The organism is Leisingera aquimarina DSM 24565 (assembly GCF_000473165.1).
Classification (GTDB): Bacteria; Pseudomonadota; Alphaproteobacteria; order Rhodobacterales; family Rhodobacteraceae; genus Leisingera; species Leisingera aquimarina.
This window is the reverse complement of record NZ_KI421504.1, coordinates 948,616-1,004,613: the sequence shown is the minus strand read 5'-3', so window position 1 is coordinate 1,004,613 and position 55,998 is coordinate 948,616. Positions and strand designations below refer to the sequence as shown.

Genomic DNA, 55,998 nt, shown 5'->3' with positions numbered 1-55,998 from the left:
ACAGAGCGTATGAACCGGTTGCCGGTAACGATTATCAGCGGCTATCTGGGCGCTGGCAAAACCACGTTAATCAACCGCCTTTTGGCCGAAGATCACGGATTAAAGCTGACCGTGATCGTGAATGATTTTGGTGCAATCAACATTGATGACGCTCTGATCCAGGACACCGCTGGCGGCACGATTGCTCTCACCAATGGCTGTGCCTGCTGCACGATGGGCGATGACCTGTCCCTCGCGTTGCGCGACATCCTGAACCGGCCAGGCCGTCCGGATCATCTGGTCATCGAGGCCAGCGGCATTTCCGATCCGGTCTCCATCGCCAATTCGGTGCTGAATGAAAGCGGACTGAGCTATGGCGGTATCGTTACTCTGGTGGATGCGGAAAATGCCGAAACCCTGCTGAGCGACCCGCTGGTTGCACCGCAGGCAGAGCAGCAGATCCGTGCGGCAGACCTTGTGATCGTCACCAAATGCGATGACATGTCCGAAGCGGTCTCTGCCCTGCTGACGAAGGCCGGCGCCCGCACTCCCACCGTGCTGAATGGGTCGCCCGTGGCCCAGCTGCTGTTCGACGTGATGCCGCTGCCCAAGGGCGGCGCCGTTACCGCACATCCCGCCTATGCCACCTGGCAGCACCGCAGCAGCGATGTGCTGGACCGCCGCGCATTGGGGGACAAGCTGGCGGCCCGGCCCGCGGGACTTTACCGGATGAAAGGCTTTGTGCTGACCACCGGAGGCGCCTATGAGCTGCATGTGGTAGGCCGCCATGTCGAGGCCAAACGCTGTGAGGCTGAGGAAACCGTGCTGGTGGGCTTGGGTCCGGCAAACCGGATTTCCCGCGATGAGATAGAGGCCTGGTGGGCGGCCTAAGAAAATTCAAATTTTCTTGGCAAGAATTTTCCAAAATTCTTGCGCCTAGCGCCGCCGTCCCACCTGACGGCAGATCAGAATTACCGGCAACAGCCCCACCACCATGATCACCAGCGAAGGCACCGCGGCGCCCTCCAGCCGCTCATCCGCCGCCAGCCGGTGCGCCTGCACCGCCAGAGTGTCGAAATTGAAAGGCCGCATGATCAGCGTCGCGGGCAGTTCCTTCATCACATCCACGAACACGATAAGCAGCGCGGTCAGCAGGCTGGGCGTCAGGATCGGCAGATGCACCCGGCGCAGCATCCCCATCGGTCCTTGCCCCAGCGACCGCGCCGCCGCATCCATGTTGGAATGCATCGTCGCCTGCCCGCCCTCATAAGCGCCAAGCGCGGCGGCCATGAAGCGCACGCCGTAAGCCGCGACCAGCAACCAGATCGACCCTGTCACCAGCAGCCCCGTACGAATGCCAAAGGCCTCGCGCATCCAGGCATCCAGCGCATTGTCAAAGGCCGCAAAAGGAACGATAAGCCCCACCGCAATCACCCCGCCCGGCACCGCATAGCCCAGCCGCGCGAAATAGGCGGCAAGGGAAGACAGCCTCCCGGGCCGCAGCCGCTGGTAGAACCCAAGGCACACCGCCGCCGCTACCGTCAGTACCGCTGCAGCCGCCGCCAGGGTGATCGAATTGGCGGTGAAATCAATGTAGCGGCGGCTGAACAGGTTCTGTTCGGAGGCAAAGCTCATCGAAAACAGCACCGCCACCGGCAGCAGGAAGCCCAGAACCACCGGCACCGCGCAGAAGAAGACCGCAACCGCCGCCTTGATACCGCCCAGCTTTGCCGGCGGCATCTGGTTGTGATGCTTGCCTGCGTGGTGATATTTCGCCCGCCCGCGCGTCGCCCGCTCCATCACTGCAAGCGTCAAGGCAAAGCCTAAAAGGCACAGCGCCAGCTGCGCCGCCCCGCCCCGGTCGCCCAGCGAGAACCAGCTGGTGTAAATCCCGGTGGCAAAGGTCTGCACTCCGAAATAGGAAACCGTGCCGAAGTCCGCGATGGTCTCCATCACCGCCAGAAGGACGCCAGAGGCAATTGCCGGCCGTGCCATCGGCAGGCTGACCAGCCAGAATGCCTGCCAGGCGTTCTTCCCAAGTGCCCGCGCCGCCAGAAATGCACCGGCGCTCTGCTGCATGAAGGCCGCCCGCGCCAGCAAATAGACATAGGGGTAAAGCACCAGCACCAGCATCGCCGCCGCCCCTCCGGTTGAGCGGATCTCTGGAAACCAGTAGTCACGCGGCCCCCAGCCTGTCACTTCGCGCAAAGTCGACTGCACGATGCCGGGATGATCCAGAACATGGGTATAGGCATAGGCCAGCACATAGGCCGGAAACGCCAGCGGCAGCACCAGCGCTATTTCCAGGAACCGCGCACCGGGAAACCGCGTCATCGTCACCAGCCAGGCCGACCCCGTGCCGATGGCAAAAGTGCCAAGCGCCACCATCGCCACCAGCGCCAGTGTGGTAAGCGAGTAACCGGGCAGAACGGTCTCAGCCAGGTGACTTATGGTCCCGGTGCCGCCAAACGCCGCCGCCAGCGCCACTGCCACCATTGGCAGCAGGCAGGACAACGCCACCACCCAGGCCAGCACAGAAAAGATACCGCCGCCGGTCTTGCCACCGCGCCGTCGTCCGTGCGGAGCGTACTCTATGAGATCATTGGCAACAGTCATTTGCGGGGGTTACGGGTCCTGCAGAAGTTTTACACTGCCCTATTTCGACCATTCCAGTCAGAAATTCCAGCCGGAAAGCGCGGCGCAGGCCACAGAGGCTCCTTGAATAACAAACGGGCGCCGGCATCCGGCGCCCGTTCCCTTCCAATTAACAGGAGGGTCAGTCGTAGGTCCGCTGATCTTCGATCACCAGCCCGTCCTTGGGCAAAGCGTCCGGTGCCACAACTTCAACCTTGCCCTTGAGCTTCAGCACCTCGATCACCGAGCGCGCATAAGCCGCCGCATCGCCGCCCTGAGACTCAATCTGCACGGTCATCGCGTCCATCTCGCCATCGCGGCTGGCAATCACCCGCGCTTTGACGATTTCGTCATGCTTCTCGACCAGCGCCGCCACTTGCTCGGGGCGCACGAACATGCCCTTGATCTTGGTAGTCTGGTCGGCCCGGCCCATCCAGCCCTTGATTCGCATGTTGGTGCGGCCGCAGGGCGAGACACCCGGCATCACCGCCGACAGATCGCCGGTGGCAAAGCGGATCAGCGGGTAATCGGGGTTCAGAGTGGTCACCACAACCTCGCCCACTTCCCCCGGCGCCACCGGATTGCCGGTGCCAGGGGTGACAATCTCGACGATCACATGCTCGTCGACGATCATCCCCTCCATCGCCGGGCTTTCATAAGCGATATTGCCCAGATCGGCGGTGGCATAGCATTGCAGGCAGGAAATCCCGCGATCAGCATACTCCTGGCGCAGGGAAGGAAACAACGCGCCGCCGCCCACCGCCGCCTTGGTGAAGGCCAGCGCCACGCCCATCGCATCGGCCTTGTCCAGAATCACCTTCAGGTAATCCGGCGTTCCGGCATAGGCGGTGGCGCCGACATCACGCGCCGCGGTCACCTGCAGTTCGGTCTGGCCGGTGCCGGCCGGCAGTACCGCTGCGCCAACAGCCCGGGCGCCGTTTTCAAAGATCATGCCCGCAGGCGTCAGGTGATAGCCAAAGCAGTTCTGGACAACATCTCCCTGGCCGACCCCAGCAGCGTTCAGGAATCGCCCCATCCGCCACCAGTCGCCATCCACCCCGCCCGGCTCATAAATCGGGCCCGGACTTTGAAAAACATGGGCAAAGCCGGTCGCAGGCTTCACCGTAAAGCCGCCAAACGGCGGGTTGGCCTCCTGGGCGCGGCTCAGCTCCGACTTGCGCAGCACCGGCAATGCCGCCAGCGCCTCGGCCGATGTCACCGCCGCCGGATCCACACCGTCCAGCAGTTCTGCATACCCGGAAGCGGACTGGGCGCGGGCGATCTGCTCTGGCAAAGCCTTGGCAAGATCTGCGGCGCGTTCATCTGCGCTGCGGGTCTCAAGCGTGTCAAAAAAGGTCATCACTTCATCTCCCCGCATCAGCTCAGCCACCTCTTGCGGCGGCGGTAGGACCGCACGTCGCGAAAACTCTTGCGCCCTTCATCCGACATGCCGAGGTAGAATTCCTTCACATCCGGGTTCTCCCGCAGCTCAGCCGCGGGGCCGTCCATCACCACACGGCCCGATTCCAAGATATAGCCGTAATGGGCATAGCGCAGGGCGACGTTGGTGTTCTGCTCAGCCAGCAGGAAGGTCACGCCCTCCTGCTCGTTGATCGACTTTACGATCTCGAAAATCTGCTCCACCAGCTGCGGTGCCAGCCCCATTGAAGGCTCATCCAGCAGGATGGTTTCTGGTTTGGACATCAGGGCGCGGCCCATTGCCACCATCTGCTGCTCGCCGCCCGAGGTATATCCGGCCTGGCTTTTGCGGCGCTCCTTCAGACGCGGGAAATAGTGATAGACTCGCTCCAGATCCTCCTGAATCTTTGCGCCGCTGTCCGAGCGGGTATAGGCGCCGGTCAGCAGGTTCTCTTCCACCGTCAAATGCTCGAAACAATGGCGGCCTTCCATCACCTGGATCACGCCTTTCTTCACCAGTTCCGCCGGATCCTGCTCATGCACATGCGTACCGCGGTATTTGATCGATCCTTTGGTAACTTCGCCGCGTTCCGAGTGCAGCAGGTTCGAAATTGCCTTCAGCGTGGTGGTCTTGCCGGCCCCGTTGCCGCCCAGCAGCGCGGTAATGCCGCCCTTAGGCACATTCAGGCTGACGCCTTTTAGAACGAGGATCACATGATTGTAGATCACCTCGATATTGTTGACCTCCAGCAGGGTCTCGGCCTGCACATCGGCGGTGTCGGCGGCGGTGTTCGCTGCATCCAGCATCAAAGCGTGTCCTCATGCCTGTCCCGGATCTGAACCGGGACCCGTTTGCGCGGCGCGGCGGCTCCCCGCCGCGCCGGTTGTTCCCGGCCCCGCCACGGCAGGGCCAGCCAAAGCCCCTATTTGCAGCGGGGCTCGATGTTGTTTTCAGCCGCGTAGGCAGCCGAATCTTCCTCGATCAGCTTGCCGATCACTTCGGTATCGGACGGTTTGAAGTCCGAGATCAGCGACCAGGTTTTGCTCTCCGCATCCCACTGGGTCACACCCACCAGGCCAGGGCCGCCGTGGTTGTCGCAGGAAACATTGAAGGTCGGGCCAAAGTTCGGCATCCCCAGCGCAGCCATCTTGGCTTCGTCGATTACCAGCGCTTCCATGCCGTCGCGCATCATCGCAGCGTCGATATCCCCGGTGCCGTGGATGTCTTGCGCGGTTTTAGCGGCCTCGGCAGCAAGCATCGCCGCGTACATGCCGCGGTTGTACAGAACGTTGCCCACCTGATCGCCGGCACCTGCAGCCTTGCCCGCGTCCACGACATACTTCTGGATGTCGTCGAACACCGGGAAGTCGCGGCCCACGTTGTGGAAGGTCACCGCCTTGTAGCCATCCGCTTTGTCACCCGCCGGCATCACGTCATGCTCGGCACCGGACCACCACACGCCGATGAAGTTTTCCATCGGAAAGCGGATGTTGGCAGCTTCCTGAATTGCCACCTGGTTCATCACGCCCCAGCCCCACATCACGACATTGTCGGGACGCTCGCGGCGGATCTGCAGCCATTGCGACTTCTGTTCCTGGCCCGGGTGGTCCACCGGCAGGGCGATCAGTTCGAAGCCATGCTTCTTGGACAGCTCCTCCAGGGTGCGGATCGGCTCCTTGCCATAGGCCGAGTTGTGATAGACCAGCGCAATCTTCTTGCCGCTGATATCGCCGCCGTTGGATTCCAGCAGGTAGTTCACCACGCCCGACGCACCGTTCCAGTAGTTGGCCGGATAGTTGAACACGTGGCTGAACACTTCGCCGTTCGCAGCCGAGGTGCGGCCATAGCCCATGGTGTGCAGCGGGATGTTGTCCGCGGTCACTTTGGGGATCAGCTGATAGGTAATACCGGTGGACAGCGGCTGATAGATCAGCGCGCCCTGGCCCTTGGTCGACTCATAGCATTCCACACCTTTTTCGGTGTTATAGCCGGTCTCGCATTCGATCACCTTGGCCGGCACGCCGCCGATACCGCCATCGCGTTCATTCAGCAGGGTGAAATAGTCGTTATAGCCGTCCGAGAACGGAATGCCGCCCGCCGCATAAGGCCCTGTCCGGTAGCTGAGGTCCGGGAACACCAGGTCCGCCATTGCCGGACCGGCTGCCATCGCGGCGCCCAGCGCCAGTGTGGTCAGTGTCTTTTTCATCGGCTTAAATCCTCCCTATGGTCTTATCCGATTGTTTCTCAAAAACGGGGGTGGTCTTGCTTTTCTCCCCGTCAGCTCTCAAGGCCGCCCGCCTCAGTGCGGGAAAGGCCACAGTCTTAGTTTTTCCTTGGCGACGCGCCACAGTTGCGCCATGCCGTGCGGCTCGGCGATCAGGAACACCACAATCAGCGCCCCCACGATCACTAGCTGGAAATGCGCCACAATGTCAGTCGGCCAGCCCAGAAGATCGACACCCACCACCTTCAGCACCACCGGCAAGAGCACCAGAAAGGCCGCGCCGGCAAAGGAGCCGAAGATCGAGCCCAGACCGCCCAGGATCACCATGAACAGCACCAGAAACGACTTGTTGATACCAAAGGCCTCGCCGACCTCGACCGCACCCAGGTAGACCGCAAAGAACAGCGCGCCGGAAATCCCGATGAAAAAGCCCGAAACAGCAAAGGCCGTCAGTTTCGCCTTCAGCGGGTTCACCCCGATGATTTCAGCCGCAATATCCATGTCACGGATCGCCATCCAGCTGCGGCCCACAGTGCCGCGGGTCAGGTTGCGGGCCACCAGCGCGCAGAACGTCAGGAAGATCAGGCAGAACAGATAGGTGGCCCAGGCGGGCGCATTGGGGCCGGTGATCAGGATGCCGAAGGTATCGCGCTCTGGCGCGTTGATCTGGCCCGACGCTGAATAGTTGTAGAACCAGGGCACGCGGTTGAACAGCCACACCAGGAAGAACTGCGCCGCAAGCGTCGCCACCGCCAGGTAGAAGCCTTTGATCCGCAGCGACGGCAGCCCGAAGGCCACACAGACCACCGCGGTGATGCCGCCTGCCAGCAGCACGTGGATGAACATGCTGACCTCGGGAAAGGCCGTCATCAGCTTGTAGCAAGCATAAGCCCCCACTGCCATGAACCCGCCGGTGCCAAGGCTCACCTGCCCGCAGTATCCAACAAGAATGTTCAGCCCGATCGCCGCAATTGAATAGATCAGGAACGGCAACAGGATCGCATTGGCCCAGTAGTCATTGACCAGGAAGGGGATGATGCCGAACGCCACCGCCAGCACTACGTAATAGCGGACGCGGTCGAATTTGATCGGGAAGGTCTGGCTGTCATCGGCGTAGGAGACTTTGAAATCTCCGGCTTCACGGTAGAACATGTCTCAGATGCTCCCTTTCTGTTGCAAACGGGGCCCGGTCCGGGTGTTTGTCTTTGATGTTTCAGCGGCGGCAGTCATTTGATCTTCCCCCACTGGGCCTGCGCTGCGTCGCGCTGCGCGCGGGTCATCCGGTTTGACGGTTTGGCATAGCCGCTGCGCTCGCTGCCGCGCACCAGACGCAGGTATGCAATGATGCCGGTGATCAGGCCTGAGGCTGCCAGCAGCGATGCGGTGACGATCTGGGTTTCCGTGAACCCTTCCGCGGTCAGCGCCAGATAACCGAACGCCCAAAAGCCCGCCCAGGCAATCACGTTGATGACGGCAATCGCCTTGGTCATGCCGCCGCCCCGCCATTAACCAGTTTGTCAGAAATCCGCGCCTGGCCACATTTTGCCCATTTCTTTCTGCCACCCTGTTCTTGGGTAAAGTGAGTGGGATCAATGACCGCGATTTTCGAGGAAATCCGGCGGCTGGAGGCCGCGCGGAAAAAGGGTGATATATCCGCTGCCGAATTTGCAGAGGCCAAGGGTCGGCTGCTGGCAACGGTAGAAGACGCAACAGTGCTGCCGCCGTTCGAGTTCGAGCCGCCGCGCCGGGAGGCACGCAGGGAAACCTCCGGGACCGCACCCGGCCCTTGGGGGCTGATGCTGATGGGGCTTCTCGGGGCCGGGCTGCTAACACTCCTGGCCGGGCAGCTGATCGGCGATCTGACCATCGCCTTCACGCTGATCGCCACGGTATTCGCCGCCATTGTCATTGCCGCATTCCGCAAGCTGGAAAGCTGAACAGGCCCGGAGCAGGTCATATGAGCGTCAGACCCGTTCAATGATCTTCTCCCCGAACAGCCCCTGCGGACGGAACACCAGGAACAGCAGCGCCAGCACATAGGCAAACCAGTTCTCGGTGGCGCCGCCGACCATCGGGCCAATGGCGAACTCGAACAGTTTCTCGCCCACACCGATGATCAGCCCGCCGACAATGGCGCCGGGGATCGAGGTGAAGCCGCCCAGCATCAGCACCGGCAGTGCCTTCAGCGCGATCAGCGACAGCGAGAACTGCACACCGGACTTGGTGCCCCAGACGATGCCTGCGACCAGCGCCACAAAACCGGCAACCGACCAGACCAGCACCCAGATGAAGTTCAGCGAGATGCCGACCGACAGCGCCGCCTGATGGTCATCCGCCACCGCGCGCATCGCCCGGCCCTGCTTGGTGTACTGGGCAAAACAAACCAGCCCCGCCACCAGCAGCGCCGCAATCACCGTCGCCACGATGTCCAGATTGTCGATAAAGAAGCCGTAGCCGAAGATGTTGAAAGTGGTCTCGTCAATCCACAGGTTGATGCCCTGCGGCAAGCCGACGTCCAGCGTCTTGATTTCAGATCCCCACATCAGGTCGGCCACGCCTTCCAGGAAATAGGCCAGGCCAATGGTGGCCATGAACAGGATGATCGGCTCCTGCCCGACCAGATGCTTCATCACCAGCACCTGCACCAGCCAGGCCAGCAGCACCATCACCCCAACTGTCAGGGCAATCGCCAGCACGCCTGGAACGTTCCAGCCGAAATGGGTGATATGGCCGCCAAAGACCGCGTTGATGATATGCGCAAAGGGAACCTGCCCCTGCATGATCCCCACCAGCGTCATCGCCGCAAACAGCGCCATCACGCCCTGGGCATAGTTGAAAATGCCGGAGGCCTTGTAGATCAGCACGAAGCCCAGCGCGACCAGCGCGTACAGAACGCCTGCCATCAGGCCGTTCAGCGTCACTTCCATCGCAAAGACGAGTTGTTCGGGCATTAGAGGCTCTCCTCGGAATTCTGCACTGCGGCGGTGCACAGGCGGTGCACAGGCGGTGTATGGATGTCACCCTGCCGGGGCCGGGTGTTGCTGCATTGCAACTCAGTCATGGCTGACCCCCAGATAGGCGTCGATCACATCCTGGTTATTGCGCACCTCATCCGGGGTGCCGTCACCGATTTTCTTGCCGTAATCCATCACTACGACGCGGTCCGAAAGATCCATCACAACGCCCATGTCGTGCTCGATCAGGGCGATGGTAGTGCCGAATTCGTCGTTCACATCCAGGATAAAGCGGGACATGTCCTCCTTCTCCTCGACGTTCATGCCGGCCATCGGTTCATCCAGCAGCAGCAGCTTTGGTTCCGCAGCCAGCGCGCGGGCCAGTTCGACCCGTTTCTTCAGGCCATAAGGCAGCCGAGACACCGGGGTCTTGCGGATGTGCTGGATCTCCAGAAAGTCGATGATCCGCTCCACGACCTCGCGGTTTTCGGTCTCTTCCTTTTCCGCCTTACCCTTCCACAGAGCCTGCGAAAACAAGCCTGTTTTCATATAGTTGAGCCGTCCGGTCATGACGTTGTCCAGCACGCTCATGCCTTCGAACAGCGCGATATTCTGGAATGTGCGTGCGATGCCCTGGCGGGCCACCTCATAGGGGCGCATCTGCGGGCGCTTCTTGCCGTGAAACAGCACTTCGCCTTCCTGCGGCACATAGAAGCCTGAGATCACGTTCAGCATCGAGGATTTGCCAGCCCCGTTCGGGCCGATGATCGCGCGGATCTCGCCCTCGCGGATGTCAAAGGAGATATCCTTGATCGCCACCACACCACCGAACCGCAGGGTGATGTTCTTCATCTCCATCACCACACCACCGATAGTGCGGCCGTCTTCGGTGACATAGCTTAAGGAATTGTCAAGCATAACAACGGCCTCCATTATTCTGCCACATAGAAATTTTAAGGTTTCCATGCGATACTTGTTCAAAACGAGCAGCAAGGAGACCAAAACAATGTTTGGCGAACTTGAACATTCCTGCCTTCTGAAGATGGCCGTCGAATGCAAGCAGATGGGCCTCAGTCAATCCGAAAGCCTGACCTCGATCATCGAGCAGACACACGGGTTCAGCTCTCCCTTCAAGATCCAGCAGGTGGTCAACACGGCTTTCAATCCCGGCCTCAATCCCGACTTGATCTGAGATCCGCCCGGCCTGCCCGGCACGGGGCAGATTTTTCTCCGGAGATACGTGCATCATTCCGCGGCCACCTTGTGAACCGCAGCCGGTTTCACGTCCGCATCGACAATGGTCAGCGTCGCGCTGATGGACCCTTTGCGGCCGTCCTCATAGGTCACTTCCGTGACAGTCGAGACCTGCTCCGAGCCGTCATAAAGTGCGGTGATGATGTCGTCGAATTTCTCCTCAACGATGCGGCGGCGCACTTTGCGGGTGCGGGTCATTTCGCCGTCATCCGCATCCAGTTCCTTGTGCAGAACCACAAAGCGGTGGATCTGGCAGCCTGACAGCATCGGGTCTTCCGCCACCGATTGGTTCACCGCCGTCACGTGCTCACGGAGTGACTCCAGAACCTGCGGATGCCCGGCCAGTTCCTGATAGGATGCATAGGCGATATTGTTGCGCTCTGCCCAGTTTCCAACTGCTGTAAGGTCAATATTGATGAAGGCCACGCAGCGGTCTTTGCCATTGCCAAACAACACAGCTTCCAGAATGTCCGGGTAGAATTTCAGCTTGTTTTCAACATACTTGGGCGCAAACATCGCACCATCTGCCATCTTGCCCACATCCTTGGCACGGTCGATGATCCGCAGATGGCCGGAGCCTTCTTCAAAGAAACCGGCATCGCCGGTGGCTACCCAGCCCTCAGGATCTTTGGTTGAGGCGGTGGAGTCCGGATTGTTGAAATACTCCACAAACGTGCCGGGCGAGCGGTAGTAAATCTCGCCATTGTCGCCGATCTTGATCTCCACCTCCGGGGCAGGAACACCCACGGTATCGGCGCGCACTTCGCCATCCGGCTGCACAGTGATGAAAACTGTGGCCTCGGTCTGGCCGTAAAGCTGTTTCAGGTTGATGCCCAACGAGCGGTAAAAATCAAAGATCTCCGGCCCGATCGCCTCCCCTGCGGTATAGCCGACGCGGATGCGTCCATAGCCCAGTGTGTCTTTGAGCGGACCATAGACCAGCACATTGCCCAGCGCGTATTTCAACCGGTCCATCAGGCCAACTGGTTTGCCGTCCAGAATGTCGCCGCCGACCTTTTTCGCATGCGCCAGGAAATGGTGGAACATCTTGCGCTTCAGCGCGCCGGCGTCCTCCATCCGGATCATCACATTGGTCAGCTGGCCTTCGAACACCCGCGGCGGAGCGAAAAAATAGGTCGGACCGATTTCGCGCAAGTCGGTCATCATGGTGTCAGCGCTTTCCGGGCAGTTCACGCAGAAGCCGCACCAGTAGGCCTGGCCAATTGAGAAGATAAAGTCACCCACCCAGGCCATAGGCAAGTAGGACAGGATGTTCTCGCCCAGGGTCAGATGGTCGAACTCAGCCGAGTTTTTCGCGCTTTGGATCACATTCCGGTTCGAAAGCACCACACCCTTGGGCTTGCCGGTAGTGCCGGAGGTGTAAAGCATTACGCAGGTGCTGTCATAGGTCAGCTTGGCTTGACGCGCCTGCAGCTCGCCGGTCAGCTCGTCACGCGCCGCGCGGCCCTGATCCTGGATATGGCTGAACTCATGCAGTTGGGTATGGTCGTATTTCCGCATACCGCGCGGGTCGAGATAGATCATATGCTCGAACTGATGCAGCTGATCCTGGATCTCGATCACCTTGTCGGCCTGCTCCTGATCGCCCACGATCACGAAGCGCGCGCCGCAATGGCCCAGCACATAGGCCATCTCCTCGGCCACCGCGTCCTGATAGAGCGGTACCGGCACGGCACCCACCGCCTGCGCGGCAACCATCGACCAGTAGAGATAAGGGCGGTTGCGGCCGATGATAGCGACAAAATCGCCCTCATTCACGCCAAGGTTGATGAGGCCCAGCGCCAGTGCCTCGATTTCCTTTGCCGCCTCGGCCCAAGTCCAGCATTGCCAAATGCCGAATTCCTTTTCCCGGTAGGCCGGCGCGTCTGCGAATTGCGCCGCATTGCGTTGAAGCAGCGCCGGCAGGGATTGCATCCCTTCGGCGCCCATCTGCATCTGAGCCAACTTTCTTTCCTCCCTTTCCGGCGTTCCTGCCGGACTGACCGCTGCCCGCGGTTCTGGCCCCGAGTAGGGACGTGCAAAGAATAGCCCGTCAACTTTTTCCTGATGTTTTCCCAAATCTTACGAATTGTAACAACGCTGTTCCCCTTGTTTTACCGGCTGTTACGCAAGCTGCCGTGCCACCGGAAACACAAAATCCTTCAGCGCTCGGAAACACGACGGGGCAAAGCGCGCGGGATGCGCACGAACGGGCCGGGATTCGAATCAAACACAGCGGGCAGGCGCTTCAAGTTCCACATCGGATGCCCCATTTTCCGCTCACTGCGTCCAGTAACCCTATAGGCGATTGCTGTTCTGACGCGACGGCATGGCCTTCTCCCGCGGCTGAATGGCAATTTGCCCCGCACCCACCACGGTGCTAGCCATGAAGCGGGGAGAACCATGAACCGAACAAGCAAGCCGCACGCCGCCATGACTACCGCCGGGCTGAACTTGATCGCCCAGGCGCTGTCGATCTATGACAACGATCTGCGCCTGGCGGTCTGCAACAGGCGTTTCCAAGAGATGTTCTCTCTGCCCGATCACCTGGTGCAGCCGGGGGCGCCCTTTGCCGACACCATCCGTTTTCTAGCAGAAGCCGGTGAATATGCGCCGGAAACAGATATCAAGGACATCGTGCAGAACCGGGTCGATCAGGCACTGGATTTTGTGCCGCATTACCTGGAGCGTGAACGGCCCAACGGGCAGATGATTTCGATTGAAGGCTCGCCATTGCCGCAGGGGGGCTGGGTCACTGTCTATACCGACATCACCCGTGCCAAACAGGCTGAACAGCTGCTGCGTTCCCGGTCCGAGGAACTTTCGGAAAAGCTGATCACTCATACCGAGGAACTATCCGCCGCCAACCGCCAGTTGGAGGCCACAAATACTGCCCTGGAAGAGGCCAAGCGCCAGCTGACCGAGATCGAAGGCCGCACCCGGCTGACAACAGAGATGATGCCCGCCCATATCGCCCACGTCGATGCGGACGGTTTTTACACCTATACCAACCGCCGCCTCAGCTCGGTGTTTCCCAGCCGCCCCTCTGAAATCCTGGGCATGCATATCGCAGACGCGCTGGGAAAGGCTGCTTTTGACCGGATTGAGCCGCATTTGCTGGCCGCCTACAAAGGCGGCAGCCCGGTATTCGAGTTCACTGAAAGCCACGGCAGCCGCCGCATCCGGGTGGCCTTTACCCCGGACCAGCACGGCGGCGTTTATATACTGTCGATGGATGTGACCGAAGAAACCCAGACCCGGGTTGCCCTGCAGCAGGCGCGCCGCCGCGAGATGGCGGCGCAGATGACCAGCGGCCTGGCACATGATTTTTCCAACCTTCTGACCATTATTCTCGGAATGCAAAGCAAGCTGGAGAAAATGGGGCTGAGCAGCGAGGCAACCGAACTGGTCCAAGGCACGCTTTCCGCTGCAAAGCGCGGCGGCCGGCTGCTGAGCCGGATTGCCGAAATGACGGGCCAGCGCACCTTGCGCCCGCAGGCGGCCGACATGCATGCGCTGCTGGGTGAATTGAAGATCCTCGCCTCTCCCTCTCTGCCGCAGGGGATTGGGCTAAGCATCCTTGATAACATGCCGGACGAGGTGCTGCTTTTGGACAGCGGCAAGCTGCAGGATGCACTTTTGAACCTGATCCTGAACGCCCGCGACGCTTGCGGAACTTCCGGCCAGATAACTGTCAGCGCCCACGCAGTCGGGCAGACCTGGGTGGAAATCACGGTGACTGACAGCGGCCCCGGTTTCTCCCCCGAAGCGCTGGACAAGGCGTTGAATCCTTTCTTCACCACCAAAGGCAGCGAAGGCTCCGGTCTTGGCCTGCCAATGGTTTACGACATGGCCAAACTGGCCGGCGGCGACATGCGGATCAGCAACACCCAAACCGGCGCTTCAGTCACCCTGCGCCTGCCCTACCGATTGGCGCCTGACGCCAAAGGCGGCATGGCCCTGCTGGTCGAGGACAGCCAGGAGCTGCGTGCCGCCTTTCGCGATATGCTGATTGATCTTGGCTACTCGGTTATCGAAGCGGCCAGCGTGGACGAGGCCAGCGCGCTCACCGCTGATTTGCCGGACATCGCGCTGGTGCTCTCCGACATCAAACTGGAGGGAACTGCCACCGGCATAGACCTCGCTACCCGGCTGGACGGCTCAAACCTGCCTTGCATCCTGATGACGTCCCTTCCCGTCAGCGATCCATTATTCCGCAAGGCCTTGAAATGCAGTCCGGTTTTGCGCAAACCATTCACCACGCACCAATTGTCCGCGCTGATCAAACCGGAGCCTGCCGCATGACATCGCCCTTGGTCACCATCCTGGATGACGAGCCGGAAATCCGCCGGATCCTGACTAACACGCTGGAGGACGCAGGCTTCCGCACCCAAAGTTTCGCCCGCGCGCGCGAGTTTGAGGCCGCTCTGAACCGGATGACACCCGATGTCTGCCTGGTAGATCTGTCACTGCCCGACACGGATGGGCTGGCATTGGTGCATCGGCTTGCACTGGAACAGGGCGCGGCGGTCATCATCATCTCCGGCCGCGCCCAGGTGCAGGACCGGGTGACAGGGCTGGAGCTGGGAGCTGATGACTACATCACCAAACCGTTTGATCCGGCCGAAGTGGTCGCCCGTGTCCGCGCCCGTCTGCGCAGCGCCCCCCGCACAACTGCTCCAGCCAGCGACACCGCCCGTTTCTCCGGCTGGATCGCGCATTTCGACCGCTATGTGCTGGAGGATGACTCAGGCAGCGAAACCCCGTTTTCCCATGCCGAGGGCGAAGTTCTGCGGTTGTTCCTCGACAGCCCCAAACGGCTGATCTCCCGCGCTCAGATGCAGGAAGCGCTTGGCGGTGCGGCAGGTGAAAGCTTTGACCGGGCAATGGATGTGCGCGTCTCCCGCCTGCGCACCAAGCTGCGCGAAGACCCCAAGAACCCTCGTCTGATCAAGACGATCTATGGCGCAGGCTACATCTTTCTGGGCGATGTGGATTGGGGCTGACCCTGTTCTGGTAGAAAACCAATTTGCCTGTGCTACGCTCTTTCATCCAGGTAAGAGGTTGAAAGAATACGCAGCTGCAGTATTTCACCACCCTTGTCCATTCCGGCTACGCTGGCGTTCGCCGTGACGGCGCTGTCTTCCGCGCTCATAAGCCTCACATTTGCCAACACGGCACAGAGTTTCTTGCCGCAGCGAATCACTTGGCATAGAATCAAACCATGGCCACCTGTCTGCTCTACCGCCAAGCCCCTTCCCACCCGTCCCGGTTCTACCGCATTGAGCTGGCGATGAACCTGTTTTCCGAGGTCTCCGTGCTGCGCGAATGGGGCATAGCCGGCGGCAACGGGCAAAGCGTCATCAACATCTATGGCAATCTGCGCGAGGCTTCCCTGGCCGCCGACAGGCACCGCAACCGGATGCTCAAACGCGGCTACGGACGGGGCTGACCGCGCCGCGCCAGCGGCGCCCGGCCCAACTGTGAGAGGACATCCCGCAGGATGTTCGGGAACAGGCGGGAGAACCCGCCGGCAAATCACACAGCCAACGCCCGGGCAGCGCGATCCAGCACCTGCAGGCCCAGAACCAGATCTGCCTCCGCCGTATCCTCGTCAAAGGCATGGCTTATGCCGCCGATTGAGGGCACAAACAGCATTGCCGCAGGCATCACCGTCGCAAGATTGGCCGCATCATGCAAAGCACCCGACGGCATCTTTTGCCACATGCCCGGTGCAAGCGTCTCGGCGGCGGCACCCAACTCCGCCTGAAACCGGGCATCCATCGCCGCCGGTTCTAAGCCCATCACCGGGCCAAACTCAGATGCCACACTGTGATCGGCCGCGATCTCCTGCGCTATCTCCTTGATGAGCGTTTCCATCCGCGCCAGCCGGACTGCATCAGCATCGCGCCATTGCACGGAAAATTCGACGCGCCCAGGCACAACAGAGGACGCATTGGGATGCAACGCCACATGACCGATAGTCCAAACTGTGGCAGGCGTCACCGCATTCGCGAAGCGGCTGTTCAGCGCCGTGTTGAAGGCCGACAGAGCCTGAAAGGTATCCCGGCGCAGGTGCATCGGCGTGGTACCGGCATGGTTCTGACGTCCAACAAACGTGATCCGCATGTCCCGGATGCCGACGATATCAGTCACCACCCCAAGCTTCACTCCGGTTTCCTCCAGATACGGCCCCTGTTCGATATGCATCTCCAGAAAGCCGCTGAACCGGTCGTGCGGCAGGAAATCCCCGGCCAGATCCGTCATCTGTGCCCGCATGTCCGCAAGCGTGTTGCCTTGAGTGTCTATAAACCCGTCCGCCTCCGCCAGCGCCAGCTTGCAGGTCCAGACATCCGAGCCGGTTAGCACTCCGAACCGCCCCTCCTCATCCTGAAAGCTGACGCATGAGATGGGCGGCCCGCCATCCTCCTTCGCGGCGCGGGCAATCTCCAGCCCGGCCACAACGCCCAGCGCGCCGTCCAGCCAGCCGCCTTCGGGCTGGCTGTCGCTGTGCGACCCCACCAGCAAGCTCTTCTCTCCGGCCAGTCCGAACAGGTTGCCGAGCGGGTCGAAATGCGGCTCTAAACCAGCATCTTTCATTCGTTGGGCCAGCCATTGGCGCGCGACAAAGTCCGCATCTGAGTAGGCCTGCCGCACCACTCCCCTACCTACGCCCGACGCGCCAAAACTGCGGAGCATGTGCAAGTCGCCGGTAAAGCGCTGAGGGTCGAGGGGCATGCCGAGTCTCCAAATTGACAGAGGCACATTGCGCCATGTTTCGACAGCTCTCAACGAATTTGATCAGTGCAGCGCCAAGCCTGCCCTTCCCTCTGCCCGGAACCTCCCCTAAGACTTCCTCGGTAACTACGGAGCCGCCTGCCCATGTCCCACATCACGTTGATCCGCCACGGCCAGGCCAACACCGGCGCCCGGGACGAGGCCAGCTATGACCGTCTCAGCGATCTGGGCCATCAGCAGGCAGCCTGGCTGGGTGACCACCTGCGCGCCAGCGGCAGCCATCATCCGCGCGTCTATTGCGGCACGCTGACCCGGCATATCGAAACCGCTGCCTCGATGGGCTTTGCAGCTCCGGCGCAGGACGAGCGGTTGAACGAGATGGAGTATTTCACCCTCGCCGAGGCGATGCGCGATCAGCACGGACTGCCGATCCCGGAAGAGCGCGAGGGCTTTGTCGAGCATCTGCCAAAGGTCTTTGCCGCCTGGGCAGCCAGCGATATTGCCGAGCCTTACGAAAGCTGGGAAGCCTTCGAGACCCGCACCCGCCAAGCGCTGGACGACATCGCAGCAGGCGACGGCCCGGCGCTGGTGGTCACCTCCGGCGGGCTGATCTCGATGGCGCTGCGTCAGGCCATGGGGCTGGATACCGCGGCCATGGCCCGTGCGGCGCTGGCCATCATGAACACATCCATGCACCGGCTGTTCCCCATCGGCGGCCACTGGAGCCCGGTTTTGTTCAACGCGGTGCCGCATCTGGAAGCGCCGGACCGGCATTTTGCCCAGACACACCTTTGACGTCCGAACGGGAGGATAAGATATGCAGCTCTATTACGCCCCCAACACCATTTCGGTGGCCGTGGCCATCGCCCTGGAAGAAGCCGGGATCGAGTATGAGACGGTCAAGGTCGACTTTGCCGCCAAGGAACAGAACGGCGCCGCCTATGCCCAGATCAACCCCAAGGGCCGGGTGCCGGCGCTGGCGGTCGAGGGAGGCATCCTGACCGAAACCGGTGCGCTGCTGGAATACATCGCCGACATGGCCCCGGAGGCGTCCTTGCGCCCGCAGGACCCGGTGCTGCTGGCCCGCATGCGCGAGGTGATGTTCTACCTCGCCTCCACCATGCATGTGAACCACGCCCACATGCGCCGGGGCCACCGCTGGGCCAAGGAACGCTCCAGCTGGAAAGACATGCAGAAACTGGTGCCCCAGACCATGGCCGCCTGCTGCGACTATCTCAGCCAGGCCGGCCTGCGCGGGCCCTTTGTGCTGGGAGACGCGGTCAGCATCGCCGATTGCTACCTCTATGTGATCTGCACCTGGCTGGAAGGCGACGGCGTGACCATTGCGGACTTCCCGAAAATCCAGAACTTCATGACGGCAATGGAACAGCGCGAGTCAATCCGCGCAGTCTATGCCAAGGGAATGCTTTGAAGGACATGACGATGACGCATCTATGGGTACGGGCAGAACAGCGCCCCAATGAAGAGCGGGCGGGCCTGACCCCCGAAGGCGCCAAGGCACTGCTGGACGCCGGCATCAAGGTCACGGTCGAGGAAAGCTCGGTGCGGGCGATCCCGCTGCAGGGCTACATTGATGCAGGCTGCGAAATCGCGCCGGAAAATTCCTGGCCCCAGGCGCCGGCGGATGCGATCATCTTCGGCCTCAAGGAACTGCCCGAGGACGGCACCCCGCTGCCCCACCACCACATCATGTTCGGCCACGCCTTCAAGGGCCAGCACTCTGGCAAGGCGCTGTTGGAGCGCTTCAAGGCCGGCGGCGGCACGCTCTATGACCTGGAATACCTGGTGGACGAGGCCGGCCGCCGGGTTGCGGCCTTCGGCTATTGGGCGGGCTATGCCGGTGCGGCAGTAACGCTGAAATCCTGGGCTGCCCAGCAGCGCGGCGAGCTTTGCGGCCCGGTCGGCGTCTACGGCGGCAAGGATGCGCTGCTGACGGATCTCGGCGCGGAACTCGACGACCTGAACGCTGACCGCCCCTCCGCCATCGTCATCGGCGCACTTGGCCGCGTCGGCACCGGCGCTGCCGACCTCTGCGAGGCGATGGGCGTTCAGGTCACCAAATGGGACATGGCGGAAACCGCAAGCGGCGGCCCGTTCCCGGAAATCCTGACCCATGACCTGTTCCTGAACTGCATCTTCGCCCGCCCCGGCACCCCGGTCTTTGTCCCCCGCGAGGCGCTGAGCGCAGACCGCAAGCTTACCGCCATCGGCGATGTGGCCTGTGACCCGGACAGCGATTACAACCCGGTGCCGGTCTATACCCAATCCACCACCTGGGAAGCCCCCGCCCTGCGCGTCGCCGAAAACCCGGCGCTGGACGTGATGGCGATCGACAACCTGCCGTCGATGCTGCCGGTGGAAAGCTCCGAGGACTACGCCGCCCAGCTACTGCCCTCGCTGCAGACACTGACCGATCTGACGTCCGGCGTCTGGGGCCGGGCAGAAGCCACATTCAACGAACATCTTCCGGGCTGAATGCCGCCGGAACCAAGCAAGGGAGAACTCTCATGACAATTCACTGGTGCGGCACCGGCCTCTCCGCCATTCCCGGCCTGCGCCGCCTGCTGGAAGCGGGCCACGACGTGGCGGTCTGGAACCGGACCGCCGATAAGGCCCGCGAGGCGGTGGGCGACCTGACCACCAACATCCACGCCTTCAGCATCGCCAACCTGGGCCAGATGCTGAGCCCGAAAGACGTCATCGTCTCGATGCTGCCGGGCGACTGGCATGTGCCGCTGGCCGAACTGGCGATCGAGCACGGCGCGCATTTCGTCTCCTCCTCCTACATCGCGCCGGAAATGCGCGCGCTGGACCAGAAAGCCAAGGATGCCGGCGTCTGCCTGATCAACGAAGTCGGCCTGGATCCGGGCATCGACCACCTGATGGCGCATGCGCTGGTCGCGGACTACAAGGCCTCCGAGGCCTATGACGCGGACAACGAGATCAGCTTCATCTCCTACTGCGGCGGCATCCCCAAGACCCCGAACCCGTTCCGCTACAAGTTCAGCTGGTCGCCGCTCGGGGTGCTGAAAGCGCTGCGCTCGCCCTCCAGGTCGATCCGCGATTTCAAGGAACTGGACGTTGCCCGCCCCTGGGACGCGATCTCCTCCTACGAGGCGCCGCTGCCCAGCCCGGAAAGCTTCGAGGTCTACCCGAACCGCGACTCGCTCCCCTTCATGGCGCAGTACGAGTTCGGCGAGGACTGGAAGGTCAAGGAATTCGTCCGCGGCACCCTGCGCCTCAACGGCTGGTCTGACGCCTGGGCAGATGTGTTCAAGGAGGTCGAGACCCTCACCGGCCCCGAAGGCGACGCCCGCCTCAAGGAAATGTCGGACCAGTTCTGGACCGAGAACGCCTATGACGAAGGCGAGCCGGACCGGGTGGTGCTCTGCGTTGGCTTGAAGGCGGAAAAAGACGGCGCCGCGGTCTGGCACAAAACCTATGTGATGGACGCCTGGGGCGACGACCGCGGCACCGCAATGGCGCGTCTGGTCTCCTATCCGGTGTCTTTCGCCATCGAGGCGGCCATGAACGGCAAGATCGCTGCCGGCGTGCACGCCGCGCCCAGCGACATGGGCCTGGTCGAAAAGTGGATGGGCGAGATCGGCAAACTGGCCCAGCACCTAGAGGCCGTCGATAGCAAGGCCTGATGGTTGCTGGAAACAACAAGGGGCGCCGGATTGCGGCGCCCTTATACCTTTTAATCCGGTGCGACCCCTAGCGGCCGATCACATCATCTTCAACATCGTTCACGTCAATCCCCAGCGCCTCCATACCAGCCTCAAGATTGTCAGCCAGATGCGGTGTGCCGAGCAGATAATCGACAGTTGGCGTGGTAGCTTCCTGGCGGGCGGTATAGATCGCCTCGCCCAGCTCCTCCGGCTCGAAACTGCCGCGGCCGACCCACATGATGCCAACCAGTTCGGACTGCTGGTCCTCACCCATCCGGTCGATAAAGGCACGCAGCTCGCCCTCGGCCCGGCCCAGCTCCCGGGCCATCATCGCCACCTGTGCCACCTTACGGGCTGAGATCTCCAGCATAGCTTCATTCCTTCTGTTCGCTGCCTCAGCATATCAAACAGCAGGCCAAACGCCTAAGTCTTTGATCTGTGGCAAATGGAGAGGTGCCTAGCCTTGCGTCTTTCCGAACAGCTCGAGTCCGCTGCGGCGTCCGCGCAAATGCTCCGCCGGCAGCTTTGTCCAGCCGCCGCGCGCGGGCTCCGTCCCGGATTCCTGTAGCAAGGCTGCAGACGCGATCAGCACCATGCCATTCGTCTTGGTCAGCTGTTCCAGCCGCGCCGCAGTGTTCACAGTGTCTCCGAACACGGAATACTCCAGCCGTGCCTGTGTGCCTGTGACACCTGAATACACCTCGCCCCAATGCACTCCGATCCCTGCAGCCAGGCCGGTTTCTCCAGCGGTTTCCCGTTCCTGGCGCCAATCCTCCATCTCCGCAAGCAACCCTTCGGCGCAATCCAGCGCCCGCGCTGCAGCCCGCTCTCCCTCGAACAGGATCATCGCTGCGTCGCCGATGTATTTGTCGATCAGCCCGCCGGTCTGACCCGCCGCCTTTTCGACACGGGTACGGAACTCGGTGATCAGGCTGCTGACATCTTGCGGCTCGCGGCCCTCGCACCAGCTGGTGAAGCCGCGGATATCAATGAATAGGATCGCCATTTTCTGCTGGCGGCCTTCCTGCAGCGCCTCCAACCCGCCGCCGGCAAGGCGGCCCGCCATCTGGGCCGGCAGATAGCGAGTCAGATTGGCCTTCTGCCGCGTTTCTTCTATGGAGCGGTGCAGCAGTCCCCTCATCCGAAGTGCTGCAACCATCAGCACCAAACCGGCCAGCGCCACCATCAGCACCCGCATCAGATTGGGGGGAGTGGCCATGGCCAGATGCACCCGCTGCATGGCAGCGTCAGAGACGATCGCCGGTTCCCACAGTACCAGCCACAAAAGTCCGGCCGCAACCAGCAGCACTTGGTATCCCAGCAGCAGCGGGTTGAAACGCAACACGCCAAAAGCCAGGATCAGCGGTGCCATCCAGGCCGAAGGCATGGCAAAGACAACTTCACCGGATAGCCCGGAATTCACCAAAGACAACCAAGAATTCAGGAAAAGAAAGACACCGTCCGCGGTCACGGCAGCCCAGATCATCCAGTGCCGGAACACGCCTTTGCGGATAGCCGCGAAACTCAGGCCTCCAACCGCCATGTAAGCCAGTATGGTTGCCGCGGCCAAACCAACCTGGTGCCAAAGGTAATCCTGGTCCACCGTCTGCACCGCATCAACCGCCAGCACCAGAGCTGCCAGCAGCCCGGCGGATACAACAATCCGCAACAATGCAACAATGCGCTCCGCCTCGACCTCGGCCGCACGCAGCAGCGCCGCCTCGCCCGGGTTGCCCCTGCGGAATGCGGACGGAAGCCGCACTTACTCCTCCGCCAGCAGCGCCACCTGGCGCGGCTCGGTTTCAACCTGGCCGGGATCCTCCAGCTCTGCGCCTTGCGCGACAACGCCCATCGCCTCGAATTTGCGCGCCGAGGGCAGCACACGGGCTTCCAGCGAGCCGACAGCCTTGTTGTAGTTGTTCACCGATGACGACAGTGACTTGCCCACCGAAGCGAGGTTCTTGGAAAACGTCGCCAGCCGGTCATAGAGTTCCTTGGCAGTCTTTTGGACTTCGACCGCATTTTCCGCCATCTTCTCCTGCTGCCAGCCATAGGCAATGGACTTGACCAGCGCCATAAGGGTGGTTGGCGTGGCGATCAGCACCTTGTTTTCAAAGGCATATTCAATCAAACTCGGATCTGCCTCTGCCGCCGCGGACACAAAAGTCTCACCGGGGATGAACATCACCACAAAATCCGGCGTTTCTTCCAGCGCGCTTTGATATGATTTCGACGCAAGCTGACGCACATGGGTTTTCACGTGGCTCGAATGGCGCAGCAGTGCCTCCTGCTGCTGATCGGGTGTCTCCGCTTCCAGCGAATCCAGATAACCCTCCAGCGGGGTCTTGGCGTCCACCACGATGCTTTTGCCGCCGGGGATGCGCACTATCGCATCGGGGCGGCGCAGCCCGTCATCGGTGCCGACGCTTTTCTCCAGCTCATAGTCAACATGCTCGGCCATGCCGGCCATCTCGAATACCTGGCGCAGCTGCATCTCACCCCAACGGCCGCGGGTCTTGGGCGCGCGCAGCGCTTGCACCAGCTTGCGGGTCTCGCCGCCTAGCGCGGCTTGGCCATCGGCCAAATGTTTCACCTGCGTCTGGATCGCGCCATAAGCCTCGTTGCGGGCCTTCTCGATTTCCTTAATCCGCTCACCAAACTGGCCGAGTTTCTGATCCAGCGGCTTCACCAGCCCCTCGATGGCGGCATGGCGCTTGGCCAGATCCGCATCCGCCGATTTGCTGTGCGCCTGAAAGCGTTCGCTGACCAGGCTCAGGAAGTTTTCCGAGTTCTGCTTCAGCACGCCAGAGGCCAGCGATGCAAACTTGTGTTCCATCTGCTGGTTCATGTGGCTGAGCTCTTCCAGCCGTGCCGCATGCTCGGCCTTCAAGGCCTGCACCTGCGCCTCGGCCTGATAGCGGGCGGCGCGTTCGTTTTCGCCGGTGCGGCGCAGCGTTGTCAGCTCATCGTTCAGTTCCGGCAGCCGCTTGAGCTCCGCCCGAAGCCCGGCCGCCTCCTGGTTCAGACCTGCATTGGCATGTTCCAGCTGCCGCGCTGCCCCGCGTAGACGCAATCCTGCCAGGGCAAAAACCGCGGCCAGCCCGGCCAGCGCGTAAATGACCCATTGGGTCTGTTCCAGTGTCACTGCTCGTCCTCCCTTTACCGGGGGTTCTTGTTCAGGTGCGCCCGAACAGGCGCTCGATATCTGTCAGTTTCAGTTCCACATAGGTGGGGCGGCCATGGTTGCACTGGCCGGAATGGGGCGTTGCCTCCATCTCCCGCAAGAGCGCGTTCATCTCCTCGCCCCGCATCCGCCTCCCTGAGCGGATCGAGCCATGGCAAGCTACCCGGCTCAGGATTGCTTCGATCTTGGCTTGCACCAGCTGGCTTTCGCCTTGGTCCGACAGCTCATCCAGAATGTCCTTGAGCATCGCCTCGGCATTGACCTCGCCCAGGATCGCCGGGGTTTCGCGCACGGCAACGGCATTGCCGCCAAAGGGCTCGATGCCAAGGCCGAACTTTGCCAGCTCCTCCGCCACGCCCAAGAGGCAAGCACAGTCATTGTCGCTGAGCTCGACAATCTCCGGGATCAGCAGCGCCTGTGCGGCGACGCCGTTCTCGGCCATCTGGTGTTTCAGCTTTTCATAAACCAGCCGCTCATGGGCGGCGTGCTGGTCAACGATGACCATGCCGTCGCGGGTCTGGGCGATGATGTAGTTTTCATGCACCTGACCGCGTGCCGCACCCAGCGGCAGGGCTTCGGCCCCGGGCGCATCCGAAGCCTGACCCGGGGCCATTGGAGCCACGGGCACCTCTGTGACCTGCCCGCTGAAGGCTCCCTGCAATTCGGCAAAACCCGGCGATGGCGGCGCATCCAAGGGAGACGCCTGCGGCAAACCGGGGGATTGCGCCGCGTAAGCACTGCTGCGCGCGCCCAGCGACGGCCGGTCCATCTGATAGATCCGCGGCGCGCCGGTGGCCGTGGGCTGCTCCGGCGTCATCGCCCCAAGCGTCGCACCGGCCACTGTGGTTGAGGCGCGGTGCCCGGCCTCTGCCAGCGCATGGCGCAGGGCAGACACGATCAGCCCGCGTGCCAATCCGGGATCTCGGAACCGCACCTCGGATTTGGCGGGATGCACATTCACGTCGACCAGCTGCGGGTCGCAATCGATGAACAGCGCCGCCGCCGGGTGCCGGTCGCGGCTCAGGAAATCGAAATAGGCCGCCCTGAGCGCGCCGGTCAGCATCTTATCCTTCACCGGGCGCGTGTTCACGAACAAGAACTGCGCCACCGCCGCCCCGCGCGAATAGGTTGGCAGCGCCGCATAGCCATAAAGCCGGATCCCTTCGCGGGTGGCGTCGATCTTCAGTGCGTTTTCGGAAAATTCACGCCCCAGCACCGAGGCCAGCCGCCCGTGCAGCGCGTCGAACAGATCGCCCGGCAAGGGGTCGGCACGGAAGGTCACCCGCCCCTCGCCGCCGCCCGTTTTTCCGCCAGAGACATCGCGCAAGGTGAAGCCAACCGAAGGCTCCGCCATTGCCAGCCGTTTCACCGTGTCAGAAATCGCCTGGCTCTCGGCCCGGTCCGTACGCATGAACTTGAGCCGCGCCGGGGTGGCAAAAAACAGATCGCGCAGTTCGACAATGGTGCCTGCCCGCAGCGCCGCCGGTTTCACTGGCTCCAGCCTGCCGCCCGACACCCGGATTTGCGCCGCTTCATGCCCTTCCGCCCGGCTGGTGATCGTCAGCCGCCCCACCGCGCCAAGCGAGGGCAGCGCCTCGCCGCGGAAGCCAAAGGTATGGATATTGAGCAGGTCGGAACCGTCAATCTTGGAGGTCGCATGACGGCTCAGCGCCAGCGGCAGGTCTTCCGGTGTCATGCCGCAGCCGTCATCCGTCACCCGGATCAGGGTCTTGCCGCCATCGGCGATCTCCACCGTGATGCGGGTAGCGCCAGCGTCAATGGCATTTTCCACCAGTTCCTTGACCGCCGAAGCGGGCCGTTCCACCACCTCGCCGGCCGCAATCCGGTTGATGGCGCTGTCATCCAACTGGCGGATAATCGGGCGCGTATTTTCGCTGATATGGGGTTCTGCACTGCTCATACCGCTAAATTTAGCATGTAAGGACGATTCTGCCACTGGAATGCGCGGAGCTTGCCCACAAGAAGCGTAAAAGACGAATTCTTACCAGATGCCCCCGTTCATTCCAGTTCACGGAGTGTGCATTCCGGCAATTTCACATATTTTTTGTCCATTCAGTCAAAAAACCTGCTCGTCCCCTTGGCGTTTGCTTGCCAATATGCCGCACCCGTGCGAATTTCGCACGGAACTCTGCTGAGGACTCCCCGAATGGAAAGCCAAATCGCTGAACGAAGCGCGCAGCTGCCGCAGCTGGCCGAACCGCGCAATCCGGGCATCGCGCTGGACCTGGACTGGGTCGCCGCCGTGCAGGCCAATACATCGGCCATCGAACGCCGCTGCGCCACCCTGCCGGGCCGCCGCAGCGTGAAGAAAGACCATCAGGCTGCCTGGCTGCTGAAGGCCATCAGCCTCATTGACCTCACCACGCTCTCCGGTGACGACACCGAGGGCCGTGTCCGCCGTCTGTGCGCCAAGGCCCGCCAGCCGGTCAGCCCTGGCGTTCTGCGCACTTTGGGGATGGAGAGCCTCACCACCGGGGCGGTCTGCGTCTATCACGACATGATCCCCACCGCCGTCAAAGCGCTGGAAGGCACCGGCATTCCGGTTGCCGCAGTTTCCACCGGCTTCCCGGCCGGCCTGTCGCCCTTCCACCTGCGGCTGGCGGAGATTGAGGAAAGCGTCAAGGCAGGCGCTGAGGAAATCGACATCGTGATATCGCGCCGCCACGTGCTGACCGGCAACTGGCAGGCGCTGTATGACGAGATGAAAGCCTTTCGCAAGGCCTGCGGGGATGCTCATGTGAAGGCGATCCTCGCAACCGGCGAGCTGGGCAGCTTGCGCAATGTGGCGCGCGCCTCGCTGATCTGCATGATGGCAGGGGCCGATTTCATCAAGACCTCCACCGGCAAAGAAAGCGTCAACGCCACCCTGCCTGTCAGCCTGGTGATGATCCGGGCGATCCGCGACTATTACGACCGCACCGGCTATCGGGTCGGCTACAAGCCCGCTGGCGGTATCTCCAAGGCCAAGGATGCACTCGTCTATCTGGCGCTGATGAAGGACGAACTGGGCGACCGCTGGCTGCAGCCCGATCTGTTCCGCTTTGGCGCCTCGTCACTGCTGGGCGATATCGAGCGTCAGCTGGAACACCATGTCACCGGGGCATACTCCGCCGGCTACCGCCATTCCATGGGCTGAGGGCTGAACACATGACCATCAAAGAGATTTTCGACACCATGGAATACGGCCCCGCCCCCGAAAGCGCAGCCGAGGCACTGGCCTGGCTGGTTGATCAGGGCAGCCGCTTTGGCCATTTCATCAATGGCGAATTCACCGTCCCAGGCGATGGATTCGACAGTAAAAACCCGGCCACCGGCGAAGTGCTGGCGACGCTGACTCAGGCCACGCAGGCGGATGTGGATGCTGCGGTTGAAGCCGCACGCAAGGCGCAGGGCAGCTGGGCCGGTCTCGGGGGCGCAGGCCGCGCCACGTACCTCTATGCCATTGCCCGGCTGTTGCAGAAACACGCGCGCCTGTTTGCAGTGCTTGAAACGCTGGACAACGGAAAGCCGATCCGCGAATCCCGCGACATCGACATCCCGCTGGCCCAGCGGCATTTCTACTACCACGCCGGCATGGCTCAGCTGATGGAAAGCGAACTGCCGGACGCCGAAGCCCTGGGCGTCTGCGGCCAGATCATACCGTGGAATTTCCCGCTCTTGATGCTGGCCTGGAAGATCGCGCCTGCCATTGCGATGGGCAACACGGTGGTGCTGAAGCCTGCGGAATACACCTCGCTCACAGCGCTTTTGTTTGCCGACATCTGCCATCAGGCGGGTCTGCCTAAGGGTGTTGTCAACATCGTCACTGGCGATGGCGCCGCGGGCGAAATGATCACTGCAGCGGATGTAGACAAGATTGCCTTCACCGGCTCCACCTCTGTTGGCCGCCGGATCCGCGAAGCCACCGCAGGCAGCGGCAAGACGCTGACGCTGGAGCTGGGCGGCAAGTCCCCTTACATCGTTTTTGACGATGCTGATATTGATTCAGCTATCGAGGGTCTGGTCGATGCGATCTGGTTCAACCAGGGCCAGGTTTGTTGCGCAGGCTCGCGCCTGCTGGTGCAGGAAGGCATTGCCGGGCGGTTCCACACCAAACTAAAGGTCAGAATGGACGGCTTGCGTATCGGCAACCCGTTGGACAAGTGCATCGACGTGGGCGCCGTAGTCGATCCGGTGCAGTTGGACACTATTTCCAGCATGGTCGCCTCCAACCTGGCAGGTACCATGCACCAGGCCCAGGTGCAGATGCCCGCAGGCGGCTGTTTCTACCCGCCGACGCTGATTGAAGGCCTGTCGCCTGCCGATCCGCTGATGCAGGAAGAGATCTTTGGTCCGGTGCTGGTCTCCTGCACCTTCCGCACTCCGGAAGAAGCGGTGGAGCTGGCCAACAATACCCGCTACGGCCTTGCTGCGACGCTTTGGACCGAGAACGTAAACCTGGCGCTCGGCGTTGCGCCGAAACTGGCGGCCGGCGTTGTCTGGATCAACGGTACCAACATGTTCGACGCCGCTGCGGGTTTTGGCGGCGTGCGCGAAAGCGGCTTTGGCCGCGAGGGCGGTTGGGAAGGCTTGGCGGCATACACCCGGTCAAAAGCCAAGGCGAAACCGCTGACCAAAGTGGAAGCATTTGAGGGCAATGGCGCCCCGGCGGACCCGCTGGACCGTACTGCCAAGATGTATGTCGGCGGCAAGCAGACCCGCCCCGACAGCGGTTACTCCCGAGCGGTCTATGGCAAGTCCGGCGCGCTGCTGGGCCACGTCGGCCTTGCCAACCGCAAGGACGTCCGCAACGCAGTTGAAGCCGCCGCCAGTGCCGGAAAATGGTCCAAGACCACCGGCCATCTGCGGGCACAGATCCTATACTATATTGGCGAGAACCTCTCAGCCCGAGCCGCGGAGTTTGCCGCCCGCATCGATGCAATGACCGGCAAGAAGAGCGGCGCGGCAGAGATCGAGGCCTCGATCCAGCGCCTGTTCACTGCAGCTGCATGGGCCGACAAATACGACGGCCAGGTCCACGGTGTACCGATCCGCGGCGTGGCGCTGGCAATGAAGGAACCCGCCAGTGTGATTGGCGCGCTTTGCGCCGATGAGGCACCGCTTCTGGGTCTGGTCTCGGCAATGGCGCCGGCCATTGCCATGGGCAACCGGGTGGTGCTCGCGGCCTCCGAACCCTTCCCGCTGGCGGCCACTGATTTTTATCAGGTTTTGGAGACATCAGACGTGCCCGCAGGCGTGGTCAACATCCTGACCGGCAGCCACGCCGAGCTGGCAAAACCGCTGGCCTCGCATTTGAACGTGGATGCGGTCTGGAGCTTTTCCTCCACCGATCTGTCGGCGGCGATCGAAGCCGCATCGGCGGGCAATCTAAAACGGACCTGGGTCAACAACCGTACCGCCACCGACTGGACGCAGGACCACAGCAAACGGTTCCTACAGGAAGCCACCGAGATTAAGAACATCTGGGTGCCCTACGGCGAATAAGGCACAGGGCCCCAGGGCTTTCCCGCTTCTGATCAAGATATACAGCGCCGCTCCATCGGGGCGGCGTTTTCTATTCGGCCCTGCCGGCGTCCCAGGCCCAAGACAGGGCTTGTGAGCAAAAGAAAACGCCCGCTCCTTTCGGAACGGGCGTAGAAATCCGGGATAAGCGCGGATTAGCGGCGGATACCCAGGCGCTTGATCAGGTCCTGGTAACGGGACACGTCCTTGCCTTTGGTGTAATCCAGCAGCTTGCGGCGCTGAGCAACCATCTTCAGAAGGCCACGGCGGCCGTGGTTGTCCTTCTTGTGGGTCTTGAAGTGCTCAGTCAGGGTGTTGATGCGCGAGGTCAGGATTGCAACCTGGACTTCCGGCGAACCGGTGTCGCCGTCCTTGGTTGCGAATTCTTTCATCAGGCGGTTTTTTTCTTCTGCAGTGATCGACATCGGGGTCTCCTTAAAGGTTAGAGTGGATGGCTCAGGCCGGGATGTCGTCCAGCACAGGCCCATGGAGAAATCCGCTGCAGAATCGCAGCAGATGCGGGCGTATATGATGTTTCCATGGTAAAGGCAAAGATTAACTGCCAGCCGGTGGAACCGCGCGGGCCTACTGCGGCAGCAACCCGGTTGCAGCGGCTGAGGCCGGATCGGTCAGCACCAGATCCGCCGCAGTCAGCCCGCTGGCTCCGGTAACCCGCAAGGCAGGCTCGCCGTCGACAAGGATAACCTGTTCGTCCTCTGCTTCAGGGTTTTGCTGCAGCTCCACGGCAGGCTCTTCACCGTCTTCGAAATCCCAAACAAGCACCAGCGTGTCTTCGTCCGAATCAAAATCCATCAGCTGCACCGCATCCTCGGTCCCGGTCCAGTTGCCTGCCATGAACTGATCTGCGCCGGCACCGCCGGTCAGCACATCCCCTGCACCGGCAATCAGTGTGTCATCACCGGCACCGCCATTGACATAGTCCCGATCCGTGCCGTCCCCGGCACCGGACACCACATCATTTCCATAACCGCCAAACAGCGCGTCGCCGCCGCCGCCGCCCGCAAGGCTGTCGTCGCTGTCATTGCCGTGCAGTGTGTCCCGGCCTTCACCGCCCTCCAGCCAGTCCTGCCCTTGGCCGCCATGCAGCAGATCCGCACCGCCGCCGCCCTGAAGCGTGTCATCCCCGAAATGCCCAAAAAGACTGTCCTCTCCGGCATCTCCTTCCAGCGAGTCAGAACCGTCTTCGCCGTGCAGCAGGTCCTGGCCTTTGCCGCCGGACAGGCTGTCATCGCCGCTATTGCCGCGCAGAACATCACTGCCCTGGCCCCCGTCTATCCAGTCATGACCGCTGTACCCGCCAAGCTGGTCATCGCCATCCCCGCCGCTAAGGCTGTCAGCCGCCCCGGTTCCCGTGATGACGTCATTTTCATCTGTACCGGTTACGGTTCTGCCTTCCGGCTCGATAAACCCTCCATCCAGCCCATCCCCGCCGGTGCCAGCCTCCTGATCGGGGCCGAAGGCCGTCCCCTCCCCATCCGGGGTTTCGGTATCAACCAGGACCGCGCTGCCCACCGCAACAAGGCCCAGAACACTTGCCAGCCACAACATTGCCCGCTCAACCTCAATAAATACTCATAACCCGCTTTCACGATTACACGCGATGATTGTAAATGCAAAACAAATGAGGAACATCAGTTAACAACCACCGAAGAGCCCGCTAAAGCTGCTGCCAAAGCTCTGGTGGCTGGGAGTAGGCGATGTAAAGCGGATGCTTCGGATGGCCAGCCTTGCTGAGACCGAGGTGGTGCAGCGGCTTTCCGGTTGCGCGCAGCGCCGTGGCAACCCGGGACCCTTGCCCGCGATGCTCACCGTGGGTGCCCCAGGCGCAGATTACCATGTCAGCCCAATCCATGCCGTTCAAAATGGCCGCCATGTTGCCTGGGCCTTCTGGTTCTTCCAGCTGCCGCATCCCGCGCGGATCGGTGACCCGGCAGGCAAAGATATTGGTGGCCCGGAAACCGCCGAACCCCAATGCCCGCGCGCGGCGCTCGCAGCGTTCAATGGTCGGATCGTTCTGCACTTCAGTTGCGGTTGACGGGTTCAGCATCACAAACATCACCCGCGGCCCGGCAGGATCCCAAACCCGGGACAGGCTGTAGCGGTAGGTTTCGCAATCGGAATAGACGGCGGTTGAGGGCGCATCGCCCTTGGTGTGGCTGCGGGTGATCATCAGCCGTCTGTAGCAGGGCTTTTTTGACTATCCAAGCTTACTGCCCAAGTTTCAAGATCAACCCTGAATACACCCCTAAGTGAATTTTCGGACGCCACAATACGTATTAGTTGTTGGTGACGCACTTCATTCGGACAGTTTATTCATGGAATTGTTGCTGCTGCTAGGATTTGGCTTTGCGGCAGCCGGTCTCGTCCTAGGTGCGGATAGGCACACGTACAAACTCAATCATAAGAGAAATAGGTCAGAAATCCTGGCCCAATGTTTCGCGCGCGAAACATTCAGTCAAAACTACTGACCTGTTAAATTGCCCTTGTGGCTGACAGCTCAGCAGCCTGGACCGGCTGCAGGCAGATCATTCCGGCTGCACAAACACCCGGCTTGGGTGCAATTCACCAGCCTTGTAGATCCCCACAGCCACCGCCTGTCCGTCCAGCGAGGCCCAGGCCTCATCGCCGTATTCCACATCTGCGGCCATCACCATGCCCGGGTTGCCGTTGCGCAAGCGCACCGCACCCTGCGGGGTGCATTTCAGCTCGGGCAGGTCGGCAAGCCCTTCTTCCAGAGGCCGCAGATACCGGTCCAGATCAGTGGATTTCGCTAGCTCATCCACCAGCTCCAGCGAAATGCCGTCTTCGGCATCAAAGGGACCGGACCAGATCCGCCGCAACTGCTTCACATGGCCGTGGCACCCCAGGGCCGCACCCAGATCGCGGGCGATTGAGCGCACATATCCGCCTTTGCCGCAGGTCATCTCCAGCACCACATGGTCTTCGTCAGGACGGTCCAGCAGGATCAGTTCTTCGACCCACAGCGGGCGGGCAGAAAGCTCCACCTCTTCGCCGTCACGAGCCAGTTTATAGGCACGCTGACCGTCGATCTTCACCGCTGAGAACTTGGGCGGCACCTGCATGATCTCGCCCAGGAAGGGTTGCAGAGCTTCCTTGATCTGCTCGTCGGTGGGGCGCTCGGCGCTTTCGGCAATCACCTCGCCCTCGGCATCGTCGGTATTGGTTGCAGCACCCAGCCGTACAGTGAATGTATAGGCCTTCAACGCGTCGGTAATATACGGCACGGTCTTGGTTGCCTCGCCCAGCGCCACGGCCAGAACACCGGTTGCCTCAGGGTCCAGGGTGCCCGCATGGCCTGCCTTCTTGGCATCCAGCGCCCAGCGCACCTTGTTCACAACCGCCGTACTGGTCAGCCCCGCAGGCTTGTCCACCACCAGCCAGCCGGAAATATCGCGCCCTTTGCGTTTGCGTGCCATGCCTAGTCCCCATGTGTACGTGAGGCGCGCCGGTTACCGGATCGCCGGGACAGTGTCAATTTAGCAAATGACAGGTCCCGAAGGAAAGCCTGGAGAGAAACCCGATGGGGGCCGGAACCGGCCAGCGCTTGCCCCTGCCTGCCAGTGGCGCTAGGCAGGCGGCCATGGCCGTTTCAAGCGAATACACACCGCCGCAGGACCCGCTGGAGATCCTGCACCACGACGCCGAGCTGCTGGCGGTAAGCAAGCCTGCCGGGCTGTTATCGGTGCCTGGGCGCGGCGCGCATCTGGCCGATTGCCTGATCTCCCGCATTCAGGCGGTGTTCCCCGAGGCGCTGCTGGTTCATCGGCTGGACCGGGATACGTCGGGCGTGATGGTGTTCGGCCTCTCCCCGCATGCGCAGCGGCATCTTTCGATGCAGTTTGAAAAGCGCACGGCGAAAAAGGCCTATGTGGCGCGCGTGGCTGGCAGGCTGGAGCCGCGCAGCGGCACAGTGGATCTGCCTCTGATCGTGGATTGGCCGAACCGGCCCAAGCAGATGGTCTGCAATGAGACCGGCAAACCCGCCGTCACCGAATGGCGGGTGATGAAGTACGAGGACGGCGTCACACGGGTGCGGCTGACACCGAAGACCGGGCGCACGCATCAGCTGCGGGTGCATATGCTGTCGCTGGGCCACCCGATCCTGGGCGATCCGCTTTATGCCAGCGGTGCAGCACTGGAGCATCCCAGGCTCATGCTGCATTCCCAGGAGCTGCGGATCAAACACCCGGACAGCGGCGAGTCGCTGAAATTCCGGGTGAAGCCGGAGTTTTGAGGCCCCGGTCAGGGCGCCTCCATCACCATCAGGAACAATGTGCCGCTCCGCGTCGCCTCATAGCTATGCGGGTGGTCGCCGGGAAAGCTGTAGTAATCACCCGGCCACAGCAGCTCCTCCCGTCCTTCCAGCCCTGCCCGCATCTGTCCGGAACAGACCAGCATATGTTCCACTGTGCCGCGCGGGTGCGGCGCGGCGCGGCGGGTTTCGCCCGGCTGCATCACCACGCGGTAGACATCCCGGCGCACATTCGGCGGGCTGCGGGACAATAGAACGGCAGCGAAGTCTGACTGCTCCGACTCCAGCACCTCCCCCTCACTTGCGCGGATGAGCCTAGTGGCAGGCGCCTCGGTCTCAAACAGCAAGCTCAGCGGAACGTCCAGCGCTGCGGCCAGTGCCCAAAGCGTCTCTACGCTGGGATTTCCGTTACCGGCTTCAAGCTGCGAAAGGGTTGATTTGGCAATTCCAGCCTGTGCGGCCAGCCCCGACAGCGACATTCCGGCGCGGCTGCGCTCGCGTTGGATGGCGGCAGCAATCATTTGATGAGGTGCTGACATGTTCGATATTTCACCTTCTCGTTCGACTTGACGAACGAACGTGCCGTTCGGTATACAAAACTTGCGTTCGGTTTAAGCGAAATCATACCCCGTTTCCAGAGGAACTGCCCTCAATGGCAATCCAGAACATCTCTGCCCGGCCCCCCGCCTTCAGCCAGCTGACCTCCGGACTGCGGGATATCCTGCCATTGGCTGCCGGCGTTGCTGTCTATGGGCTGGCTTTCGGCCTGCTCGCAGCACAGGCAAGCATGGATGGGCTGCAGACCGGAGTAATGGGCACCATCGTCTTTGCCGGATCTTCGCAGATCATCGCAGTGGAGCGGCTGGCTGCCGGCACCGGCGCGGGTGCAGCCATCCTGGCCGGGCTGGCACTGAACCTGCGGCTGCTTCTGATCACGGCCTCGCTCCGGGATGAGTATTCCGGACGGCCCTGGTGGCAAGTGCTGCTAGGTGTGCATCTGGCCACGGACGAAAATTGGGCCCTGATGCACGCGATGCGCGCCCGTGGCCATCAAGCCGGTTACTGGTATTTGATTGGCGGCGGAATCGGGCTGATTGCAGTCTGGGTGCTGTCCACAGTGGCAGGCGCGAGTTTTGCCAGCACTGTGCCTGAACCCAAGGCCCTGGGTATGGATTTTGCTTTCACCGCAGCTTTCATCGCCATTCTCCGGTCGCTGTGGAACGGTTCAACCATGCTTTTGCCCTGGGCCGGTTCTGTGGCCATCGTATTGCTGGCAGGTCTCTTAACGCCGATGGATCCCACCTGGACACTGATCCTGGGCGGTCTGGGCGGAGCGGTCCTTGCCGGAGTGCTGAATGATGACTGAAACATGGATCCTGATTCTCGGGCTGGCAGCGGCTACTTTTGCGGTGCGGCTGTCCGGTTATCTGCTGGGCCAACGGCTGCCGGATCACGGTCCTTGGGCGCGCGGCCTGCAGGCGCTGCCGGGCTGCCTGATCCTGTCGCTGGTCACCTACCTCCTGATGCGGGGCGGCCCGCAGGAATGGGCCGCCGGAACGGTGGCCCTGGCAGTGGCACTTGCCACGCGCAGCCTGCCCCTGACTATGGCTGCCGGAATAGCAGCGATCTACCTGCTTAGAGCCTATTTCTGACCAACCCCGCGCAGGCCCCCTGCCCGTGCACAGCACGGGCCACGCCCAAGGCTGAGGACTGCCCGGCGCAGCCGGGTGGAATGAAGACGCGGGAGCACTGCCGGTGTCCCAAATTCAACCCCGCAAACAGGAAAGCCGCCCGGACAGGCGGCTTTCCATGACTTCTAAGGCTGCGGATTTATTCGGCCACCCAGCCGCCGACGGCCTTCACTTCCAGGAAGTCCTCGATGCCCCATTTACCGCCTTCACGGCCTTTACCGGACTGTTTCATGCCGCCGAAGGGCGAACCGGCCGAGCGCGACTTGCCGTTCATCTCGACCATGCCGGAGCGCAGCGCGCGAGCCATGCGGTTGGCGCGGGCGCCATCCTGGGTCTGCACATAGTTGGTCAGCCCATAGGGCGTGTCGTTGGCGATCCCGATCGCGTCTTCCTCATTCTCGAAGGGAATGATCGACAGAACCGGGCCAAAGATTTCTTCGCGCGCGATGGTCATCTGGTTGTTCACATCGGCAAAGACCGTGGGCTTTACATAGTAACCCTTGTTCAAACCGTCCGGACGTCCAGTGCCGCCGGCAATCAGCTTGGCGCCTTCATCGATGCCTTGCTGGATCAGGTCCTGGATCTTGGTCCACTGCATCTCGTTCACCACCGGACCGATGTGACGGCCTTCCTGGCTGGCCGGGCCGACCTCGACCTTCGCAGCCACTTCCGCCGCCTCGGCAACCACGCGGTCATAGATGCTGTTCTGCACCAGCATCCGGCTGGGCGCGTTGCAGCTTTGACCGGTGTTTTGCATCATGTGCAGCACGCCGCGCTTCACCGCCTTCTCGTCGGCATCTTCAAAAATCACATTGGCGCCTTTGCCGCCCAGCTCCAGATCCACCTTTTTCAGGGTCGGAGCCGCAGCCTGGGTAATCGCGATCCCTGCGCGGGTGGAGCCGGTGAAGGAGATCATGTCCACATCCGGATGGGTGGTGAGCTGCGAGCCAACACCCGGGCCGTCGCCGTTCACTAAGTTGAAGACACCTGCCGGGAAGCCGGCCTCATCCATCAGCTCGGCAAAGATCATTGCGTTCAGCGGGCTTTGCTCTGAAGGCTTCAGAACCATGGTGCACCCGGCAACCGCCGCTGCGCCAACCTTGAGCGTCACCTGATTCATCGGCCAGTTCCACGGCGTGATCAAGGCGCAGACGCCCACCGCTTCGTGGATGATGCGGTCGTTCGGGCTGCGGTCGTTCAGCGGCCCGTCAAAGGGAAACTCCTTGGCCGCGGTGATGAAGTTGCGCAGGTGCCAGCTTCCCGCTCCGGCCTGCGACGTGCGCGCCATGTCGATCGGTGCGCCCATTTCCAGCGACATCGCCTGGGCCAGATCTTCGGCGCGGGCCTCATAGACATCCACCAGCTTCTCAACCAGCGCAATGCGCTCTTCCACCGGGGTATTCATCCAGCCAGGCAGTGCGGCCTTGGCCGCGGCAACGGCGGCGTTGGTATCAGCCTCGGACCCCAGCGAGATTACTGCACAGGGTTCTTCGGTCGAGGGGTTTACCACTTCGAAATCGTTTGAAGCAGCAGGAGCGGCCCACTGGCCGTTGATGTAAAATTCGCGTTTCTCGATCATGTCGGGATCTCCCAAGTCAGAGGTATTCCGGTTACCGCCTTGCCGGTTTCGCGGCCACTGTGTCACTGCTCCGGCATGGGGGCAAGGGCGGGGCAAAGGCATCGCCGCGTAATTTGATCAAATTATCGCGGACACTGTCAATGGCCCCTTGGAACGGTTGCAATTCTTCGCCGTGGGGGCTTGCGGCAATTTTTCGTGGTTTCCCGGTACGGGGGCTGTATCGTTGCGCTAGACTACTTAGGTTGCAGTCAAGACGACTCAAAATTCATATGACAAGGAGATACCGCCATGGGTTTGCGCATTAACGACACTGTCCCCGATTTTACTGCGGAAACGGATCAGGGCACCATCACCTTCCATGACTGGATCGGTGACAGCTGGGCGATCCTGTTCTCGCACCCCAAGGATTTCACCCCGGTCTGCACCACCGAGTTTTCCGCCGTGGCGCAGCTGAGCGAGGAATGGAGCAAGCGCAACACCAAGGTCCTTGGCGTTTCGGTTGACGGTGTTGAGGACCATAAGAAATGGAAAAAGGACATCGAGGAATACGGCAAGGCCGTGCCGGGCTTCCCGATCATCGCTGATGACGGGCTGGCGGTTTCCAAAGCCTTCGACATGCTGCCTGCCGAAGCGTATTTGCCCGATGGCCGCACCCCGGCGGACAGCGCCACCGTGCGGTCGGTGTTCATCATAGGCCCGGACAAGCAGCTGAAACTGTCGATGACTTATCCGATGACCGTGGGCCGCAACTTTGCCGAGATCCTGCGGGCGCTGGACGGCCTTCAAATGTCGCTGGGCAAGGGCGTTGCCACCCCGGCGAACTGGGTGCCCGGCGAGGATGTGATCATTCCGCCTACCGTATCAAACGAGGACGCCAAGGCGAAGTTCGGCGAGTTCGAGACCATCTTCCCCTATCTGCGCAAGACCAAGGCACCGGAGTAACCCGCGTTCGCCATCGCAATGTTCGCAAGCCGCCTTCGGGCGGCTTGTTCTTTTTTGTTTTATGGCTGAAACCCGTTCGGTGCCGGTGGAAAGTCCGGCGCCCGGCTTTGACGCAGTTGGCGCGCCTCTGCGGCAAAGGCTTGACCAGCCTCGCCTGTCAGCCCGGCTGCAAAACGCAGAGTGATATCCGACCCGTCCCGGGTCAGCCAGCAGGACGATTTCTTGAGGAATGCAAACCCCGCCTCGGCATGCAGGTAGGCGGGCAGCGTATAACTGACACCTTGTGTGGCAACAGCGGTCAGGATGAAAGACAGGTAATCTTCCGTTGGGGCGTCGTCGTTTGACAGCAGCCGGGCCTTCAGCGCCGCCAGGCTGGGGCGGCCGAAGATGACAGTTTCTTCGGCGATGCGCCGGATCCTGTCCCGTGGCAATTGCGCCAGCCGCTGATCCAAATCTGCAGTCTTCAGCACGGCACCATGCGAAAACCCATGTGCCAGAACCCATTGGGTGAGGCCGGTTTCACCGCGGCGGACGATGAATTTCTTGTTGTTGGTCAGCGGGAAACGCTTCCAGAACCTGATGAACCCCGGGTCCTCCATCAGCCGCCCTGACAGCATCAGCGCATAAGAACAGTACTGGAAATTGCGGCTGGCGGTAGAATACCCCCAATTGATGCTGCGGAAGTTCTCTGCCTCCACCCGCGGATGGCCGTAGTTGCAGGCGGCAGCCGCGAAGTCCGCATTCAGCGCCTGTGCTTCCGTCAGCCAGTCGCCTGCCCCTGGCAGCGGAAACCAGGAGGAATCATTCAGCAGCACCAGCCGGTCAATCTGTTCCAGCCGCGCGTGCGCCGTCAGCAACCCGTCGCGGTAGCCGCCAAAGTCATACCCGAAATTGGGCCGTTCCATGCACAGCCAGCAGACCTCGCTCAGCCGCTGCCGGTCGGCACCGCTAAGCGGGACGTTGGAGACCACAACCGGGGCATAGCCGCTGTCGATCAGATAGCGCAGAGCGATGAAATGCGAGGCTTGCAGGCCCTGACTGGGAAAGATCAGATAGACCGCAGGCTGCGGCCCGGGCGGTATAGCGCCCTCGGTGCAGCGAATCTTGCGCGCCAGGAACGCGTCGTAACACCAGCGCCCCAGCAGCAGCGAGCCGAGGCGGCTGGGCAGCTGGGTGATCTGCTGCAACGGGCGTTGCAGCTCGCGGGTGATTTTCCAAAGCGGGGGCCGTTTCATGCAGGACGCCTGTAAATTGCAACTATTGGTGTGCCAGCCGGGTCAGACTTGCTGCCAAGGCGGCGGGCGGTCTGCGGACTTCTGGCCGGCGCTGCTAAGGATGGCGCGGAAGTAGTACCAGTTCTTGGACCGTTTGCGCGCCGACAACAGGTTCAGCGGTGAGACCAATTGCAGCGACGCCTCCCCCAACGCCCGCAGGAAGCCAAAAGGCACGCCGTGCTTGCGGGCGCCATAGACGCGCGACTGGCCCATGTACCAGGCTTTCAAAGCCGCGGTTTTGGCTGAGCGTTCGGTGGAGTGCCCCAACAGATGCCGGACCTGCGCACCGTAAACATAACGCAGCGGCCCGCATTCCGCCTTCAGGCGCAGGCTGAGGTCGTCGTCCTCGTGGAACAGAAAAATCTTCGGGTCGAACCCGTCAACCTGTTCGAAGGCGGATTTGCGCACCAGCATGGCACCGCCGGACAGCACCGGAACCTCGCCGTCCTGGTTCGCGGCATCCCGCCCCAGCCACAGAGATTTCGCAATCAGCTTGCTGCGGCGCTTGAAGAACAGCGATCCGTCACCTTTGACAATGCGGGTATTGAAGGCGGATGCTTCGGGGTGTGCATCGGCGGCATCTAACAGATGCTCCAGCGTGTCCTCGAACAGTTCGGCATCGGGATTCACAAAAAACAGAAACTCCGTGCCGGCCTGTGCAGCCCCCTGATTGCAGGCCGGACCAAAGCCGGTGTTCTCCGGATTTTCAATGAACCGGGCGCCATGCGCTGCGGCCAGGGCACAGGTGTCTTCCGCATCCCGGGAGGCGTTGTCGACCAGAATGCAAGGCACCGAAGATGGAATGGAGCGCAACAGGCTCTCAACAACGGCAGAAGAATTATAGGTGACCGTAATGATGGTCACACGGGGCGGCAAAGACTGTTCCATGAGCGTCCCGGCGAAAATGGAAAACCCGGGGCACGGATCGCGCGCCCCGGGCTGTTTATGTGCAGTCAGACTGGGATCAGTCCTGCTCTGCTTTTTCTTTCTTTTCCGGCGCGATTTCTTCGCCGGTTTCCTGATCCACGATTTTCATCGACAGGCGGACCTTGCCGCGGTCATCAAAGCCCAGCAGCTTGACCTTCACTTCCTGGCCTTCCTTCAGAACGTCCGAAGGATGGTTCAGGCGGCGGTTTTCGATCTGGCTGACGTGCACCAGGCCGTCGCGCTTGCCGAAGAAGTTCACAAAGGCGCCGAAGTCGACGATCTTCACAACCTTGCCGGTGTAGACTTGGCCTTCTTCCGGCTCTGCCACGATCGAATAAATCATGTCATAGGCCTTCTTGATGGCCTCGCCGTTCGGGCTGGCGATCTTGATCACGCCATCGTCGTTGATGTCGACCTTGGCGCCGGACACTTCGACGATCTCGCGGATCACCTTGCCGCCGGAACCGATCACTTCACGGATCTTGTCGGTCGGGATCTGCATGGTCTCGATGCGCGGAGCGTGGACCGAGAATTCGGACGCTTCTGTCAGAGCTTTCGCCATCTCGCCGAGGATGTGGATCCGGCCGTCTTTGGCCTGGGCCAGGGCTTTCTCCATGATCTCGGGCGTGATGCCTGCAACCTTGATGTCCATCTGCAGCGAGGTGATGCCGTTTTCGGTGCCTGCCACTTTGAAGTCCATGTCGCCGAGGTGGTCTTCGTCACCCAGGATGTCGGACAGGATCGCGTAGGAGCCATCGTCTTCCAGGATCAGGCCCATCGCAACACCGGCAACCGGTGCTTTCAGCGGCACACCTGCGTCCATCATCGACAGCGAGCCGCCGCAGACCGAAGCCATCGAAGATGAACCGTTCGATTCGGTGATCTCGGAGACCAGGCGGATGGTGTAGGGGAAATCGGTTGCCGCGGGCAGTACCGCCTGCAGCGCACGCCAGGCCAGCTTGCCGTGGCCGATTTCGCGGCGGCCGGGGCCGCCAACACGGCCAACTTCACCCACCGAGTAGGGAGGGAAATTGTAATGCAGCAGGAAGTTGGATTTGAAGTTGCCGTGCAGCGCGTCGATGAACTGCTCGTCATCGCCGGTGCCCAGCGTGGTCACAACCAGACCCTGGGTTTCACCGCGGGTGAACAGTGCCGAACCATGGGTCCGCGGCAGCAGGCCGGTTTCCGAAACGATGTCACGGATTTCGTCAGTCGCACGGCCATCGATACGCTTGCCGGTTTTGACAACGTCGCCGCGCAGAATGCCGGCTTCCAGCTTTTTCAGCGCGGAACCCAGGTTTGCGTCACCCAGCTGCTCTTCGGACAGCGCCCCCTTGATGGTTTCGCGGGCGGCGGCAACCGCGGCTGTGCGCTCTTGCTTGTCGCTGATCGCAAAGGCAGCGCGCATCTCGGTTTCGCCGGCAGCTTTGACGGCTTCGTACAGCTCGGAGTAGTCCGGCGCCTGGAAGTCGAACGGCTCTTTCGCGGCTTCTTCGGCCAGCGAGATGATCAGGTCGATGACTGGCTGGATTTGCTCGTGGGCAAATTTCACCGCACCCAGCATTTCTGCTTCGGACAGCTCGTATGCTTCCGATTCCACCATCATCACGGCGTCTTTGGTGCCGGCAACAACCAGGTCCAGACGCTGTTCCGGGTTCAGGCGCAGGTCTTGCATGTCGTCAACGGTCGGGTTCAGGACGTACTCGCCATCCTCGAATCCAACGCGGCAGCCTGCGATCGGGCCCATAAACGGTGCGCCCGACAGAGTCAGCGCAGCGGAAGCGGCGATCATTGCAACCATGTCCGGGTCGTTGACCAGATCGTGGCTCAGCACGGTGCACATCACCAGCACTTCGTTCTTGAAGCCGGGAACAAACAGCGGGCGGATCGGACGGTCGATCAGGCGCGCGGTCAGGGTTTCTTTTTCGGTCGGGCGCGCTTCGCGCTTGAAGAAGCCGCCGGGCACTTTGCCCGCAGCATAGTATTTTTCCTGATAATGCACGGTCAGCGGGAAGAAGTCCTGGCCGGGCTTCTGCTGACGGGCAAAGGTCACGTTGGCCATGACCGAGGTTTCGCCCAGCGTGGCAATCACAGAGCCATCAGCCTGGCGGGCAACCTTGCCGGTTTCCAGTGTGAGCGTCTCTTCGCCCCACTGCATCGATTTTTTCGAAACGTTAAACATCTAGCGTATCCTAATTGGGAGCACTCCCGGCCCTCCGGGTCTCCCGTTTGCGTGGCGGCCCCATTGCCGCCGGCCCCATCTATCTTGCTTTCGCGTGCCGGGGCCTGGCACATCGTCTCAGACAAGCCCGCCCATACATGAGTTTGGGGTAAATTGAAAGGGAAAGCGGCAAGCGTCCGCTGCCGAGGGCGGCAGTGTGCTGTGCAGGATGCCAGGCGGGGTATCGCGGCCCCGCCTGAAAGCTGTCAGTTGGTGGATTCCAGCCCCTCAGGGCGTCCTGCAATGGCGAAATGCAAACCGTCTGGATCCATGAATTCCGCAGCAAAGCGGTTCACGTCTTCCAGCGTGACAGCGTTGATACGGTCGTTACGGGTTTCCACATAGCTGATCGGCAAATGGTCCATCTGCATGCCCGCGAGGATCGAGGCAATGCGGCCGTTACCGTCAAAGCGCAGCGGATAGGCGCCGGTCAGATAGGTCTGCGCATCCTTAAGCTCTTTCTCCGTCACGCCTTGTTCGGCCATGCGGCGCCATTCATTGCGGATCACCTCAACCGCTTCAGCCATCTTGCCATTGGCCGAGGCCACCGACCCCATATAGACCGCCGCCAGGTCACGCGGCACCAGGTAGGAATAGACCCCGTAGGTCAGCCCGCGCTTTTCCCGCACCTCGGTCATCAGCCGGGTCTCGAATGAGCCGCCGCCCAAGATCTGGTTCATCACATAAGCGGTGAAAAAATCCGGATCCTCGCGCTTGATCCCCTTTTGGCCGAACAGGGCCACAGATTGCGGCGTGTCGAAATCCACAACAGTGACACCGCCCGCGATTGAAACTTCAGCCGGGCCCGGAATCGGGCCGCCCTCTGCAGGCAAGGCGCTCAGCAACTCATCCAGGAGCACACCAAGTTCCTCAGCGGTGATATCGCCCACCGCGCTGACGTACAGCCTGTCTCGCGCAAAAACCGCTTCATAGGCATCAAAAATATCCTGCCGGCTAAGCGCGGAAACGGACACCAGCGTCCCCTTGCCGTCGCTGGCATAAGGGTGATCGCCAAAGGCCATCCGGGAAAAGGCCTCGCCCGCGATCGTGTTCGGGTTCTTGGCATCCGACCTCAATCCCGCCAGCACCTGTGCCCGGACCCGGTCCAGCGCATCCTGGTCAAACCGCGGCTCAAACAGGGTCTGGCGCAAAAGAGCGACTGCATCCTTGCGGTTTTCAGTCAGGAATCGGGCCGAAATGGATACAGAATCCTTGTCGGCATCATAGGAAAACTCCGCCGCCAGGGATTCCAGTGCACGGGCATAATCCTGCGCCCGCAGATCGCCGGAGCCTTCCTCCAGCAATCCGGCCATCAGGTGCACCGCTCCGCGTTTTCCGGGGGCATCCAAAGAAGTGCCGCCGCGAAAGCGCAGCTCAAGAGCGGAGAACGGAATCGCATGGTCCTCGACCAGCCAGGCGGTGATGCCGCCGGGAGAGGTGACTTCCTCGATCTTAACTCCGGCCCAGGCGGGCAGTGCCAAGACACAGGCCACCAAAGATGCCGCCATGAATTTCAGCAAGGTCATTGGGTCACCTCCTGGCCGCGCGTCATCCAGCCGGTGACTGATGTCTCCGGCCGCAGAACCTCATTTGCGGCAGCGATGATCTCATCCGCCGTGACCGATTGCAGGATCTTGGGCCAGTCCTGAACGTCCTGCACTGTCAGCCCGATGCTGAGCGCCTGGCCATAGCGATTGGCAATTCCGTTAACGTTGTCGCGGTCATAGATTTCGGCGGCCCGCAGCTGCAGCTTGATGCGCTCCAGCTGAGCTTCGTCCACTCCAGCTTCCAGAAAGCGGGCGATAGTGGCATCCAGCGCCTCCTCGGCCTGATCCATGCTGACGCCCTCAGCCGGAACCACAAGGAAAGTGAAGGACGTATCATCCAGCGAGCTGCCCGAATAGAAGGCGCCGGAGTAGACGGCGACCTGCTGGTCGAATTGCAACGCATTGGCCAGGTAGGAGGTGCTGCCGCCGCCCAAGAGTTCGGCCAGCAAGTAAAGCGCCGCAGCTTTCTGCTGCGCGCCGCTGTCGCGCTCAGGCGCCAGATAGGAGCGCTGCACATAAGGCTGAGCAACGCGCGGGTCCTCAAAAGTGAGGCGGCGGGCAGCGGTCTGCGGCGGCTCCTGGCTGCGGAAGCGCTCCGGCAGTTCAGGGTTTGCCGAGAGCACGCCATAATATGTCTCGGCAAGTGCTTTCACCTCTTCCGGTTCGACATCCCCGGAGACCACCAGGATGGCGTTGTTGGGCGCATAGTAGGTGCGGTAGAAGGACAGCGCATCCTCCATATCCAGGCTTTCCATCTCGTGGCGCCAGCCGATGACCGGCTGGCCGTAGCGGTGATTCAGGTACTGCACCGCCTGCAGCTGCTCGCGGAACAGCGCCACCGGGTCGTTATCAGTGCGCTGGTTGCGCTCTTCCAGGATCACCTCGCGCTCGGTGGCGATATCCTCCTCGCTCAGGCGGAGGTTGGTCATCCGGTCGCTTTCCATCCGCATCATCAGTTCGAGCCGGTCGGCGGCAACGCGCTGGAAATAGGCGGTGTAGTCATAGCTGGTGAAGGCGTTGTCCTGGCCGCCGTTGGCGCGCACGGTGGCCGACAGCTCTCCCGGGGCCAGCTTGTCGGTACCCTTGAACAGCAGATGCTCCAGGAAATGAGCCACGCCGGACTGCCCCGGCGGCTCGTCGGCCGAACCGGCCCGGTACCAGACCATCTGCTGCACAACGGGCGCGCGGTGATCCTCGACCACCACCACGTCCATGCCATTGTCCAGGGTGAACGCGGTCACCGCCTCATCCTCAGCCCGTACAGGCGCGGACAGGGCAGCACTCAGCGCTGCGGCGGCCAATGTGATCCTTTGGATCATCTGGCATCCTCCAATTTCTTGCACCTTTGCCCTTGCCTGGGACCGTGCGGTTACTGCTCTTTCGCCTATTGCAGCCACAAAACGCCGCCCATTGCCAGCAGAAAGACTGCTGTCAACCTACGCTGCCGCTGGCGTCATGCAAGACTGGCTGGCGGAATTGTGAGAGTTCAGGACTCTTCTTCGGGCGGCGACGACGGTGTGGCCGCGCCTGCCTTGCGGAATTGTTCGCTGACTGCAAATGGATCAATGCTCTGCTTCCGGTACAACTGCTCATAGCGGTCAACCGGAACAATCTTGATCCGCCCCAGGTGACGGTTGCGGTGGCGGAATTTCGCATCTTCCGAGGCCAGCGTCTCACGCACTCCCGGCTCCACGCCGTAGCGGCTGGAAGCGGTGACCAGTGCCGCATCGCCCGATGGCACGCCGCTGCCGGACACCAGGGCCGAGGGGTTGCCGCCCAATGCAGCCACTGCCTCGGATTTCGGGTCGGGATCCGTCAGATTGCTGCCGCCCGGGGTCGGCGCAGGCAGCGACGCATAGTTCTCCGGCGTGCTCAGCGGCTTGGACGGCAGGATCAGGAACTCATCCGGGCCGGGGCCAGGCTTTTGAAGGACACGCAGCCCCTTTTGACCGCAGCCGGCCACTGCCAGCGCGCCAGCCAGAACCATCACTCCGAACGGGATCCGCATGCCCCAAAACTCCTGCCTGTTTCCCGGCGCTTTTAACCCATTTGCCCAGCGAGGTCTACGCAGGCTTTTTGCGCCGCCCGTCAAAGAAGATCAGCCCTGCTGCGCCTGCAAAAATGAAGATATCGGCGACATTGAACACGAACGGGTTCTGAATACCGCAGCACGATGTGTTGAGGAAATCCAGCACGTATCCGTACAGCAGCCGGTCCGCGACATTGCCCAGCGCGCCGCCGATCACCAGCCCGGCCGAGAGCTGCATGCCCCAGGCCGCCTTTTGCGCGCGGGCGATCCAGATCACAAGGGCCAGGCAGATCGCCAGAGACATCCCGATCAGGATCCAGCGCGACGCCTCATCACCGCCGCCGAACAGGCCGAAGTTGATGCCGGTATTCTCGCCGTAGCGGAAGTTAAGAAACGGCGGCAGCACGTCGATCCGGTGGCGCTGATCCAGCCCCATCCAGTGGATCACCAGGTATTTGCTGGCCTGATCCGCCAGGAACGAGAGGCCGGCGCCCCAGATCATCCAACGTGCTGCCATGTCATAACTCTGCCTGCTTAGTGCCGGAAGTGGCGCATGCCGGTGAAGACCATGGCCAGGCCTGCCTCGTTGGCCGCCTTGATCACCTCGTCGTCACGCATGGAGCCGCCCGGTTGAATGACGCAGGCCCCGCCTGCAGCTGCAGCTTCCAGCAACCCGTCCGCAAAGGGGAAGAAGGCATCCGAAGCGACGGCGCAGCCTTTGGCGAGGCTTTCTTCCAGCCCCAGTTCGGCGGCCATGCGACCGGCCTTGGCCGCGGCCACATTGGCGCTGTCCAGACGGCTCATCTGACCTGCGCCAACACCGACAGTCGCGCTGTCCTTCACATAGACGATGGCGTTGGATTTGACGTGCTTGGCAACTTTCCAGGCAAACAGCATGTCCTGCATCTGCGCATCAGACGGAGCCTTTTCCGTCACCACCATCAAGTCCTCCATGCCGACGTAGCCCACGTCCTTGTCCTGTACCAGCATACCGCCGGCCACCTGTTTGTAGGCGGTGATGGCTTTGCGCGGCTCGGGCAGACCATCCGTCAGCAGCAGGCGCAGGTTCTTTTTGGCGGCAAAGACCGCCTTAGCTTCCTCTGAAGCACCGGGCGCAATCACCACTTCGGTGAAAATCTCAGTGATCTTGGCGGCAGTTTCGGCGTCCAGCGGCTGGTTCAGCGCGACGATGCCGCCGAATGCGGACGTGCGGTCGCAATCAAAAGCCTTCTGATAGGCCTCGGCCAGGGTCGCGCCTTTGGCCACGCCGCAAGGGTTGGCGTGCTTTATGATCGCCACTGCGGCGCTGTCCGCCGGATCGAACTCCGCCACCAGCTCATAGGCCGCGTCGGTGTCGTTGATGTTGTTGTAGCTGAGTTCCTTACCTTGCAGCTGTACAGCGGTGGCCACGCCGGGACGATTGCTGCCATCGGTATAGAAGGCCGCTTCTTGATGGCTGTTCTCGCCATAACGCAGGGTCTGCTTCAGCTCGCCCGCAAAGGCCCGGCGGCGCGGGGTCTTCTCTTCAATCGCCGTGGCCATCCAGTTCGACACAGCCGCGTCATAAGCAGCAGTGCGGGCATAGGCGGTCTGCGACAGCTGCTGGCGGAAGGCGTAGGAGGTCTGGCCGTCGTTTGCGTCCAGTTCCGCAAGCAGCGCGTCATAATCCTGCACGTCGGTCACCACGTTCACAAACAAGTGGTTCTTGGAGGCCGCGCGGATCATTGCCGGGCCGCCGATGTCGATGTTTTCGATCATCTCGTCATAACCGGCACTGCGCGCCAGGGCCGCTTCGAACGGGTAGAGGTTCACCACCAGCAGATCGATGGCACCGATGCCGTGCTCGTTCATTGCAGCAACATGGGTGTCGTTGTCACGCAGCGCCAGCAGGCCGCCATGCACCATCGGGTGCAGGGTCTTCACGCGCCCGTCCATCATTTCCGGAAAACCGGTCACTTCCGAGACGTCCTTGACTGTCAGACCTGCATCGCGCAGCGCCTTGGCGGACCCGCCTGTCGACAGCAGCTCAACACCGCGCCCAGACAGCGCCTTGCCCAGCTCGATCAGGCCGGTCTTGTCGGATACGGAAAGCAGCGCACGGCGTACGGGGTGAAGGTCGGTCATGGCAGGGCGGTCCTTTTCAAAGGCTCAGTCAAACGTCTCGGGTTCGTCCCGGTTCAGATCTCGCACGGCAACCGCAGTCTCCTGCGCCTTGCTGAGCGTCCACCGGATGCGCGTCGCATAACCCATCGCGCGCCCGGATAAAACGATTTGCTTTGCCGCACGCGGCTTCAAGCGGGTCTTTTCCAGAAAAACGCTCGGCTCCAGCCGCAGCTGGCAGGTGCCGTCATGGCGGAACACCCAGATTTCCCCGCTCTTGAGCGCCATGGATACCGCGGCGCCGCCCAAGTCAAGGGCTGCGTCCACCTCCGGGTGCAGATGCAGCCGGAGGTCAAAGCCGATGCCGCCCTCCGCGCTGATATCCCGAACCTTGGTGAACTGGCGTTTGGCGGCATCATCCAGTGCCACCAGCATGTCCTCGCCGCTGAGGGCCCGCCCGTCAAACGCCAAATCCAGGGTGCGGGCATGGGTCAGCCCGAAATGGGCAGCATAGCCATTGTGCCCGCCCTGAAAACGGCAGCCATCGGCCAGGTCGCTGACTTCCAGCGGCACCTCATCAGGCGCTTCGATCAATTCCTCATGGCCGGTGGTCTTGTGCGGCGCAGCCAGCCTGGCACTGGAGTGCCCCTCGATGCACAGCGTGGTATGGGAGGGCGTGGCGCGCCCCGCCCGGCGCCATTCGACGCCAAAGGTTTCGCCCGATCCGCAATTCACAATCAGGGGCCGCCGCCCTGAAGTCAGTTCAAACGCCAGGGTCGAGGCATGGCCATAGTTGGACGCCTTGCCCTTGGGGGGCGCCGAGGCGTCGACAATAACCGAGGTCCGCCGCGCTGACAGCCGGGCAAATCCCATCGCCAGCCCGTCCGCATGGCGTTCTGCCACATGGCTGGCCGCGAGGGCATGGTCCAGCCGCCCTTCCATTCCGCGGCCGCCGCCATGGAACCGCGCAAGCCCGCCATCACTGTGGCGCAGGGTGCGCAAAGTGGGGGCGATCCGCTCGATAGCGCTGATATGCGCAGGCGGCACTGCGCGCCCGGCTTCATGCAGGGCAGCCGCGGCCCAGGTCAGCAGAGTGAAAACCTCCAGCAGCTCTTCAGGGTTGCGGGTCGGCAACCCGCCCTGGCCATCAATCTGCGTATCGCATTCTGCTGCCAGCGCACGGACAGCCGGGTCGGCCAGCTCTTCGCGTCCTTGCAGGGCAAGGCCCGCATAGATCAACCCGCATAAAGCCTCGAACCGGGGCAGACCGGGCGCTGCCCCCTGCCAGCGCTGTGCCAGGAACCAGGTCTGTTGCGACAGCGAATGATAAAAGACTTCCGTCTCGTCCTTTTCCTTGCCGCTAAGCAGAAACAGAGCGTGGTTGATCCAGCGGATCACCCGCCGCCCGGTCAGGTCGGGCAGCCAGGCCAGCCCGCCGCTGCGTCCGTGCTGTTGGATCCAGCCCCACACCCATTTCTGCGCCTTGGCGCGGGCCTTGAAATCGCCGACCGCCGCCAAGTCGTCGAGCCAGGAAAATCCGTGCCGCTCTGCATCAAAGGCCGCATCCGGAGCTGCAACCTCCCACAGTCCGGTGTCAGGCGATTCGACCAAGTAACCGGCAAACAGCAGGTTGCCCGCCACGAGCTGGCGCCCGCGCGCAAAGCTGCCAATGGTGCGCGGCTCGGGCTGCGAGACAAAGCCGGTAGCAGCCGGCTGGCTGCGCGCGCGCCAAGCGTAATAGCTGTTCAGCAGCCGGGTGCCGCGGCCGGCCATTCTGTCAAAAGTGGACATGCTCTTTTTGCCTCACGCCGGATTTTTACCAGGGCGTTTTGGCGCGAGCATAGCGCGAGGGGCGGATCAAGTCACCGGCGAATACCGGGAACTCCCCGGGGTCACGCGGATTTGCGCAAAAGGGCCATATAGAACCCATCCATACCGCCGCGTTCCGGCCAGTAGTCGGGGCGCAAGCGCAGGCCGCCCTCTTCGCTGATCCAGTCCGGATCCACGCCGGGCAGCAGCAGCGCCTCGCGGTCTGCTGCCATCTCAGGGAACATATCCAGCGCGTCCTCAACCTGGCATTCACCCTCATCCGGCAGCAACGAGCAAGTGCAGAACATCAGCCGCCCGCCGGGTTTTACCAAGGACCAGGCGTGCGCCAGCATCTGCGCCTGCAGTTCGATCAGGACGCCGAAGTCACTGCCGTCTTTGGCCTGAGGAAGATCCGGGTGGCGGCGGATTGTGCCGGTGGCCGAACAAGGGGCATCCAGCAGCACGGCATCGAACTGGCCCTGCTGTTCCAGTGCGTCGCCCACGATCAGTTCTGCTTGCAGTCCAGTACGGGAAAGGTTTTCCTGGAGCCTGGCGATGCGGTTTTTGGAGACATCCACTGCGGTCACTTTGGCACCCACGGCCGCCATCTGCATGGTTTTGCCGCCCGGCGCTGCACAAAGTTCCAGTACATTCTCGCCTGGGCGAACATTCAGAATGCGGGCGGGCAACGCGGCGGCAGCATCTTGGATCCACCAGTCGCCGGTCTCATACCCCGAAAGCGCCGAAACCTGCCCGGCATTGGCGATCCGCACAGAACCGGTGGGCAAGGTTTCCCCGCTCAAAGCGCTCAGGTCCGAATTGGGTTTAACCGTTACATCCAGTGAGGCACCGGTGAAATGCGCCGCCTCCATGCCCAGCATCGCCTCCGCTCCCCAGGCCTGAACCAATGGTTTGCGCAACCAGTTCGGCAGGCGCGGCACACGCAGCTTGGCCCATTCCGCCGGACCGTCCTCGGCCACCTTGCGCAAGACCGCATTGACCAGCCCCTTGAGCTGCCCATGACGCCGGTGCTTGGAGACGATGGCCACCATCGCGTTCACTACGCCGTGCGCCGCGCCACCAGAACACAGTTCCACCGCTCCCAACCGCAACACATTCAGCACGGTCATTGGCGGTGTTTTTTTAAGATGTTTCTTCAGCACCCGGTCTGCGCGTTCGAGATTGCGCAGAGTTTCCGCTGCCAGCCGCTGCGCCCGCGCCCGGTCTTCAGGCGCCAGTTTCTCGAGCGCACCAGCGGCATAGCATTCCGACAGCAGCCGCCCCTCTCCCAGAACCTGATCCAGCAGGTGTACCGCGGTGCGGCGGGCGTGATTGGGGTCGGACATCTGGCAACTCCTCAGGGCGCGGCTTGTTTGCGCGGGACAGGGGCGTATATCATGAGCCGAGCATAAAGGAACCCGCGATGAGCGAAGAGACTGCACCTGATAAAAATGACCTGCCGCCCGCCGCCCGGCGCGCACTGGCCGAAGCCGAGGAGCGCCGCAAGGAAGCCGAGGCACAGGACCCGCGCCCCAAGGAGCTGGGCGGACGCGATGGACCCGATCCAGCCCGCTATGGTGATTGGGAGAAGAAAGGCATCGCTGTCGATTTTTGAACCGCGGCCGGGGGCTTTGCCCCTTCGCAGGCGCTGCCTGCTCACCCCTGAGTATTTTCCCAAAGGTGAATGACTTTCATCTTTTCAAAAATACTCACGTCCCGCGGCCGGCCAGGCGGCTTTGTCGCCGAAAGGCGAGGCAGCGGCCCCTCAGGGCCGCATTTCAGACCTTAGAGCCCCAACACATCCACCATGTCATACTGTCCCGGCCCCTTGTCCTGGCCCCAAAGCGCAGCCTTCAGCGCGCCACGGGCAAAGATGGCGCGGTCGGTGGCCATATGGCGCAGCACGATGCGTTCGCCAGCGGCGGCAAACAGAACGTCATGCTCGCCCACGATGTCGCCGCCGCGGATGGCGGTGAAGCCGATGTCGCCACGCTTGCGGGCGCCGGTGATGCCATCACGTCCGGAATCGCGCACATCTGGCAGATTGACCCCGCGGCCCTCGGCTGCGGCTTCGCCCAGCATCAATGCAGTACCAGACGGGGCATCGACCTTGTGGCGGTGATGAGCTTCGATCACTTCGATGTCGAAATCCTCGTCCAGCGCCGCGGCAACCTTCCTGGTCAGCTGTACCAGCAGGTTCACACCAAGGCTCATGTTGCCAGCGCGCACAATCACCGCATGGCGGGAAGCCGGTTCCAGCTGGGCGATCTGCGCATCCGTCATGCCGGTGGTGCCGATCACATGCACCGCGCGCGCTTGGGCTGCCAGCTTGGAAAAACCCAGCGTTGCCTCTGGCGATGTGAAATCAATCACCGCTTGCGCCTTGGAAAACGCCTCTAGCGCATCCGACGTAACAGTGACGCCAACGGGCGCTCCGCCCATTGCTTTGCCCACATCGCAGCCAACCCACGCATGCCCCTCACGCTCCACCGCGCCGGCCAGCGTGGCCTTATCGCTGTCCAGCACCGTTTTGATCAGCATCTGCCCCATGCGGCCTGATGCGCCGGTAATCACAATCCCTGGTTTGTGAGTCATTGGCCAATTCCCCTATTCAAGCTGGATTTGTCCTACATTGCCGGGCAGCGCTTGGCAAAGCCCGCAATCCGGCATAGATCGGAAATATGGCAAAGAACAAATTCCACGATGGTCCCGGCCCGTCCCAGCGCCAGCTTCGCGTCGGCGAACTGATCCGCCGCTCTCTCTCTGAAGTGCTGGCGCGCGGGGATGTGCATGACCCGGACCTGAACCGTATGTCGATCACCGTGGGCGAGGTGCGCACCTCGCCCGATCTGAAAATCGCCACTGCCTTTGTGCTGCCTTTGGGTGGCAAGGGGCAGGATGATGTTCTGAAGCTCCTCGCGCGAAACAAGGGCGAGCTGCGCCGCGCGGTCGGCAAGAAGCTGGGGTTGAAGTTCGCCCCGGATCTGCGCTTCCGGCTGGATGAAACCTTTGATCAGATGGACGATACCCGCCGGATGCTGTCCCAGGACGCGGTGCGCCGCGACACGGAAGAGTGATCCGCAAGGCCGCCTTGCTGCTGGCCGCGCTCTGGGCCGCCCCGGCGGCAGGCGCGGTGGAATGCAGCGATGCGGCCTATGAAGGCAACAGGTATTCGATCTGCGAAGTGGATGCATCACGGGAGCAGCTGCGGCTGTTCCTGCGCGATGGCGAGGGGCAGGTCTACGGGCATTTTTCCACACTGGGCACGGCGCTGGCTGAGGACGGCAAAGCGCTGGTTTTTGCCACCAATGCCGGGATGTATCACAGCGACCGCTCGCCCGTGGGTCTCTATGTCGAAGACGGCGCCGAGGAAATGCGGCTGGTAACCAATGCCGGCCCTGGCAACTTCGGCCTGCTGCCCAATGGCGTCTTCTGTATCCGTGAGGCCCGGGCCGATGTTTTCGAAACACTGGCTTTCGGCAAAGCCGCCCCCGCCTGCGCCTATGCCACCCAATCCGGGCCGATGCTGGTGATCGATGGAGAATTGCATCCGCGCTTCCTGCCCGATTCGGACAGTTATTATGTGAGGAACGGGGTAGGCACCTCAGCCGATGGCCGCCGGGTCGTCTTTGCCATCTCGCGCAATGCGGTGACGTTTCACCAGTTCGGCAGCCTGTTCCGGGATTACCTGAAGCTGCCAAACGCGCTGTATTTCGACGGCAATATCTCGCGCCTGCATGCACCGGCGTTGGGGCGCAGCGATGCCGGTTTCATGATGGGGCCGGTTGTCGGCGTGATCGAGGAGGCGGCCTCAGCCGACTGAACGCCTCAGTCCGGGCGCCTGCGCATCTGCTGCACCATCGGAACCGAGTAGATCACCAGCGCGGCCCAGATCATCGGGAAGGCGATCATCCTGGCTCGTCCGAATTCCTCGCCAAACAGCAGCACCGCAGCCAGCATGATCATCGTCGGTGCGATGTATTGCAGGATTCCCATGGTCGACAGCCGCACCAGCTTAGCCCCGTTGGCATAGACAATCAGTGGCACCGCAGTGACCACCCCGCAGCCCAACAGCAGCGAGGTGTCCGTGAGAGAGCCGCCAAAGCTGCCGCTGCCGGTCGCGGTGAGATAGGCAAAATAGCCCGGCGCCGGGAACAGCAGGATCAGTACCTCCAGCAAGAAGCCCTGATTCGGACCGATCGGCAGCGATTTTTTGAAAAACGCATAAAATCCCCAAGTCAACGTCAGCCCAACTGAGACCCAAGGCACGCTGCCGGCTTCGACCGTCAGAACCACCACTGCAGCAGCGGCCAAAGCAACAGCGGCCATTTGCGCCTTGGTGAGCGGCTCACGCAGCAGGAAGGCGCCCAGGGCAATGCTGAACAACGGATTGATATAGTAGCCCAATGCCGCGTCCAACGCCCGGCCAGAGGCAATCGACCAGACATAGATCCCCCAATTCACCGAAATCAGCGCCGCGGTGATACAGGCCATGCCTAGCATCCGGGGGTTTTTCAGCGCCGCCTGCAGCTCCCTTGTCCGCCGCAGGATGAGCAGAAGCGCCCCTGCGACGGGCACTGACCAGATCACCCGGTGGGTAACAACCTCAGCCGCGGGAATGTGCGACAGTGCTTTCATGTAAAGCGGCAAAAAACCCCACATCAGATAGGCCGCAATGGCAAAAGCCAACCCGCGGGGCGTGTCTGTGTTTTCGGAGGGCGGCTGTGTCATGCGGAGTTCCTGTCCAGAACGCTGTTATGGCTGGTTTTAACAATGTTGAAACATTGTTTTCTGCGAATGCGGATATTCACATGTTGAATGGCTGCGCCGGCATGCCGTTCTGGACACATTGCGCAAAAAAAACGGCCCCGGAAACCGGGGCCGCAGTGCAAATGGGGGGGTAAGCAGTTCGGGCTAAACCGCCCGTCAGGCTTCAAGCGACCGGCGCAGCATCTCCACATCTTCGGCGATCTGGCCGTCAGTGGTCTTCAGCTCTTCGATACGCTTCACACCATGCATGACAGTGGTATGGTCGCGCCCGCCAAAGCGACGGCCGATTTCCGGCAAGCTGCGGCTGGTCAGCTGCTTGCACAGGTACATCGCCACCTGGCGCGGGCGCGCATAAGAGCGCAAGCGCTTGGGGCCGATGATGTCGGACATGCGGATGTTGTAGTACTCGGAAACCTTGCGCTGGATCTCCTCGACAGTGATCTTTCGCTCGGAGGCGCGCAGCACGTCGGCCAGACAGTCCTGGGTCAGGTCCATGTCGATCTCACGCCCCACAAGCGAAGCAAACGCAAACAGCCGCGTCAGAGCGCCTTCGAGCACGCGAACGTTGGTCGAGATGCGGTGTGCCAAGAATTCCAGCACGCCATCGGCGATGCGCAGATCCGGGTAGGTTTGGCGCTGCTGCTCCACCTTGGTCTGCAGGATGCCCAGGCGCAATTCATAGTCGGTCGGGTGCAGGTCAACCACCAGGCCGCACTGCAGGCGGGACTTCACCCGGTCTTCCAGATCCTTGATCTCGCCCGGGGCGCGGTCGGCTGAGATGATGATCTGCTTGTTCTGGTCAACCAGGGCATTGAATGTGTGGAAAAACTCCTCCTGAGTGGAGTCTTTGCCGGCAATGAACTGGACGTCATCCACCATCAGCACGTCGACCGAGCGGAACAAGTGTTTAAAGTCCATCATCTTGCGCTCGCGCAATGCCTGCACAAAGCGGTACATAAACTGTTCCGCCGACAGATACAGCACGTTCAAAGCTGGGTTCTTTTCCTTCAGCTCCCAGGCGATGGCGTGCATCAGGTGGGTTTTACCCAGGCCTACACCGCCATACAGCACCAGCGGGTTGAAGGTGACCGGGCCGCCTTCGCCAACGCGGCGCGCGGCGGCATGGGCCAGCTCGTTCGGCTTGCCCACGACAAAGCTGTCGAAAGTAAATCGTGGATCCAACGGGGCCGCCTGCAGCGCTTCCAGCGCGTCC

General features: G+C 61.9%; 52 protein-coding genes (1 of these 52 only partly in view). 19 read left to right on the top strand and 33 right to left on the bottom strand.

Translation table 11 applies throughout. The annotated features are described in order from the left end of the window. The first annotated feature begins 9 nt into the window (after positions 1–9). The gene (locus AQUI_RS0108875; RefSeq protein WP_027257210.1) at positions 10–870 is read left to right on the top strand and encodes a CobW family GTP-binding protein; all 861 of its coding nucleotides are present in this window, start codon (positions 10–12) and stop codon (positions 868–870) included. Between the two features lie 45 nt (positions 871–915). On the opposite strand, the gene AQUI_RS0108870 is transcribed toward AQUI_RS0108875, so the two are convergent. From AQUI_RS0108870 to AQUI_RS0108845, 6 genes are all read right to left on the bottom strand, one after another. Then, positions 916–2,595, bottom strand: coding sequence for an ABC transporter permease (locus AQUI_RS0108870; RefSeq protein WP_027257209.1), 1,680 nt, complete (start codon positions 2,593–2,595; stop codon positions 916–918). 160 nt (positions 2,596–2,755) lie between these two features. After that, positions 2,756–3,973, bottom strand: a complete 1,218-nt coding sequence (locus AQUI_RS0108865) for a phenylacetate--CoA ligase family protein (protein ID WP_027257208.1) — start codon at positions 3,971–3,973, stop codon at positions 2,756–2,758. A 17-nt stretch (positions 3,974–3,990) separates the two neighbouring features. Further along, the gene (locus AQUI_RS0108860) at positions 3,991–4,839 is read right to left on the bottom strand and encodes an ABC transporter ATP-binding protein (protein WP_027257207.1); all 849 of its coding nucleotides are present in this window, start codon (positions 4,837–4,839) and stop codon (positions 3,991–3,993) included. A gap of 116 nt (positions 4,840–4,955) precedes the next feature. Further along, positions 4,956–6,239: an ABC transporter substrate-binding protein gene (locus AQUI_RS0108855; RefSeq protein ID WP_027257206.1), complete on the bottom strand. Its 1,284-nt coding sequence runs from the start codon at positions 6,237–6,239 to the stop codon at positions 4,956–4,958. A gap of 93 nt (positions 6,240–6,332) precedes the next feature. Continuing rightward, positions 6,333–7,409: a branched-chain amino acid ABC transporter permease gene (locus AQUI_RS0108850; RefSeq protein WP_027257205.1), complete on the bottom strand. Its 1,077-nt coding sequence runs from the start codon at positions 7,407–7,409 to the stop codon at positions 6,333–6,335. A gap of 74 nt (positions 7,410–7,483) precedes the next feature. Further along, positions 7,484–7,747, bottom strand: coding sequence for a hypothetical protein (locus AQUI_RS0108845; protein WP_027257204.1), 264 nt, complete (start codon positions 7,745–7,747; stop codon positions 7,484–7,486). Positions 7,748–7,849: 102 nt separating this feature from the next. Here AQUI_RS0108845 and AQUI_RS0108840 point away from each other — a divergent pair, with 102 nt between their 5' ends. Further along, positions 7,850–8,194, top strand: coding sequence for a hypothetical protein (locus AQUI_RS0108840; protein WP_027257203.1), 345 nt, complete (start codon positions 7,850–7,852; stop codon positions 8,192–8,194). Between the two features lie 27 nt (positions 8,195–8,221). Here the strand turns inward: AQUI_RS0108840 and AQUI_RS0108835 are convergent, their stop codons facing one another. Then, on the bottom strand, positions 8,222–9,208 hold the full coding sequence (locus AQUI_RS0108835) for a branched-chain amino acid ABC transporter permease (protein WP_027257202.1): 987 nt from the start codon (positions 9,206–9,208) through the stop codon (positions 8,222–8,224). Positions 9,209–9,310: 102 nt separating this feature from the next. Then, positions 9,311–10,129 carry an ABC transporter ATP-binding protein gene (locus tag AQUI_RS0108830; protein ID WP_027257201.1) on the bottom strand — a complete coding sequence of 273 codons (819 nt, stop codon included), beginning with the start codon at positions 10,127–10,129 and terminating at the stop codon, positions 9,311–9,313. 88 nt (positions 10,130–10,217) lie between these two features. Here AQUI_RS0108830 and AQUI_RS0108825 point away from each other — a divergent pair, with 88 nt between their 5' ends. After that, positions 10,218–10,403: a hypothetical protein gene (locus AQUI_RS0108825; protein WP_027257200.1), complete on the top strand. Its 186-nt coding sequence runs from the start codon at positions 10,218–10,220 to the stop codon at positions 10,401–10,403. Between the two features lie 53 nt (positions 10,404–10,456). On the opposite strand, the gene AQUI_RS0108820 is transcribed toward AQUI_RS0108825, so the two are convergent. Further along, on the bottom strand, positions 10,457–12,421 hold the full coding sequence (locus tag AQUI_RS0108820; protein WP_035919874.1) for an AMP-binding protein: 1,965 nt from the start codon (positions 12,419–12,421) through the stop codon (positions 10,457–10,459). A 447-nt stretch (positions 12,422–12,868) separates the two neighbouring features. Here AQUI_RS0108820 and AQUI_RS0108815 point away from each other — a divergent pair, with 447 nt between their 5' ends. The 3 genes from AQUI_RS0108815 to AQUI_RS0108800 all read left to right on the top strand — a co-directional run bounded on the left by AQUI_RS0108815 (position 12,869) and on the right by AQUI_RS0108800 (position 15,917). Next, entirely contained in the window at positions 12,869–14,770 is a 1,902-nt protein-coding gene (locus AQUI_RS0108815; RefSeq protein ID WP_027257198.1) for a hybrid sensor histidine kinase/response regulator, read from the top strand. After that, positions 14,767–15,471, top strand: a complete 705-nt coding sequence (locus tag AQUI_RS0108810; protein ID WP_027257197.1) for a response regulator transcription factor — start codon at positions 14,767–14,769, stop codon at positions 15,469–15,471. The genes AQUI_RS0108815 and AQUI_RS0108810 overlap by 4 nt, the downstream gene beginning before the upstream one ends. A 218-nt stretch (positions 15,472–15,689) precedes the next feature. Further along, the gene (locus AQUI_RS0108800) at positions 15,690–15,917 is read left to right on the top strand and encodes a WGR domain-containing protein (protein WP_027257196.1); all 228 of its coding nucleotides are present in this window, start codon (positions 15,690–15,692) and stop codon (positions 15,915–15,917) included. 86 nt (positions 15,918–16,003) lie between these two features. Here the strand turns inward: AQUI_RS0108800 and AQUI_RS0108795 are convergent, their stop codons facing one another. After that, on the bottom strand, positions 16,004–17,203 hold the full coding sequence (locus AQUI_RS0108795; protein ID WP_027257195.1) for a hydantoinase/carbamoylase family amidase: 1,200 nt from the start codon (positions 17,201–17,203) through the stop codon (positions 16,004–16,006). A 144-nt stretch (positions 17,204–17,347) separates the two neighbouring features. On the opposite strand from AQUI_RS0108795, the gene AQUI_RS0108790 reads away from it, so the two are divergent. Genes AQUI_RS0108790 through AQUI_RS0108775 form a run of 4 tightly spaced genes read left to right on the top strand, consistent with a single transcriptional unit; the run spans position 17,348 to position 20,874 of the window. Next, positions 17,348–17,998, top strand: coding sequence for a histidine phosphatase family protein (locus tag AQUI_RS0108790; RefSeq protein WP_027257194.1), 651 nt, complete (start codon positions 17,348–17,350; stop codon positions 17,996–17,998). Positions 17,999–18,020: 22 nt separating this feature from the next. Further along, a complete protein-coding gene (locus AQUI_RS0108785; protein ID WP_027257193.1) occupies positions 18,021–18,635 on the top strand; it encodes a glutathione S-transferase family protein in 615 nt (204 codons plus the stop codon). Positions 18,636–18,646: 11 nt separating this feature from the next. Continuing rightward, on the top strand, positions 18,647–19,699 hold the full coding sequence (locus AQUI_RS0108780; RefSeq protein ID WP_027257192.1) for a saccharopine dehydrogenase: 1,053 nt from the start codon (positions 18,647–18,649) through the stop codon (positions 19,697–19,699). A gap of 32 nt (positions 19,700–19,731) precedes the next feature. Further along, the gene (locus AQUI_RS0108775) at positions 19,732–20,874 is read left to right on the top strand and encodes a saccharopine dehydrogenase family protein (RefSeq protein WP_027257191.1); all 1,143 of its coding nucleotides are present in this window, start codon (positions 19,732–19,734) and stop codon (positions 20,872–20,874) included. A 67-nt stretch (positions 20,875–20,941) separates the two neighbouring features. On the opposite strand, the gene AQUI_RS0108770 is transcribed toward AQUI_RS0108775, so the two are convergent. The 4 genes from AQUI_RS0108770 to mutL all read right to left on the bottom strand — a co-directional run bounded on the left by AQUI_RS0108770 (position 20,942) and on the right by mutL (position 26,000). Then, a complete protein-coding gene (locus tag AQUI_RS0108770) occupies positions 20,942–21,265 on the bottom strand; it encodes a DUF3775 domain-containing protein (protein WP_027257190.1) in 324 nt (107 codons plus the stop codon). A gap of 87 nt (positions 21,266–21,352) precedes the next feature. Further along, a complete protein-coding gene (locus tag AQUI_RS0108765; protein WP_027257189.1) occupies positions 21,353–22,657 on the bottom strand; it encodes an adenylate/guanylate cyclase domain-containing protein in 1,305 nt (434 codons plus the stop codon). Beyond that, complete coding sequence (locus AQUI_RS0108760; RefSeq protein WP_027257188.1) at positions 22,658–24,040, bottom strand: DNA recombination protein RmuC; 1,383 nt, start codon at positions 24,038–24,040, stop codon at positions 22,658–22,660. A 31-nt stretch (positions 24,041–24,071) separates the two neighbouring features. Continuing rightward, a complete protein-coding gene (gene mutL, locus AQUI_RS0108755) occupies positions 24,072–26,000 on the bottom strand; it encodes a DNA mismatch repair endonuclease MutL (RefSeq protein ID WP_027257187.1) in 1,929 nt (642 codons plus the stop codon). Between the two features lie 246 nt (positions 26,001–26,246). On the opposite strand from mutL, the gene deoC reads away from it, so the two are divergent. Together deoC and AQUI_RS0108745 are read left to right on the top strand one after the other, a co-directional pair. Continuing rightward, positions 26,247–27,236, top strand: a complete 990-nt coding sequence (gene deoC, locus AQUI_RS0108750) for a deoxyribose-phosphate aldolase (protein ID WP_027257186.1) — start codon at positions 26,247–26,249, stop codon at positions 27,234–27,236. 11 nt (positions 27,237–27,247) lie between these two features. After that, the gene (locus tag AQUI_RS0108745; RefSeq protein WP_027257185.1) at positions 27,248–29,584 is read left to right on the top strand and encodes an aldehyde dehydrogenase family protein; all 2,337 of its coding nucleotides are present in this window, start codon (positions 27,248–27,250) and stop codon (positions 29,582–29,584) included. Between the two features lie 173 nt (positions 29,585–29,757). Here the strand turns inward: AQUI_RS0108745 and rpsO are convergent, their stop codons facing one another. The 4 genes from rpsO to truB all read right to left on the bottom strand — a co-directional run bounded on the left by rpsO (position 29,758) and on the right by truB (position 33,060). Continuing rightward, positions 29,758–30,027, bottom strand: coding sequence for a 30S ribosomal protein S15 (gene rpsO / locus AQUI_RS0108740; RefSeq protein WP_027257184.1), 270 nt, complete (start codon positions 30,025–30,027; stop codon positions 29,758–29,760). Between the two features lie 160 nt (positions 30,028–30,187). Then, positions 30,188–31,171, bottom strand: a complete 984-nt coding sequence (locus AQUI_RS0108735; RefSeq protein ID WP_027257183.1) for a calcium-binding protein — start codon at positions 31,169–31,171, stop codon at positions 30,188–30,190. A 109-nt stretch (positions 31,172–31,280) separates the two neighbouring features. Continuing rightward, positions 31,281–31,793, bottom strand: coding sequence for a DUF1643 domain-containing protein (locus AQUI_RS0108730; protein WP_027257182.1), 513 nt, complete (start codon positions 31,791–31,793; stop codon positions 31,281–31,283). A 355-nt stretch (positions 31,794–32,148) separates the two neighbouring features. Next, positions 32,149–33,060: a tRNA pseudouridine(55) synthase TruB gene (gene truB / locus AQUI_RS0108725; RefSeq protein ID WP_027257181.1), complete on the bottom strand. Its 912-nt coding sequence runs from the start codon at positions 33,058–33,060 to the stop codon at positions 32,149–32,151. A 164-nt stretch (positions 33,061–33,224) separates the two neighbouring features. Between truB and AQUI_RS0108720 the strand changes: the two genes are divergently transcribed. Beyond that, entirely contained in the window at positions 33,225–33,878 is a 654-nt protein-coding gene (locus tag AQUI_RS0108720; RefSeq protein WP_027257180.1) for an RluA family pseudouridine synthase, read from the top strand. 8 nt (positions 33,879–33,886) lie between these two features. Here the strand turns inward: AQUI_RS0108720 and AQUI_RS0108715 are convergent, their stop codons facing one another. Next, a complete protein-coding gene (locus AQUI_RS0108715; RefSeq protein WP_027257179.1) occupies positions 33,887–34,435 on the bottom strand; it encodes a helix-turn-helix domain-containing protein in 549 nt (182 codons plus the stop codon). A 113-nt stretch (positions 34,436–34,548) separates the two neighbouring features. On the opposite strand from AQUI_RS0108715, the gene AQUI_RS0108710 reads away from it, so the two are divergent. Then, positions 34,549–35,262, top strand: coding sequence for an AzlC family ABC transporter permease (locus tag AQUI_RS0108710; RefSeq protein WP_051371855.1), 714 nt, complete (start codon positions 34,549–34,551; stop codon positions 35,260–35,262). Continuing rightward, complete coding sequence (locus AQUI_RS0108705; RefSeq protein WP_245596894.1) at positions 35,252–35,548, top strand: AzlD family protein; 297 nt, start codon at positions 35,252–35,254, stop codon at positions 35,546–35,548. Before AQUI_RS0108710 ends, AQUI_RS0108705 begins: the two co-directional genes overlap by 11 nt. 178 nt (positions 35,549–35,726) lie before the next feature. Here the strand turns inward: AQUI_RS0108705 and AQUI_RS0108700 are convergent, their stop codons facing one another. After that, a complete protein-coding gene (locus tag AQUI_RS0108700) occupies positions 35,727–37,166 on the bottom strand; it encodes an aldehyde dehydrogenase family protein (protein WP_027257176.1) in 1,440 nt (479 codons plus the stop codon). A gap of 288 nt (positions 37,167–37,454) precedes the next feature. On the opposite strand from AQUI_RS0108700, the gene AQUI_RS0108695 reads away from it, so the two are divergent. After that, positions 37,455–38,108, top strand: coding sequence for a peroxiredoxin (locus AQUI_RS0108695; RefSeq protein WP_027257175.1), 654 nt, complete (start codon positions 37,455–37,457; stop codon positions 38,106–38,108). Between the two features lie 59 nt (positions 38,109–38,167). Here the strand turns inward: AQUI_RS0108695 and AQUI_RS29205 are convergent, their stop codons facing one another. The 10 genes from AQUI_RS29205 to AQUI_RS0108645 form a co-directional block, all read right to left on the bottom strand. Beyond that, positions 38,168–39,343, bottom strand: a complete 1,176-nt coding sequence (locus AQUI_RS29205) for a rhamnan synthesis F family protein (RefSeq protein ID WP_027257174.1) — start codon at positions 39,341–39,343, stop codon at positions 38,168–38,170. Positions 39,344–39,385: 42 nt separating this feature from the next. Further along, a complete protein-coding gene (locus tag AQUI_RS27510; RefSeq protein ID WP_035919873.1) occupies positions 39,386–40,270 on the bottom strand; it encodes a glycosyltransferase family 2 protein in 885 nt (294 codons plus the stop codon). A 76-nt stretch (positions 40,271–40,346) separates the two neighbouring features. Continuing rightward, positions 40,347–42,491 carry a polyribonucleotide nucleotidyltransferase gene (gene pnp / locus AQUI_RS0108680; protein ID WP_027257173.1) on the bottom strand — a complete coding sequence of 715 codons (2,145 nt, stop codon included), beginning with the start codon at positions 42,489–42,491 and terminating at the stop codon, positions 40,347–40,349. A gap of 245 nt (positions 42,492–42,736) precedes the next feature. Continuing rightward, entirely contained in the window at positions 42,737–44,056 is a 1,320-nt protein-coding gene (locus AQUI_RS0108675) for a M16 family metallopeptidase (RefSeq protein ID WP_027257172.1), read from the bottom strand. Next, the gene (locus AQUI_RS0108670) at positions 44,053–45,396 is read right to left on the bottom strand and encodes a M16 family metallopeptidase (protein ID WP_027257171.1); all 1,344 of its coding nucleotides are present in this window, start codon (positions 45,394–45,396) and stop codon (positions 44,053–44,055) included. The genes AQUI_RS0108675 and AQUI_RS0108670 overlap by 4 nt, the downstream gene beginning before the upstream one ends. 167 nt (positions 45,397–45,563) lie before the next feature. Next, entirely contained in the window at positions 45,564–46,085 is a 522-nt protein-coding gene (locus AQUI_RS0108665; protein WP_027257170.1) for a DUF3035 domain-containing protein, read from the bottom strand. Positions 46,086–46,140: 55 nt separating this feature from the next. Next, positions 46,141–46,623, bottom strand: a complete 483-nt coding sequence (gene lspA, locus AQUI_RS0108660; RefSeq protein WP_027257169.1) for a signal peptidase II — start codon at positions 46,621–46,623, stop codon at positions 46,141–46,143. A 17-nt stretch (positions 46,624–46,640) separates the two neighbouring features. Next, the gene (purH, locus tag AQUI_RS0108655; protein WP_027257168.1) at positions 46,641–48,230 is read right to left on the bottom strand and encodes a bifunctional phosphoribosylaminoimidazolecarboxamide formyltransferase/IMP cyclohydrolase; all 1,590 of its coding nucleotides are present in this window, start codon (positions 48,228–48,230) and stop codon (positions 46,641–46,643) included. Between the two features lie 24 nt (positions 48,231–48,254). Continuing rightward, positions 48,255–49,997 (bottom strand): heparinase II/III family protein, encoded by a 1,743-nt coding sequence (locus AQUI_RS0108650; protein ID WP_027257167.1) that lies wholly within the window; start codon positions 49,995–49,997, stop codon positions 48,255–48,257. Between the two features lie 101 nt (positions 49,998–50,098). Continuing rightward, entirely contained in the window at positions 50,099–51,361 is a 1,263-nt protein-coding gene (locus AQUI_RS0108645) for an RsmB/NOP family class I SAM-dependent RNA methyltransferase (protein ID WP_027257166.1), read from the bottom strand. A gap of 77 nt (positions 51,362–51,438) precedes the next feature. Here AQUI_RS0108645 and AQUI_RS0108640 point away from each other — a divergent pair, with 77 nt between their 5' ends. Continuing rightward, complete coding sequence (locus tag AQUI_RS0108640) at positions 51,439–51,630, top strand: DUF1674 domain-containing protein (RefSeq protein ID WP_027257165.1); 192 nt, start codon at positions 51,439–51,441, stop codon at positions 51,628–51,630. Between the two features lie 170 nt (positions 51,631–51,800). On the opposite strand, the gene dapB is transcribed toward AQUI_RS0108640, so the two are convergent. Beyond that, entirely contained in the window at positions 51,801–52,610 is an 810-nt protein-coding gene (gene dapB / locus AQUI_RS0108635; protein ID WP_027257164.1) for a 4-hydroxy-tetrahydrodipicolinate reductase, read from the bottom strand. An 86-nt stretch (positions 52,611–52,696) separates the two neighbouring features. Here dapB and rbfA point away from each other — a divergent pair, with 86 nt between their 5' ends. Continuing rightward, entirely contained in the window at positions 52,697–53,092 is a 396-nt protein-coding gene (rbfA, locus tag AQUI_RS0108630; RefSeq protein WP_027257163.1) for a 30S ribosome-binding factor RbfA, read from the top strand. Next, complete coding sequence (locus AQUI_RS0108625; RefSeq protein ID WP_027257162.1) at positions 53,089–53,838, top strand: phosphodiester glycosidase family protein; 750 nt, start codon at positions 53,089–53,091, stop codon at positions 53,836–53,838. Before rbfA ends, AQUI_RS0108625 begins: the two co-directional genes overlap by 4 nt. Before the next feature lie 5 nt (positions 53,839–53,843). On the opposite strand, the gene rarD is transcribed toward AQUI_RS0108625, so the two are convergent. Then, complete coding sequence (rarD, locus tag AQUI_RS0108620; protein ID WP_027257161.1) at positions 53,844–54,746, bottom strand: EamA family transporter RarD; 903 nt, start codon at positions 54,744–54,746, stop codon at positions 53,844–53,846. 195 nt (positions 54,747–54,941) lie between these two features. Continuing rightward, on the bottom strand, positions 54,942–55,998 hold the 3' portion of the coding sequence (gene dnaA, locus AQUI_RS0108610; RefSeq protein ID WP_027257160.1) for a chromosomal replication initiator protein DnaA. Its footprint extends 356 nt past the window's final position; the window shows 1,057 of its 1,413 coding nt (coding positions 357–1,413); the start codon falls outside the window, past its right edge; the stop codon is at positions 54,942–54,944.

Bases quoted from the DNA above. Each gene is read 5' to 3' on its own strand.
- AQUI_RS0108875 (WP_027257210.1), top strand. From the start codon at position 10: ATGAACCGGTTGCCGGTAACGATTATCAGCGGCTATCTGGGCGCTGGC.
- AQUI_RS0108870 (WP_027257209.1), bottom strand. From the start codon at position 2,595: ATGACTGTTGCCAATGATCTCATAGAGTACGCTCCGCACGGACGACGG.
- AQUI_RS0108865 (WP_027257208.1), bottom strand. From the start codon at position 3,973: ATGACCTTTTTTGACACGCTTGAGACCCGCAGCGCAGATGAACGCGCC.
- AQUI_RS0108860 (WP_027257207.1), bottom strand. From the start codon at position 4,839: ATGCTGGATGCAGCGAACACCGCCGCCGACACCGCCGATGTGCAGGCC.
- AQUI_RS0108855 (WP_027257206.1), bottom strand. From the start codon at position 6,239: ATGAAAAAGACACTGACCACACTGGCGCTGGGCGCCGCGATGGCAGCC.
- AQUI_RS0108850 (WP_027257205.1), bottom strand. From the start codon at position 7,409: ATGTTCTACCGTGAAGCCGGAGATTTCAAAGTCTCCTACGCCGATGAC.
- AQUI_RS0108845 (WP_027257204.1), bottom strand. From the start codon at position 7,747: ATGACCAAGGCGATTGCCGTCATCAACGTGATTGCCTGGGCGGGCTTT.
- AQUI_RS0108840 (WP_027257203.1), top strand. From the start codon at position 7,850: ATGACCGCGATTTTCGAGGAAATCCGGCGGCTGGAGGCCGCGCGGAAA.
- AQUI_RS0108835 (WP_027257202.1), bottom strand. From the start codon at position 9,208: ATGCCCGAACAACTCGTCTTTGCGATGGAAGTGACGCTGAACGGCCTG.
- AQUI_RS0108830 (WP_027257201.1), bottom strand. From the start codon at position 10,129: ATGCTTGACAATTCCTTAAGCTATGTCACCGAAGACGGCCGCACTATC.
- AQUI_RS0108825 (WP_027257200.1), top strand. From the start codon at position 10,218: ATGTTTGGCGAACTTGAACATTCCTGCCTTCTGAAGATGGCCGTCGAA.
- AQUI_RS0108820 (WP_035919874.1), bottom strand. From the start codon at position 12,421: ATGCAGATGGGCGCCGAAGGGATGCAATCCCTGCCGGCGCTGCTTCAA.
- AQUI_RS0108815 (WP_027257198.1), top strand. From the start codon at position 12,869: ATGAACCGAACAAGCAAGCCGCACGCCGCCATGACTACCGCCGGGCTG.
- AQUI_RS0108810 (WP_027257197.1), top strand. From the start codon at position 14,767: ATGACATCGCCCTTGGTCACCATCCTGGATGACGAGCCGGAAATCCGC.
- AQUI_RS0108800 (WP_027257196.1), top strand. From the start codon at position 15,690: ATGGCCACCTGTCTGCTCTACCGCCAAGCCCCTTCCCACCCGTCCCGG.
- AQUI_RS0108795 (WP_027257195.1), bottom strand. From the start codon at position 17,203: ATGCCCCTCGACCCTCAGCGCTTTACCGGCGACTTGCACATGCTCCGC.
- AQUI_RS0108790 (WP_027257194.1), top strand. From the start codon at position 17,348: ATGTCCCACATCACGTTGATCCGCCACGGCCAGGCCAACACCGGCGCC.
- AQUI_RS0108785 (WP_027257193.1), top strand. From the start codon at position 18,021: ATGCAGCTCTATTACGCCCCCAACACCATTTCGGTGGCCGTGGCCATC.
- AQUI_RS0108780 (WP_027257192.1), top strand. From the start codon at position 18,647: ATGACGCATCTATGGGTACGGGCAGAACAGCGCCCCAATGAAGAGCGG.
- AQUI_RS0108775 (WP_027257191.1), top strand. From the start codon at position 19,732: ATGACAATTCACTGGTGCGGCACCGGCCTCTCCGCCATTCCCGGCCTG.
- AQUI_RS0108770 (WP_027257190.1), bottom strand. From the start codon at position 21,265: ATGCTGGAGATCTCAGCCCGTAAGGTGGCACAGGTGGCGATGATGGCC.
- mutL (WP_027257187.1), bottom strand. From the start codon at position 26,000: ATGAGCAGTGCAGAACCCCATATCAGCGAAAATACGCGCCCGATTATC.
- deoC (WP_027257186.1), top strand. From the start codon at position 26,247: ATGGAAAGCCAAATCGCTGAACGAAGCGCGCAGCTGCCGCAGCTGGCC.
- AQUI_RS0108745 (WP_027257185.1), top strand. From the start codon at position 27,248: ATGACCATCAAAGAGATTTTCGACACCATGGAATACGGCCCCGCCCCC.
- rpsO (WP_027257184.1), bottom strand. From the start codon at position 30,027: ATGTCGATCACTGCAGAAGAAAAAAACCGCCTGATGAAAGAATTCGCA.
- AQUI_RS0108735 (WP_027257183.1), bottom strand. From the start codon at position 31,171: ATGTTGTGGCTGGCAAGTGTTCTGGGCCTTGTTGCGGTGGGCAGCGCG.
- AQUI_RS0108730 (WP_027257182.1), bottom strand. From the start codon at position 31,793: ATGATCACCCGCAGCCACACCAAGGGCGATGCGCCCTCAACCGCCGTC.
- truB (WP_027257181.1), bottom strand. From the start codon at position 33,060: ATGGCACGCAAACGCAAAGGGCGCGATATTTCCGGCTGGCTGGTGGTG.
- AQUI_RS0108720 (WP_027257180.1), top strand. From the start codon at position 33,225: ATGGCCGTTTCAAGCGAATACACACCGCCGCAGGACCCGCTGGAGATC.
- AQUI_RS0108715 (WP_027257179.1), bottom strand. From the start codon at position 34,435: ATGTCAGCACCTCATCAAATGATTGCTGCCGCCATCCAACGCGAGCGC.
- AQUI_RS0108710 (WP_051371855.1), top strand. From the start codon at position 34,549: ATGGCAATCCAGAACATCTCTGCCCGGCCCCCCGCCTTCAGCCAGCTG.
- AQUI_RS0108705 (WP_245596894.1), top strand. From the start codon at position 35,252: ATGATGACTGAAACATGGATCCTGATTCTCGGGCTGGCAGCGGCTACT.
- AQUI_RS0108700 (WP_027257176.1), bottom strand. From the start codon at position 37,166: ATGATCGAGAAACGCGAATTTTACATCAACGGCCAGTGGGCCGCTCCT.
- AQUI_RS0108695 (WP_027257175.1), top strand. From the start codon at position 37,455: ATGGGTTTGCGCATTAACGACACTGTCCCCGATTTTACTGCGGAAACG.
- AQUI_RS29205 (WP_027257174.1), bottom strand. From the start codon at position 39,343: ATGAAACGGCCCCCGCTTTGGAAAATCACCCGCGAGCTGCAACGCCCG.
- AQUI_RS27510 (WP_035919873.1), bottom strand. From the start codon at position 40,270: ATGGAACAGTCTTTGCCGCCCCGTGTGACCATCATTACGGTCACCTAT.
- pnp (WP_027257173.1), bottom strand. From the start codon at position 42,491: ATGTTTAACGTTTCGAAAAAATCGATGCAGTGGGGCGAAGAGACGCTC.
- AQUI_RS0108675 (WP_027257172.1), bottom strand. From the start codon at position 44,056: ATGACCTTGCTGAAATTCATGGCGGCATCTTTGGTGGCCTGTGTCTTG.
- AQUI_RS0108670 (WP_027257171.1), bottom strand. From the start codon at position 45,396: ATGATCCAAAGGATCACATTGGCCGCCGCAGCGCTGAGTGCTGCCCTG.
- AQUI_RS0108665 (WP_027257170.1), bottom strand. From the start codon at position 46,085: ATGCGGATCCCGTTCGGAGTGATGGTTCTGGCTGGCGCGCTGGCAGTG.
- lspA (WP_027257169.1), bottom strand. From the start codon at position 46,623: ATGGCAGCACGTTGGATGATCTGGGGCGCCGGCCTCTCGTTCCTGGCG.
- purH (WP_027257168.1), bottom strand. From the start codon at position 48,230: ATGACCGACCTTCACCCCGTACGCCGTGCGCTGCTTTCCGTATCCGAC.
- AQUI_RS0108650 (WP_027257167.1), bottom strand. From the start codon at position 49,997: ATGTCCACTTTTGACAGAATGGCCGGCCGCGGCACCCGGCTGCTGAAC.
- AQUI_RS0108645 (WP_027257166.1), bottom strand. From the start codon at position 51,361: ATGTCCGACCCCAATCACGCCCGCCGCACCGCGGTACACCTGCTGGAT.
- AQUI_RS0108640 (WP_027257165.1), top strand. From the start codon at position 51,439: ATGAGCGAAGAGACTGCACCTGATAAAAATGACCTGCCGCCCGCCGCC.
- dapB (WP_027257164.1), bottom strand. From the start codon at position 52,610: ATGACTCACAAACCAGGGATTGTGATTACCGGCGCATCAGGCCGCATG.
- rbfA (WP_027257163.1), top strand. From the start codon at position 52,697: ATGGCAAAGAACAAATTCCACGATGGTCCCGGCCCGTCCCAGCGCCAG.
- rarD (WP_027257161.1), bottom strand. From the start codon at position 54,746: ATGACACAGCCGCCCTCCGAAAACACAGACACGCCCCGCGGGTTGGCT.